Genomic DNA, 56,740 nt, shown 5'->3' on the forward strand with positions numbered 1-56,740 from the left:
AAGCCGACGACGCGCTCAGAGCGCGACTGTTGCCGGCCTGGCAATCCCGAGTGGAGAAGAAGTGAAGCTTCCCGAACATGTCGAAACGCTGATCGTCGGTGCCGGATTTGCCGGTATGGGCTTGGCCGCCAGAATGCTTCGCGACAACCGCGCTGCAGACGTCGTGTTGATCGAGCGTGGAGCTGACATCGGCGGCACTTGGCGCGACAACACCTATCCAGGCTGTGCCTGTGACGTGCCGACGGCGTTGTACTCGTATTCTTTTGCGCCGAGCGCCGATTGGAGTCATACCTTTGCTCGTCAACCCGAGATCTACAACTATCTGAAGAAGGTGGCCGCAGACACCGGCGTCGTGGAACGCGTAGTCCTGAACTGCGAACTCGAAGCTGCTGTGTGGGACGAGGATGCGGCGCTGTGGCGTATTCGGACATCTCGAGGGTCGTTGACGGCCAAAGCTCTGGTCGCCGCGACCGGAGCGTTGTCGACGCCCAAGATCCCGGATTTCCCCGGTCTCGACCAATTCTCGGGGACCACTTTCCATTCGGCGACGTGGAACCACGAACACGAACTGCGTGGTGAGCGCGTAGCCGTGATCGGAACGGGAGCGTCGGCGGTTCAGTTCGTTCCCGAAATTGCCGACCCTGCTGCCCATGTCACCGTGTTCCAGCGAACTCCGGCCTGGGTGATTCCGCGGATGGATCGCACCCTGCCTGCTGCACAGAAGGCCGTGTACTCGCGGATTCCCTTTACACAGAAGGTGATTCGAGGGTGGGTTTACGGCTTCCGCGAGCTACTCGGTGCCGCGATGTCGCACGCGACGTGGGTGCTGCCTGCCTTCGAGGCGGCCGCGCGCCTTCATCTGCGCAGACAGGTGAAAGATCCGGAGTTGCGCCGGAAACTGACTCCCGATTTCACGATCGGTTGCAAGCGCATGCTTCTGTCCAACGACTGGTTGCGCACCCTTGACCGCGCGGACGTGAGCCTGGTCGACAGTGGGCTCGTCTCGGTCACCGAAAACGGAGTGGTCGACGGAAGCGGCGTCGAGCACAAGGTCGACACCATCATCTTCGCCACGGGGTTCACGCCGACGGAACCGCCTGTTGCGCATCTGATCACCGGAAAACGTGGCGAGACGCTGGCCGCACATTGGAACGGTAGCCCCAACGCGTACAAGGGTACTGCGGTCAGCGGGTTCCCGAATCTGTTCCTCATGTACGGTCCGAACACCAACCTCGGACACAGTTCGATCGTGTACATGCTCGAGTCCCAGGCCGAGTACGTCAACGACGCCTTGAACACCATGAAGCGAGAGCGGATCGATGCCCTCGACGTGAACGAGACGGTGCAGGTGCACTACAACAAGGGAATTCAGCACGAGTTGCAGCACACGGTGTGGAACAAGGGCGGATGCTCGAGTTGGTACATCGATCCGGAGGGGCGCAACTCGGTGCAGTGGCCGACGTTCACTTTCAAATTCCGTTCGCTGCTGGAGCATTTCGATCGGGAGAACTACTCCGCTCGCAAGATCGAAAGCGTCGAGGCATGACCGCGACGCACTACGACGTGGTGGTTATCGGTTCGGGATTCGGTGGCAGTGTCGCCGCTCTTCGCCTGACGGAGAAGGGCTACCGCGTCGGGGTGCTCGAAGCCGGTCGACGGTTTGCCGACGACGAGTTGCCTGAAACCAGTTGGAGACTTCGAAAGTACCTGTGGGCGCCGTGGATCGGATGTTATGGGGTTCAGCGCATCCATCTTCTTCCGGATGTGCTCGTGATGGCGGGGGCCGGCGTCGGAGGTGGGTCGTTGAACTACGCCAACACGTTGTATCAGCCACCCAATCGGTTCTTCGAAGACCGTCAGTGGGCGCACATCACTGACTGGCACGACGAACTGGCGCCGTACTACGACCAGGCCAAACGGATGTTGGGTGTTCGCACCAATCCGTCCTTCACTCCTGCCGATGCGGTGATGAAGGACGTAGCCGAAGAGATGGGCGTGGGGGAGACCTTCACGTCCACCCCCGTCGGGGTTTTCTTCGGGGAGGCAGGAGTTTCCGTGCCGGACCCGTTCTTCGGCGGAAAAGGACCCGAACGCACAGGTTGCACGGAATGCGGGGGATGTATGACCGGTTGCCGAGTCGGTGCGAAGAACACGCTGGTCAAGAACTACCTCCATCTCGCCGAGCAAGCGGGCGCCAGGGTTCATCCGCTCACGACCGTCACCGACCTTCGGCCGGCGGCAAGCGGTGGTTACCGCCTGCTCGCGAGGCGAACGGACGGCGTCCGCCGGCGAGAAGTTCGGTTCACCGCCGATCAGGTGGTGGTTGCCGCCGGAACGTACGGAACGGCGAGACTGCTGCTCGGTATGAAGGAATCCGGTGCCCTGCCGGGCCTGTCGGATACTCTCGGCACCGTCGTACGTACCAATTCCGAAGCCGTACTGGCCGCAACGTCGAAGTCGCGTCGACGGAACTTCACGCAGGGCGTAGCCATCACGTCGTCCTTTCACCCGGATGATCACACGCACATCGAGCCGGTGCGATACGGCAAGGGCAGCAATGCAATAGGACTTCTGCAGACCGTCCTGAGTGACGGCGGTGGGCGAACTCCCCGGGTGCTGAAGACTCTGGCAGTCGCGGCCCGACACCCAGGAGCGTTCTTGCGGTCGTTGTCGGTACGGAACTGGTCCGAGCGAACCGTCATCGCGCTGGTGATGCAGACCGACGACAACTCCCTCGAACTTTCCAAGAACACCAAACGATTCGGGCGCTCCCTCACCAGTAGACCGGGACCGGGCGATCCACCTCCTCAGTGGATTCCGCAGGGTCATACAGCCATTCGCAAGGTCGCCGAGAAGATCGACGGCGACCCGGGTGGTTCCATCGCCGAGATCGTGAACATCCCGATGACGGCACACTTTCTGGGTGGCTGCGCGATCGGTGACAGCGCGTCGAGTGGCGTCGTCGATCCGTATCTGCGTGCATACGGTCACGAGGGACTGCACGTCATGGACGGTTCGGTGGTGAGCGCAAATCTCGGAGTGAATCCTTCCCTGACCATCACTGCGCAGGCGGAACGAGCGTGCGCGATGTGGCCGAACAAGGGTGGCGCGGACGCCCGCCCGAAGACCGGCGAGCCATACGTACGTATCGATCCGACTTTGCCGTCCGATCCGGTGGTGCCGACGCATGCACCAGGCGCTTTGCGGCTTCCCCTGACCATTCGAGCTGAGAAGGTGTCCGATGTGGAGCGTGCCTGAATCGACAAGTGACCGCGTCGACTGGCCGGTGAGTGATCCGCCGCCGTGGCCGGCTCGCGTTCGCGCGACACTGTGGTGGCACCGCAGTACGTCGGCGGCGCGGGAGCTCGGCCCGGATGGTCGAACGATTCCGATGACGGTGGCCATGATGGTGGACTACCTCGATTCGCCGGTCGGCCCGTATCGCGAGATCCTCGCCAGTCCGGTCTTGCATGCGCCAGGGAAACGGATCGGGCCTATGCCGCGGATGGCGGTCCCTTTCATCGCGGTGGATTCGGAACCGTCGGTGCACGGTGGGCGAGTCCACTGGCAACTACCCAAGGTTCTGGCCGAGTTCGACGGAGACGTGCAGCAGAAATTCACTGCAACCGGCGACGGTTGGCGGGTGCGTTCGGATACGCGGATGCTCGGGCCGCGTCTGCCGATTGCCGGGGCGTTGGGATTTGCGCAGCCGGAGTCCGGTGGAGGTCTGGCGATCGCGTCGGCAAGGCTGACGGGATCGTTCCGATACGCGCGCGTGGGCGTCGAGGCAGAGGGGCAGACCCTGCCGGACTGGCTTGCTGCGGGCACCCATCACGGCGTCGTGATTCTGGGCGGAAAAATGACTACGGGAGCGGCCAAGCATCGGTAGCGGGGGTTTGACCTGAGAAAAAGCGACCAAGGCCGCCCGTCAGTGACCGGGCGGCCTTGGTCGTGTGGTGTGGTGTGAAAGTCAGGTGTCGACGTCCCACAGGCGCCTCTCGGCGGGTGGTCGCTCGCAGCGACAAAAGGGGTGGGGCCCGGGGCTTGTTCGGACGCCGACAGGGTGTTCAACGGCGGTCTCCCCGGATTTGTTCCCGTCCTTGATATGTGACACCGGTCTCGATTCAACTTAGGCAATCCTTTTCTTGACTAATTCCAGAAAAGCGGCATACTGGGAAACATGCGAGACGGAGAGCATGACTTCGACCCCCGAGCGCAATTGCGCGCCGTCGGGTTGAGGGTCACTGCTCCGCGCCTCGCCGTGCTGGATGCGGTTACAGCCCAACCGCATTCAGACGCCGATTCTGTTGCAGCACTCGTGCGGCAGCAGCTCGGATCGGTATCCACACAGGCCGTTTACGACGTGCTGAAGGCATGCGTGAACGCAGGATTGCTGCGACGCATCGAGCCGGCGGGTTCGCCCGCACGGTTCGAGACGAGGACTGGTGACAACCACCATCACCTCGTCTGTCGCGGCTGCGGCAAGGTCGTCGACGTCGATTGTGTTGTCGGCCAAGCTCCCTGCCTCGAACCTTCCGATAATCACGGCTTCGAAATCGACGAAGCCGAGGTCGTGTTCTGGGGCCGTTGCGAAGATTGCCTGAAGAATTCTGCCGAATCCGACACCGAGTCGGACGCGGTCTCGCAGAATCGAATTGATGCGTCCAGAACCTCCGAGTCAGCCACCTCGCATGCAGCCCATGCGTTCGACTCGGATGCAGCCCCGCTCCTCTGACGCCCAGCCCACAACGCTAGGAGGCTTCGCCATGACCAAGCCCACCACCAACAATTTCGGTATCGCGGTCGCAAGTGATGACGAATCGCTGACCGCGGGTATTCAGGGGCCGGTGCTCCTTCACGACCACTACCTGATCGAGAAGCTCGCGCAGTTCAACCGCGAGCGTGTCCCGGAGCGCATCGTCCACGCCAAGGGCGGCGGCGCTTTCGGTGAACTCGTCATCACACACGACGTCAGCAAGTACACCAAGGCCGCGTTCCTGCAGCCGGGTAAGAAGACCGAGTCCCTCGTCCGCTTCTCCACCGTCGCCGGTGAGCAGGGCAGCCCGGACACCTGGCGCGATCCGCGCGGTTTCGCGATGAAGTTCTACACCGAAGAGGGAAACTACGACCTCGTCGGCAACAACACCCCGGTGTTCTTCATCAAGGACGCCATCAAGTTCCCCGACTTCATTCGTTCGCAGAAGCGACTGCCCGGCTCCGGTCTTCGTGACCACGACATGCAGTGGGACTTCTGGACTCTGCGTCCCGAGACCGCTCACCAGGTGACCTGGCTGATGGGTGACCGCGGTATCCCGAAGACCTGGCGCAACATGGACGGCTTCGGATCGCACACCTACCAGTGGGTCAACGCTGCGGGTGAACGCTTCTGGGTGAAGTACCACTTCAAGACCGATCAGGGCATCGAGTTCCTGACGCAGGCCGAAGCAGACAGCCTCGCCGGTAGCGATCCCGACTACCACCGCGCGGATCTGTACAACGCCATCGAGGCCGGTAATTTCCCGAGCTGGACACTCAAGGTTCAGATCATGCCGGTCGACGAGGCCGAAGGCTACCGCTTCAACCCGTTCGACCTCACCAAGGTCTGGTCCCAGAAGGACTACCCACTGATCGAGGTCGGCAAGTGGACGCTCAACCGCAACCCGGAGAACTTCTTCGCGCAGATCGAGCAGGCTTCGTTCGAGCCGTCGAACGTGGTGCCCGGCATCGGATTCAGCCCGGACAAGATGCTTCTCGGCCGCGTCTTCTCCTACGCCGACGCACATCGTTACCGCATCGGCACCAACTACGCCGACCTGCCGGTCAATGCCCCGAAGAACGAGGTGAACTCCTACTCCAAGGAGGGCGCCATGCGTTACAGCTTCAATTCCCCGTCGACGCCGGTGTACGCACCGAACTCGTACGGCGGACCGCATGCCGATCCGTCGGTTGCCGGTGACGAAGGACTGTGGGCGTTCGACGGCAAGGCAGTGCGCGCCGGATACATCGAGCACGCCGAGGACGGCGACTTCACGCAGGCCGGAACGCTGGTCCGTGAAGTTCTCGACGACGCAGCTCGTGAGCGCCTGGTGAGCAACATCGTCGGCCACGCCCTTGCCGGCGTCAGTGAGGAAGTTCTGTTGCGTGTCTTCGAGTACTGGAAGAACGTCGACGCAGATTTGGGCAAGCGCGTCGAAGAAGGTGTACGCGCAGGTCAGTGACCCGCTGACATGAGCATCGCTTAGGTCTACCGAATGCGGACCGCTGCAAGGGAAATCACTTCCCGGCAGCGGTCCGTTTCCGTCTACCCAACTACAGAAGCGCAAACCAATAGACGAAGCATGCGAGAAGGAATACAACGACTGACTCCATGACGACACCCCTGTTCGACGTGCACTTCTGCTATTCGCACTCTCCATGATCCGCTTCTCGAGCTGAGAATGCTCGGGGCACAAGTTTCGCGAACCGAGGTGTTGGGCAGTCAATTCCCATGGCAATAGGTGCGGTTCTCTTCGACATCGACGGAACGCTCGTCGATTCCAACTATCTGCACGTAGAAGCGTGGTCGCGAGCTTTCTTCGAGGTAGGTCGCCCGGTCGACGCGTGGCGGGTACACCGCAGCATCGGCATGGACGGAGACCAACTACTGGAGTCCTTGCTCGGCGAAGACATCGACGGGTGCGGACCGCGAGCCAAAGAACTTCACACCACGTACTACCGGCAGTCGGCCGACCGTCTCCGAGTACTGCCGGGAGCGCGCGAGTTGATCCGCCGAGTTCACTCGCTCGGACTGCATGTGGTGCTCGCTACCTCGGCGCCGGACGACGAACTGAAGTTGCTACGCCGGACGCTCGACATCGACGAAATGATCTACGCCGCCACCTCTTCGGAATCCGTCGACGAGGCCAAACCTGATCCGGACCTGATCGAGGTCGCGCTCGCGAAGGCAGGTGTCGACGCGGGCAATGCGGTCATGGTCGGGGATGCCGTCTGGGACATGAAGGCGGCGACATGGGCGGGCGTTGTGGCTGTGGGAGTGCGCAGTGGTGGCATGTCGACCGACGAACTCGAAGGTGCGGGTGCGACTGCCGTGTACGACGACGCCCGCGACCTCCTCGACCACCTCGACGGCAGTGTGATTTCCGAACTCGTTTCAGGCCTAGATACCGGGAGTTGATCAGTGATGGCACGATTCGGCTACACCTTGATGACGGAGCAGGCAGGTCCGAAAGAACTGGTTCGCCATGCAGTTCGGGCCGAAGAAGTCGGCTTCGACTTCGAAGTGATGAGTGATCACTACTCGCCGTGGCTGACCGAGCAGGGGCATGCACCCTACGCCTGGTCGGTGCTGGGGGCAGTCGCCCACGCCACCGAGCGAGTCGGTTTGATGACGTACGTGACTTGTCCGACCGTGAGGTACCACCCCGCCGTCGTCGCTCAGAAAGCTGCGACGATCCAGATCCTCGCGGACGGACGCTTCACCCTGGGATTGGGAAGTGGCGAGAGCCTGAACGAGCATGTGGTCGGCGAGGGTTGGCCGTCCATCGACACCCGCCAGGACATGCTGCAGGAGGCGGTGAGCATCATTCGCGCACTGCTCGCCGGAGATCTGGTGAGCTGGAAGGGGGAGTACTTCGACGTCCAGTCCGCCAGGATCTGGGATCTCCCCGAGAACCCGGTTCCGCTGGCGCTGGCCATGTCCGGAGACAAGTCCGTCGAGCGTTTCGGTCCGATGGCCGACGATCTGATTGCCGTGCAACCGGATTCGGAGCTAGTGCACTTGTGGAAGCACGTGCACGGCCGAGCATACGGATTGGCTCCCGCAGGCCGGACCATCGGTCAGATTCCGATCTCGTGGGACCCTGATCGCGACACGGCAATTGCACGAGCTCATCAGCAGTTCCGGTGGTTCGGCGGAGGGTGGTCCGTGAACTCCGAACTGCCGACGCCGGCGAGCTTCTCGGGTGCGACTCAGTTCGTGCGCAAAGAGGATGTAGCTGAAAGCATTCCGTGTGGTCCCGATCTCGATGTGATCGTCGAAGCGGTCAAGGCATACACCGACGCCGGATTCACCGATGTGGCACTGGTACAGATCGGTGGAGATACCCAAGACCGATTCTTCGACGAGGCGGCCAAGCCGCTGCTCGAGGCTCTGCACGTCGAATTGGGTTGATCGAGAAGATCAATCGAGTTCCGCCGAGTGGGCTCTTGTCGAGTCGCGCGCTACCGCCGTGCAGCCTCGCCTGCTGCGCGACGAGGGCCAGTCCCAAACCGCTTCCGGCGTCGCCCGCACCGGTACCACGAACGAATCTCTCGAACATCGCTTCGCGTTCCGAAGGCGCGATCACGGTGCCGTTGTCGTCGACGAATACCGTCGCCGAACCCGTCGCAGCCCCTGATCGGACGGTGATCTCGACTTCGTCGGCATTGCCGTGCCGAACGGAATTGGTGACGGCGTTGGTCAGCACCAGACGGATACCCGCGGGAAAGGCCTGAACCGAAAGTTCTTCCGGTGCTTTCAAACGAACGTCGACCTGCGGGTGCAGACGGCCGGCGTCAGCGACGGCGCGATCGGCAACCTCGACGAGATCGACGTCGGCACAATCCTCGGGATCGGCCACGTCACCCAGGGCTAGAGTCTCGAGGTCGGTCAGGGTGCGCTCGATCTGGCGCTGCGCTTCCAACAATTCGCCGGACAGTTCGCGCCGTTGGCTTTCCGTGAGATCGAGTGTTGCGAGAACTTCGAGATCGGTACGCATCGACGTGAGAGGTGTGCGCAGTTCGTGGGCGGAGACGCGAGCGAAATCGCGTGCCGACTCCAACGCCTCCTCGGTGCGGCTTCGATCGCTTTCGATGCGACTGAGCATGCTGTGGATTGCCTCCGACAGTTCTTCGGCTTCTCGCGTTCCACGTACCGACGGTGCCCGGCGCGAGAGTCCGTCGACGTCGAGGTTGTTGCCGATCGAACTGGTGGTCTCGGTCAATTGCTGTAGTGGCCGGACGGCTCGGCCGGTGAGTAACCAACCGAGCCCGGCCGCGGCAAGGATGGCGACCACTGCTGCAGCGGCCACTTGGAACTGCTGCTCACGGATTGCCTGGGTCAGTGGGTCTTCGGGGATGCTGACGGCCAGTGCGGCGCCGCTGTCGCCGGGCACCAGAACATCACGACTGCGAACATCGGTGGTAGCCAAGGCGCTGACGGTCGCGGCGTTGAATCCGGGGCTGACCACGGATGGTTCTGTTGTTGCAGTTGGTGTTTCGATGAATAGCGGGCTCGGCGCACTCGCCGCGACGCCCAGGGTGACGGAATCGAGAGTGCGTTCGAGTTGTTCGGATCCGTTGACACGCAGAAAGACCGCGAACGCAATTCCGATCGCGGCAATCACGATTCCGGCTGCCAGGCCCGAGGCGATGGCTACGCGAGTCTGAAGTGACAGCGGCCGCTTCATCGTTCGGCCCTCAGGACGAAGCCCACCCCACGCACTGTGTGGATCACGCGGGGCGCTCCGTCGACTTCGAGTTTCTTGCGTAGGTAGGTGACAAAGACGTCGACGACATTGGTGTCGGCGGCGAAGTCGTAACCCCAGACGAGTCGCAGGAGTTGTGCGCGACTGAGTACGACACCGGTGTGCTCGGCGAGTACCGACAACAGGTCGAATTCTCTTTTGGTGAGTTCGATTCGCCTACCGTCGATGTGCGCTCGATGGCCACGGAGATCGACCGTCAGCGGTCCCACCGTGATCGGATGGTCGACCGACGGGGTGGCTCGCGTCGTGCGTCGAAGTAATGCGCGGAGTCTGGCGACGAGCTCGGCCAACTCGAAGGGCTTGGTGAGGTAGTCGTCGGCGCCCGCCTCCAGCCCCGCGATGCGATCACCCACGGAACTTCGGGCGCTGAGCACGCAGATCGGAACCTCGTTGCCGATCGCGCGCAGGGCGGTCACCACCCCGACGCCGTCGAGACCGGGCATGTTGACGTCGAGAACGAGCGCGGCCGGGCATTGCTTGTTCACCGATGACAAGGCCGATCGTCCGTCGACGGCAGTTGCCGTGTCGAAGCCCGACAATCGGAGTCCACGTTCGAGCGAATTCAGAACCTTCGCGTCGTCGTCAACGATCAGGATGCGCTCGCGTGTACTCACCCCAGCCATGGTGCCATCGGATCAAGGCCTGGGGCCTCGCTCGGAGCGAGGGCCGTCGCATTCTCATCAACTCCTAAGAAACCGACAACAGATCTGCAGTGTTGGCTTCATAACCTCGGGTTTCTCGGATGCGACCGCGCCGAGAACTCGAGAACGTTCGATCAAGGAGAACTACGATGACGCGATTGAAAGTGAACGGCAAGCGGGCCCGCCGGACCGGTGTGGTGGTGGCGTCCGTGGCGGTCCTCGGTATGGCAGTGGCGCCGGGAATCGCCTGGGCTTCCAATCCGATTTCCGACGGGTCACCGGTGGCGGTGCGGTCGATCGCGACCGCTCCAGCCGAGTTGGGTGTGGCTCCCGAAGTAGCGTGTGGTGTCGCGGCGCCGATTTCCGACGAGGAGCTGCAGAAGCTCATCGACGAGGGGAAGGTCGTGCGCGCGGAGGAGGCCGGTACGGCCGCAGTCACTATCGAAGTGCCGAGCGAAGCTGCGACATTCGTTGCGCGTGAAGGGGTGCCGGCGTTGCCGACCGTCGAGTGGGCTCCGACGACCGAAGGTGTTCCGGCAGAGGTGCTCGACATGGCCGGTGTCGCTCCGCTGGAGGAAGGCGTTGCCCTGTCATGCACGGTTGCCGCGGGCTGACGAGCGAAAAAAGCTCCGCATGAACCGCTTTGACCTGGAACGGTACGGCCGTACTCAACTGGGTCTGGAGGTTGGTCAAGCCTGTCGGTAGCACTTGCTACGTTCGGGGCGGTCTCGGCGAGCATGCCGGGGCCGTCGCCGACGGCGTCATGTGTGTGGTGTCTTGCAGAGGTGCGGTACGGCCTGATGCGGGGCGCGTTTCGAAAGGTGTTGTGTTTCATGGTCATGGGCCCCACCCACGCGATGTCCGGTGCTGCTGTGGGGTTGGTGGTTGCGGAGTTGTTGCCTCTCGACTGGGGAGGGCCCACATCCACTGCGGAAACTTTGACCTTTGCCGGGGTGTGCGCCGGAGCCGCCTTGCTTCCCGACCTCGATACCGGTCAGTCGACGGTTTCGAGGTCATTCGGTCCGCTCAGCAAGGCTCTGGCCAAAGGCATCGACGCAATTTCGGTGACTTTCTACCGCATCACCAAAGGCAAGAAGGACGGCAAGCGTCGTGGTGGGCATCGGACGCTCACGCACACCGCGCTGTTCGCCGCCGGGTTGGGTGCCGGGGTCTCGGCGCTGGTTGTTCAGTTCGGGAAGCCAGCCATCATCATCACCCTGTTCTTCTGCCTCGGGTTGGCCATCCGAGGATTGGCGGGTGAATTGGCCAAGGAGAAGGGATGGCTCGCGGTCTCCGCCGTTGCGTTGGTGCTCTCTGCCCTCACCTGGCAGTGGTATCCCAGCGAGGCCGGATCCACGGGGCTAGGTGTTGCGGTGGCACTGGGCTGCGCCACGCACTGTCTCGGCGATGCGATCACCAAGGAGGGAGTGCCGTTTCTTGCACCTCTGATCCCGCTCGGCGGCAAGCGATGGTGGGAACAACGGCTGCCGTCATTCCTGTCCATCCGTGCAGGTGGGAACCTAGAGAAGGTTCTGATCGGGCCGGCTCTGACGGTTCTGACTGCCTGGTTGATCATCAGTGCGTTCGACGGTGCCCCGGAAGCGATCTACGCGGTCTTCGCTCCGATGGTGCAGTGAGCTTCGGAAAACTTTTATTACGGAACCACTGGCATCGTAATCATATTTGTTCTACGTTCGTCCCTGACATGAACCGAGTCGGCTGACGGAGTGAGCAGTGGTGCATCAAGCAGAGCGCATGGCAGAGCACAGCTCGAGCGAAGACGGTGTGAGCCGGCGCGGATTTCTCGCAGCGAGTGCCGGCGCAGCTGCTCTCGCGGGCATTTCCTGGGCACCGGCAGGAGCAGTTCCCTGGGGCTCGGCATCGACCATCGCGCCACCGCCCGGATATCCGTCGGACATTCCGTTGTCACAGTCGGCGTACGCGAACTGGTCGCGAGAAATCATGCTCGACAGCGTGTGGACGGCCACGGCACGTCACAGCGACGACGTCGTCACCCTCGCCAACTGGGCGTTCGACAACGGGTACACAGTGCGTGCGAAGGGAACGATGCACGGGTGGAGCCCGTTGACGGTGGTGCCCGGCGCGCCTTCGGATCGAGTTCTGCTGGTCGATACGATGGCCAACTTGAATTCGGTTGTGGTGCAGCACGGCACGCCCGCAACGGTCACGGCGGGCGCCGGCGCCAGTATCGAAGCGATTCTGACAGCGCTCGAGCGAGAAGGGCTCGGCTGGGCCAACTCTCCGGCGATCGGTGAGCTGTCCATCGCCGGCGCGCTGGCGATCGGTGCTCACGGGGCAACCTATCCGGCGGTGGGGGAGACGATCACCCCTGGTCAATCGTATGGTTCGCTGAGCAACCTGATCACCGAGATCACGGTGGTGGCGTGGGACGAAGGCATCAATCGGTACGCACTGAAGACATTTCACCGATCGGACGTCGAGAGCACCGCCTTCCTGACCCATCTGGGTCGAACCTTCGTCACCTCCGTGACGCTGCAAGCCGGGGAGAATTATCGGCTGCGGTGCCAGAGTTTCACCGACATTCCGTGGCAAGAACTCTTTGCTGCTCCCGGGTCGCCAGGGCGTACCTACGAGAGTTTCGTCGAGAAATCCGGACGGGTGGAAGCAATCTGGTTCCCGTTCACGCAAACACCGTGGCTCAAGGTCTGGACACCGACCCCGGTCAAACCGCCGGAGTCCCGAGAGGTGAGCGGGCCGTACAACTACTTCTTCTCCGACGCGATTCCCGAAGAAGTCACCACCCCGTTGGGGATGGTGGCACAGGGTCTCCAAGGTGCGACACCGCTGTTCGGCGCCTCTCAGTTCGGCGCTGTAGCAGCAGGATTGGTGCTGACCGACACCGACGATCTCTGGGGCTGGTCGAAAGACGTTCTGTTCTACCTCCGGCATACGACCTTGCGCGTCGTAGCCGGGGGCGGAGCCGTGATCACCAAGCGGTCCAACATCGGCCGAGTGGTCCACGAGATGACGAGTTGGCTGAACGAACGAATGACGCACTACGCGTCGTTGGGGCAGTATCCCGTCAACATGCCGTTCGAAGTGCGTCTCTGCGGTGTCGACGATGACGGCGAGGTGTTGGTCGACAGCGCCGGAGTGCCGGACCTGTCAGCGGTGCGGCCGCGGGCGGATCGTCAGGACTGGGACACAGCGATCTGGATGAACGTGGTCTCGATTCCCGGCACCGCGGGATTGCCTGCGTTCCTTCGCGAAATGGAACGGTGGATGGTCGCGAACTACTCCGGCGATTACGCGACCTTCCGTCCGGAGTGGTCCAAGGGGTGGGCATTCACCGATCAGGCGGCGTACCAGGACGACGAATTCCTCACCAGCACAGTGCCTGCCACCTTTCGTGCCGGTGGCGACGGGAATTGGGACTTCGCTCTCGCCACTCTCGACGAACACGACCCGCACCGCGTATTCAGCAATACGTTCCTCGACCGCGTATTGCCACCCAGCTGAATCTCCTACTGCGGAAGCGGTTTGCGCCAACATACGTCGGTGACACGGATACGCTGATTGTTGTCACCGTTCCAATCGACGCTCAGCCCCTGAGTTCGGAGTGCGTCGGCTACCTGGCGCCCGACGGTCTGATCGGTGTGCGCGATCATGTGTGCCTTGGCGGTTTCGTCGCCGCCGAAGGCAGCGGCGACCAGCGCGGGATCGAGATCGTGGGCCGGACGGAACGCACTGTAGGACAAGTAGAGATCGGACGGCTCGTCGCCGAGACGCTCCGCATCTTGCATGTGGAAGAACGTGTACGCCCACTGAGCAAAGGGATACCCGTTCTCGTCGGGTTCGGACGGCGTGCGTTCGTCGTCGATTTCGGTAGTGCCGCACTGCATGCAGCAGGTGAAGTTCATCCGGGCCACGATGCCGTTGCGTTCGAGTTCGGCGAAGGCTGCGGAGAGGCGCTCGAAGTCTCCGGGAGCCGTCCACTGGGTCTGCTCCTCGACTCTTCGGTCCCAGACCTCACGCACTACTGCGTCGATCTGTCTGCCGAGTTCGTCGTTCTCGAAGCCGCCCTCGACACAGTCTCGGGCGGCTTCGCAGATTTCGTCGAACGTAGCGAAACCTGGGACTACCAGTTCGCGTGCTTGCTCACGTACGGCGACGATGTCGGCCTCACTGAGCACCGGTGCTGACCGTGACTGTGCTGACCGTGACTGTGCTGACCGTGACCAGGGCAATCGCATACCGGCACCGTACTGCACCGATCCGACCGTCAGGCGACGTCGGCTGCTGCTTTCGTTTCCTCCTCGTTTGACGGGGCCGGCTTGTTCGGGATGAGCGCCGTGGCGATCAGGCCCACCACGACAAATCCGGCCGCAAGGTATCCGCCGAGTGTGATGCCGTGAGTCATCGCAGATTGGGCAGCGTCGGCGACGAAGGCAGTGTTCGGTGAACCGGCCAGCGAGTCGATGGCGGCGCCTGCGCTGTCGGTGACTGCCCGCGTCAACTGATCAGCCTGAGCTTGGTCGACACCGGATCCGGTGAGGTCGTTGTTCAGCGTCGAATTGAGAGTGCTGAAGAAGACCGTGGTGAGGACAGCGATGCCCAGTGCGGATCCGAGTTGGCGGAACGCGCTCTGAATGCCGGAGCCTTGACCGGCGCTCTGCTCGGGAATCTCCTCGAGCACCACGTTGGTCACCTGGGCAGTCGCAAAACCGACGCCGATTCCGTAGAAGAACAGCACTGCGGCGATAGTCCACCAGGGGCTGTCTGTCGCAGCGATGAATCCGAGGCCGGCGAGACCGAGCGCTTCGAGAGCCAGGCCGATACGGACCAAGCCCAACGGCGAGACCTTCGATGCCAGCCCGAAGCTCGCACCACTGGCGACAAAGCTGCCGATGGCAATGGGAACCAGCGCGAGCCCTGCCTGGAGGGCGCTGTATCCGAGCGTGAACTGGAGCCAGAGAGGAAGCACCGCAACGATTCCGAACTCGCCGAGTCCGATGATCAGCGTCGCGATGTTGCCGTTGCGGAACGACGAGATGGAGAACAACCGTACGTCCATCAGTGCCCGCGACGGATCGGCGCTGCGGGTGAGCATGGTTTGACGGTAGGCGAACGCACCGAGCGACAGAACGGCGAGAACCAGCGCCACCAGAACCGGCGACGGTCCGCTGGACCATGAAAGACCGAACAGATCGAAGGGTTCCTTCGTCGTCAGCCACCCGTACGTTCGTCCCTCGACGAGGCCGAAGGCCAGCAGGCCGAGCCCGGCGATGGACAGTGCTGCTCCGGTGGCGTCGATGCGCCCAGCGGTGCGGGGTGAGGGCGCGATGAACAGCACTGCGCCGATCAGAATGAGCGCAGCAAGCGGAATGTTGATCCCGAATGCCCAACGCCATGAGGCATGTTCGGCAAGCCAGCCGCCGAGCAATGGGCCGAGGGCGGATGCAGCGCCGATGGTGGAGCCCCAGACCGCGAAGGCCTGGCCGCGCGCCTTTCCGGTGAACATCGCGTTCAGAAGCGACAGTGACGTGGGCAGGATCATGGCCGCGCCGGCGCCCTGCAGGAAGCGCGCCAGGATGAGCAGACCGCCGTTCGGCGCCAGTCCGGCCAGCAGGCTCGTTGCGCCGAACACGACGACACCGGCGATGAAGATACGACGGGCGCCGACCAGGTCGGCAACTCTGCCGACCAGAAGCAGGAGTGCCGCGAACACGATTGCGTAGGACTCTTGGATCCATTGAGCCTGAACGGAATTGATCCCGAGATCTTCGATGATCGAGGGAACTATGACGTTGACGATCGTGGTGTCGACGACGATCAGTGCCACACCGAGTGCAATGGCGATCAGGCCCAACCACTTGCGGGTGGTGGGTGAGATGTTCACGAATAAACCTCCATTGTGAAGTAACTTTATTATGAAGGTATATTTGAGGCGGTAAGTTGTCAACGTGCGCGCTGGGTTCGACCGGCCGCCGTCTGGCACAGGAAAGGTGGGATCACCGAGGTGGAGGCACCGCGCGACATCTCCGTGGAGCGGGAGCGGCTGATGGACGAATTCCGCGCGTACGGTGGCACGTTCACCGAATTCAGCCATCGATTCGCGTCGTGGCTCGGCCTGCATTCCACCGACGCGACTGCCTTGATGGAAATCACCGCTGCCGAGGAGAAGGGGACGCCGCTCTCACCCGCCCGCCTCGGAGAGCGGATCTCGCTGACGTCGGGTGCAACCACCGCGTTGCTCAACCGCCTGGAGAAGGCGGGACATATCGTCCGGACCCGAGAGAATGCCGACCGGCGAGTGGTCACGCTGCACAGCAGTGCGCATGTGCAGGACCTGGCGGACGAGTTCTTCGGGCCCCTTGCCGTGCGACTCGACGCCATGATGGCGAAGTACCCGCCCGAACTGCTCAGTCGATTCGAGGAATTTCTCGTCGACCTTCACTCGACGATGAACGAACACCTCGAGCAGGACAACCGCTGAACAAAGAACGCCGCTCGACTCCGGAGAGTCGGGCGGCGTTCTTTGTGCCGGTGACGGCTACTTGCCGAGCTTGGCCTGCAGGTCGTCGAGAACCAGGCCGGCACCTGTCGGGCCGAGGCCCAGGAACCAGGTCTCGTCGCTCACCTCGGTGGCGCGTCCTTCCTTGACTGCGTCCATGCTGGCCCACAGCGGTCCGGCAACAACCGTGGTCTGGCCCGTGTCGGCGGGATTTCCGTAGCTGGAGTAGAAGATTCGGTCACCCTCCGCCTCGGTGATCGTTTCGGGGCTGACCTCGACGGCCAGTTCGTCGATGTCCTGGATCGTCGGGCGGGGCAGACCGACGTCCTTCAAGATGACGCCGATGAACGACAAATTGCCGTACAGGCGCAGCTTCCCGGACATGAAACGAACCAGTGAAACGGTCGGGGAGCCGTCGATCGACTCACGTACCTTGTCGGCGTGCTCTTGGTAGTCGTTGAGAACCTGCTCAGCCTTGGTCTCCTCGCCGAGTGCGTCACCGGCAAGGAGGAAGTTCTCCTTCCACGGAAAGCCGGGGCGGATGCTGAAGACCGTCGGAGCGATTGCCGCGAGTTGCGGGTAAAGCTTGTCCTGGCGCAGCTTGCTGCCGAGGATCAGATCGGGCTGCAGTGCGGTGATCGCCTCGAGGTTGAGGTTGTTGGTCGTGCCGACGTCGGGGACACCGACCAACTTGTCCGCCAGGTACGACGGCTGACCGGCGGCGCTTTCCGGGCTGGCGATGCCGACCGGGGTGATCCCGAGCGAGAGAACCTCGTCGAGTTCACCGCTGTCGAGGACGACGACGCGGGTCGGCTTGGCCTCGAGGGTGGTCTCGCCCAGGGCATGGGTGATGGTGCGAGGGAACTCGCCTGGCGCGGCATCGCTGCCGAGCTTCGCGGTTTCCGTGTCGGCGGTGCTGAACAGCTTGCCGCCGGTCGCGACATCGGTGTTGCCGTTTGCGTTGCCGCCGGCGTCGGAAGAGCCGCAGGCCGTAGCGGCAAAAACAGTCGCCAGGGCAACCATGGCGACCCGAACCGACGTGCGGCTCCGGAGAGTGGTGCGTGAGTGCATTAGGCTACCCTACCTTTCGGCTATCGGGCTTGGTCAGGGAGGTATCCGCACCGTTGATGCCAGGTGAGCGGCGCGTCAGGTCTCGCTCAGCGGGACCGCTACGCAATTCGGACTACAGGGTGCGACCAACGTGTTAGCTTCGCGAAAGACCTGTACTGGTAAGCGAAGACGCGTGTAGTGAGGATTTCGATGACCCTGAACATTGCCGATCTGTTCGAGGCCGTTGCCGATGCGATCCCCGATCGAGTTCCCTTGATTCTGGAAGACGTGCGATTGAGCTACGCCGAACTCGAACTGCGATCGAACCGACTCGCTCATCACCTGCAGTCGGTGGGCGTCGAGCCTGGGCAGCACGTCGGTATTCACATGCGTAACTGCGTCGAGTACGTCGAAGCGCTCCTGGCTTGCTTGAAGATCAGAGCGGTACCGATCAACGTCAACTTCCGCTATACCGATGCAGAACTCCTGTACATCTACACCAACTCTCAAATGATGGCACTGCTGGTCGAAGAGGAATTCGCGCCGACGGCATTGGCCGTGGTTCCGCAGTGTCCGGAGATCACCCACGTGCTGATCGTCGGCGAAGACTACGAGAACGCCCTTGCCGCGCAGACTGATACCCGCGACTTCGGCCCTCGCAGCAACGACGACCATTTCATCATCTACACCGGCGGCACAACCGGAATGCCCAAGGGTGTGGTGTGGCGGCACGAGGACTTCTTCTTCGCCGCGCTGTCCGGAGCGAACCTCAGCGGGCCGCCGCGTCGGAGTCTCGAAGAGGTTGTGCATGCAGCTGTAGCGAACACCAATCCAACTGTGCTGCTACTCATCCCGCCGCTCATGCATGGAGCCGCAATCTATTCACTGCTCACGGCATTCCTCATGGGAGCGCCCCGAGTACTGACCCGCAGCTTCGATCCGATGGAAGTGCTGCGACTGGTCGAGGCCGAGAAGATCACCGGAATCACCGTCGTCGGCGACGCGATTGCTCGGCCGATCGCCGACGCCATCACCGCAAGCGAACGGCGCTACGACCTTTCGACTCTCCAACTGATCGGGTCTGGTGGCGCGTTGTTCTCCCCGAACCTGAAGGCAGAACTGACAACCCGACTACCGGGGTTGGTGATCAAGGATGCATTCGGTGCTTCGGAATCCGGCAACGACGGCGTCGTCGAATTCGGTGAGGACGGTTCCAAGCGAATTCGATCCAACCCCAACATGATTCTTGTCGACGACGAATTCCGTCGCATCGAACCAGGCTCGGACACAGTCGGTTTCATCGCCCGGGCCGGCCATGTTCCCGTTGCCTACTTCGGCGACCCGGCCAAGACTGCTGCAACTTTTCCCGTCGTCGACGGGGTTCGTCTGGCGGTGCTCGGGGACATGGGCACGATGGAAGCCGACGGAACCATCGTGCTGCTCGGGCGCGGTTCGATGTGCATCAACTCCGGCGGCGAGAAGGTCTACCCCGAAGAAGTGGAGCAGGCACTCAAAACTCACCCGGCAGTTTTCGACGCCTTGGTAGCGGGCGCGCCCGACGCACGATTCGGCGAGAAGGTCGCCGCGGTGGTGCAGGTTCGACCGGGATTCGAAGATGTTGCGACGGAATCATTGTCGGAGCATTGCCGCACCCACGTCGCCGGGTACAAGATCCCCCGCTCGATCGTGCTCGTACCAACCATCCTCCGCTCGCCCAGCGGTAAGGCCGACTACCGTTGGGCTCGCGAAACCGTAGCGGGAGTGTGAGCAGGTAGTGGTTCCGAAACCTGTATTGGTACTAGTGGGGAGTATGCGTGACTGGGAATGATGCAGGTTCTGGGCATGTTTTTGTCGTCCGAGGACGTCTCGAATCAGTGGACTGGGATGCGGCTGTCGTATCGACGAGCGGCAGCTTCGTGCCGCGTGAGCATTGGTGGCCGGTGCTCGGCCTAACGAGTCCAGTGGAAAGTGCACCGGCAGGGGGCAACCGGGTGCGCTCTTTCCCGAAGGAGGGGCGGCCGGCGTGGCTGTTGAACGTCGCTTCTCGGATATCAGTGTCCTGGCTGGTGGACGGCGTGTACGAGGTCCTCGACGCGATTGCATCTGCCGATATTCAGCCTGGAGGCCGTCGAGTCAAACCACTCATCGCTTTGCCGACCTTCGGAGTCGGTCTAGGTGGGCAGGGGATGGTTCGTGGCCACGTCATCAAGGCGTTGATCGAGGCTGCGGTGGAATGTGCCGACAAATACGACTTCGACATCGCATTCGTAGTTGCCAATGCTGCCGATTACGCCGCGTATCAATCGATTCGGCGGGGACATTTATCGAGCGCTGGTATCCCTCCACAGGTCCAGCAATTGGCAGATAGGCTGCAAGCTGGTGAAGCCTCCTTGTTGTTGGGTGCGGGAGTCAGCATCCCCGCCGGATTGCCGTCGTGGGACAGTCTGCTCGAGGCAATACGGCAGAAGGAACTTCCGGGTGTGAGCAGCGCGGAATTCGCTGAGCTCAATGTCCTCGACCGTGCACAACTTCTGTCGAAGGAGTTGCAAACGGAGGACGACGGATCGAACGAACTCGGCGAACGTGTTGTTCAGCTGACTGGCTCCGATATCAAACCAACGCTGTCGCATTGTCTTCTGGCGTCTCTGCGAGTCACGAAAGTTGTTACGACCAACTATGATTCGTTGTACGAACGCGCATTTGAATCAGCGCACGGCGAAAACTCGGTCGCTGTATTGCCGAGAGAAGAAGCTCGCGCGGGGGTTCCATGGGTACTGAAACTGCACGGAGATGTGGCTGACTCGGCCAGCATCGTCTTGAGTCGCCGGGATTTCGTCAGATACGACGCAGAACGACGTCCGTTGGGCTCGATCGTTCAGTCTCTCATGGCAACCGGACATCTCATCGTTGTCGGAGCATCTATGACAGATGACAATGTGCTTCGTCTTGCGCATGAAGTATTGGCGCTCGATGCACGGAACAAGCGCCCACGAATTTTGGGTACCGTCATCACGCTGCAGCGAGACGAGATTCGAACTGCTCTGTGGAAGAACGACTTCGATTACGTTGCTGTTTCAGATTCTTTCGATCAGCGTGTGGCTGCACGCGACCTGGAGATCTTCCTGGACAAGCTCGCGACCTTGACCAGTGTCGACGCTCCATATTTGTTGGATACAAGATACAAGGGGTTGCTCGAAGGGGGAGAAATCGATTTGGCAGAAAATTTGCGGGCGGCCGCCGACGCCATCAGATCTTTGCCGCACGAGCACCGAGAGCGATGGAGCAGCCTGGAAGCAGTTTTCGACGAACTAGGTGCTACTCCGTGGTCGCCATCTACAGAGGGAGATCAGAGGGTTTCCCGATCGCGGTCTCAACGACGTTGAATTCGGCTGTCACAGCTCCGCTGGATTCGGCTGTCACAGCTGCGCTGGATTCGGCTGTCACAGCCAGGGCTCGATCGGCTTCTTCACCCACATGATCTTCTCGTCCGGATGCTCACGCCGAGCTTCGGGACGGTCTGGGTTGGCTGCTGCCCACACGGCTTTCTCGTCGAGCAGTCCGGCCGCGATCGTCCAGGTCTCCCGCGTGCTCGGCGGATTGGCGCCCGCGGCCCGCGCAAGCTTGCGCAGCCGATCGTCGGGCATGTCGAGCAACTCTGCACTACTGATATCGCGACCCCAGGCGAACTTGGCAAGACCGACAGCTTTCTCACGTCGGCTACGGCTCGCCATGTCGTTGTGCGCGAAGTCTGGTTCGGATGCCACGGCTTCACCTTATCGTCAACGAAATCGAGGCCCTCCCGCGTAAGCGGAAGGGCCTCGATTTCTGTTCTTCACTGTCGGGGTGGCGGGATTTGAACCCACGACCTCTTCGTCCCGAACGAAGCGCGCTACCAAGCTGCGCCACACCCCGTGTCGAACCTCGGTTAGCTTACATTACCGAGTCGACTGACATTAAATCCGCAGGTCAGTTGCGTAGAACCGACGCTGGAGACTCTGCGGAACTGTGTGCGGAGACATGCTCCGGTTCGCGCCTGGTCGCCGGAACCAAAGTCAGCAGAGTTGCCTCGGGGCGGCAGCAGAAGCGTGCCGGAGCCCACGGCGAAGTGCCGATGCCTGCTGAGACGTGCAGCTGGGTGTGTGCGCCCCACTTCGACGGTCCCTTGACCCGGGATCGGTCGATCTGGCAGTTGGTGACCAGCGCGCCGTAGAACGGAAGGCACAGCTGACCACCGTGCGTGTGGCCGGCGAGCACCAGGTCGTAGCCGTCGTCGGCGAACCGGTCGAGAACTCGAGGTTCGGGCGAGTGCGTCAGGCCGAGCTTGAGCTGGGCGACGGGATTGGGTGTTCCGGCGACGGTGTCGTAGCGATCGCGCTTCAGGTGCGGATCGTCGACGCCGGCGGCAGCAATGCGAATACCGGCCACTTCGAGTTCGCGGCGCACGTGGGTCATGTCGAGCCATCCACGTTCGGTGAAAGCGGCCCGCAGATCGCCCCAGGGGAGGGGATCGCCGGTGATGCGCTTGTCCTTGTTGAAGATGTAGCTCAGTGGATTCTTCGGTTTCGGAGCGAAGTAGTCGTTGCTGCCGAAGACGAACAGACCCGGCCGAGCCAACAGATCGCCGAGCGCCTGGACCACTGCCGGGACGCTGCGCTGATGCGACAAGTTGTCTCCGGTGTTGACCACGAGGTCGGGGTCGAGGCCTTCGAGCTCACGCAACCAATTCTGTTTCAACCGTTGGTTCGGCATCATGTGCAGGTCGCTGAGATGAAGGACCCGCAGCGACGACGAACCGGGCGCCAGGACTGGCATCGTCACCTCACGCAGTGCAAATGCATTGCGTTCGATGCCGGATGCGTACCCGATCCCTAGTGCAGCGGCGCCCGCGGCACCAAGTGCGGTGCGGGTCAGATTGGTGCGGAACTGGGAAGACACCTCTCAAGGATACGGGTGTGGCGTTCTTCTGCGTCGCTCTCGCTGCCTTTTACAGCTATTCCACAGAGAATTGTGTCCGGGCGGAGGTAACTATCGGCACGCTCGAAACGCCGAGCGCGTAGCGTTTCCACCATGTCCGACACGACACCATCGCTCAAAGCCACCCTCCGAACCGACATGGTTGCATCCATGAAGGCGAAGGATCCGCTACGTACAGCCACCCTTCGGATGCTCATGGCAGCCATCCAGACCGAAGAGGTTGCCGGTAAGGAAGCACGGGTCCTCACCGACGAAGAAATCATCAAAGTCCTTGCAAAGGAATCGAAGAAGCGCGGCGAATCGGCCGAGATCTACACCGAGAACGGCCGCGGTGAACTTGCCGCGAAAGAGCGCGCCGAAGCTCAGATCATCGACGAGTACCTGCCGACGCCGTTGACCGACGCCGAACTCGTCGACGTCGTCGACACCGCCCTCGCTCAGGTGTCCGAGGAGCTCGGTGAGCGTCCGGGTATGCGTCAGATGGGCCAGGTCATCAAGGCCGCCAGCGCGCTGGCCAAGGGCAAGGCCGATGGCGCCCGTATCTCTGCAGCAGTGAAGTCCCGCCTGTAGAAGCGCGCCACCGGAAACCGAAAACGGCCGCGAACTTCGAGTCACTCGGAGATCGCGGCCGTTCTTGTTTTCAGGGCCGTCAGTTTTCAGGGCCGTCAGTTCGGTGGGGTCCCCGCAGGCGGTACGGGTTCGCCTCCCGGCGGAGTCGCATCCGGGGGAGTCGCGCCCGGTGCCGGAGCTGCTGGAGCTGCCGGGGATGCGGGTGCTGCCGGAGCCCTTACGGACCCGTCACTGATGTAGATCGTGACGGTCGAACCCGGGATCGCGGACCCGGACGGCGAAACTCCGGTGACCGTTCCCGCCCGTGCTCCGGATGCCGTGGTCACGGAATTGACCGTGAAGCCGGACGCCTGCAACCTCGACGTCGCCGCCGACTGGCTCAGGCCGACAACCTCGGGAACCTGGCCGTTCTGTGATCCCCGTGCGTACTTCTCGTCGATCGGAGGCAGTGAGGTGGGCCCGAAGTTGTTGGCGACCGGGTTCATTGCCGCGAACCAGGATCTCGCCGGTTCGGTACCGCCGTACAGGTTGCCGCTGTAGCAGGGGCGTAGCGGGCTCGAGCAGATCTCGCCGGGCGTCGGGGAGTCGCCGAAGATGTAGACGGCCGCAGCGAGGTTGTTGGTGAAACCGAGGAACGCCGAGGACTTGTGGGTCTCGGTGGTACCCGTCTTGCCCGACATCGGCAGGCTCCATCCGGCGCTGCTCGCGGCACCGGCAGACGTACCGGCGCCGACGTCGTCACGGCTCATGGCGTTGGCGAGTGTGTCTGCCAAGCCGGGCTCGACGACCTGCTCACAGCCCTGCTCGGTGACGGCCACCGGCTTGCCGTAGCGGTCGAAGACCGAATCGATGGGACTCGGCGGGCACCACTTGCCGTGCGAGGCGAGAGTGGCCGCGACGTTTGAGAGTTCGAGCGGGTTGATCCAGGTGGGGCCGAGGGTGAACGAACCGAGGTTTTGTTCCTTCTGGAAGTCGGCCATGCTGCGCTCGTCGAAGCCCGAGGTGTTGGGATCGGCGTACGAGCGCATGCCGAGACGGACAGCCATGTCGACGGTCGGCGTGACGCCGGTCGCCTCGATGAGCTTGACGAAAGCGGTGTTTGGGGACTGTGCCAGGGCGTCGGTCACGGACAGCGTCGGCGGATAGTTGCCGGCGTTCTCCACGCAGTACGTCGAGACCGGGCAGCCTGCCGCACCACCGCTACCCATGCCCTTGGCTTCGAAGCGCTTGGGCACGTCGAGGGTCGCGTTGATGCCGAGGCCCTTCTCCATCGCCGCAGCGGTCGTGAAGATCTTGAAGACGGAACCCGCACCGTCACCGGCAAGGGAGTACGGCTGCGCCTGGACGGTTTCGTCGGCGTCGGCATTGAGTCCGTACGTGCGACTGCTGGCCATCGCGATGACCTTGTGTGAATCCTGGCCCGGCCTGATCACGTTCATCACGTTCGCGATGCCGTCGAGGTTGGCGCTCGCGTTCGCGTTCAGTCCGGCCTTGGTGGACGCCTGGACCTGCGGATCGAGAGTGGTCTTGATGAGGTAACCACCCTCGTTGATCTGGTCGCGGGTGATTCCGGCATCCGAGAGGTACTTCAGTGCGTAATCACAGAAGAATCCGCGATCGCCTGCAGCGATGCAGCCGCGCGGCAAGTTGTTGGGGGTTTCGAGGACGCCGAGGGGCTCTTCCTTGGCTGCACGGAACTCGTCGGCACGATCCGGAATGTTCGTGATCATGGTGTCGAGCACGGTGTTACGACGCTCGGTCACGCCCTCGACGTTCGTGTACGGGTTCAGCGCGGAGCTGGACTGAACCATGCCGGCCAGCATCGCGGACTGCGGAACGGTCAGATCTGCGGCGTCGACGCCGAAGTAGGTCTGAGCCGCGTCCTGAATGCCGAAGGATCCGTTGCCGAACGGTACGAGGTTGAGGTACCGGGTGAGGATCTCGTCTTTCGTGAGTTCCTTGTCCAGCGTCAGCGCCATCCGGATCTCGCGGATCTTTCGGGCCGGGGTGGTCTCGATGGCAGCGCGGCGCTCGGCATCCGTCTTGGCCACGACCAACAGTTGGTAGTTCTTCACATACTGCTGATCGAGTGTCGACGCGCCCTGCTGCACTTCACCGGTCGTCGTGTTGGTGAGGAAGGCGCGCAGCGTTCCCTGCCAGTCGACGCCCTTGTGGTCGGGGAACCGGCGGTCCTCGATGGAGACGATCGCCAACTTCATGTTGTTGGAGATCTTCTCGCTCGGGACTTCGAAGCGTCGTTGGTCGTACAGCCAGGCAATGGGATTGCCTGCCGCATCGACCATGGTGGACACCGCGGGGACCGTGCCTTCGACCAGTTCGGCCGAGACGTTGTCGACGGTATCGGCAGCGCGATTGGACGCGAATCCGAATCCGCCGGCCACCGGGAACATCACCCCTGCGACCAGGACACCCGCCAATGCGGAGCTTCCGGCGAGCTTCGCCACTGTTTTTGCAATCGACACGATCTACAGAGTACGTGTGCCCACCCATTGGAACCGGTTTCAGTGTTTTGCGGGTGTTCAAAACCTCCTGAACACGCGCTTTGTACTGCCGTACCAAAAAATGCTCCCGACCGTCTTGCGTTAGGGGCGTTCTTTACCTAAATTGTGATCAGTGTGATCGACGTAACACTCGATCACGAATGTGTCTCAGCTTTCACGTGCTACCGCGAGACGGCTGAGATGGTGCGCTGCTCGCCTCATGGCGACGGTCAGACTTTGTAGAGGGGACCCAGAATGTACACAGCCACCCCGAGTAGCCGTTTGGACATCGAGCAGGCCGAGGCACGAATTGCCTGGGTAACTCAGGCGCGATGCCGCGAGGTCGATCCCGACCAACTTTTTGTTCGTGGCGCCGCACAGCGCAAGGCAGCCACCATCTGCCGTCACTGCCCGGTCCTCATGCAGTGCGGAGCAGATGCTCTCGACAACCGTGTCGAGTTCGGTGTGTGGGGCGGAATGACCGAACGTCAGCGCCGTGCACTGCTCAAGCAGCACCCCGACGTCGACTCCTGGTCCGAGTTCTTCGAAGACCAGCGCCAGCATCACTCAGCAGTCTGATCCAGGTCGATCGGGGGATCAGCCCTTACGAGTGAGCTGATCTCCCACCGCGCGCAGCGCCTCGAGGTCCGAGACCTCGAACGGTAGCGACGGAACACCGATCAGCGGCACCCTCGGGTGAGCTGCGGTGAATCGACTCAGCAAGGCGATTTCTCGCTTCGCGATCACTGCCCGATGGGCATGGATGCGGAGAACGGCTGCGGTGAGGGCCTCGGCCTCGGTCGCATTTTCCTTCGCTTCCAGTTTGTCGGCGGCGGTCACCGCATGATCGGCAGGCAGAGCCGTCAACGTCGGGTGAGTGCGGTTGAGAACCAGACCGGCCAACGGCATCGAGTCACCCGCAAGGCGATCGACGAAGAACGCCGCCTCACGGAGAGCGTCGGGCTCGGCCGCTGCGATCACCAGGAAATGAGTCCCCGGCTGACGCAGCAACTCGTAGGTCTTCGTGGCGCGTTCACGGAAACCGCCGAACATCGAGTCGAGCGACTGCACGAATGCCGATGCATCCGAAAGCATTTGGCTTCCCACGATGGTCGAGACACCCTTCAGGGCCAATCCCATCGCGCCGGCCACGAGCCTGGTCAGGCCACGGCCGGGTGCCGAGAGCAGCCGGATCATCCGTCCGTCGAGGAATGTTCCGAGCCTCTGTGGAGCGTCGAGGAAGTCGAGCGCATTGCGCGACGGCGGGGTATCGACGATCACCAGATCCCACGCGTCGTTCGACGCCAGCTGCCCCAACTTCTCCATCGCCATGTACTCCTGCGTTCCGGAGAACGATGTGGCAACGGTTTGGTAAAAGGGATTCGCCAGGATCTGCTCGGCCTTCTCAGGGCTCGAATGCTCGATGACCATCTCGTCGAAAGTCCGACGCATGTTCAGCATCATCGCGTGGAGTTCGCCCGTGGCCTCGGGACCCAGCTTCACCGGCTGCGGAGTGTTGTCGAGTTCGGCCACACCCAAGGCCTGTGCGAGGCGACGGGCCGGATCGATGGTGAGGACGACTACGCGTCGGCCCTCTTCGGCTGCCCGCAACGCCAGCGACGCAGCCGTCGTGGTCTTGCCGACGCCACCTGCGCCGCAACACACCACGATCCGGGCCGTCGGGTCCTTGATGATCGCCGAAATATCGAGGGCAGGAGCTGCGCGTCGGCCGGTCCTGGAACTGCCGACCGTCACGTTCTCGGTGGTCTCGGTCATCACACGCCCTGTTCCGTGAGGTATTCGGCCAGCTCGTAGAGCCCACCGAGATCGACGCCGTCGGCGAGTGCGGGAAGTTGCACCCGCGCGCCGTCGATCTCGCGGAGCTTCTCCGCACTGGATTCTTGAGCTTCGAGCACCGACGCGTGCTCGATCGTCTCGGTGAGCAGGCCGGCGAAGTCGTCGTCGGACAGATCGATGCCGACATCGGAGAGCGTCGACCGGATCGAAGCTGCATCGATGTTGCCGGCTGCAGCACCGGAGAGTTGGTCTTCGGGCAAGAACCTCGGGCTGGCGCGGTTGACGATGATGGCACCGAGGTTGAGGTCGTCACGCGCCAGTTCTGCGGCGGCGTCGGCGGTTTCCTGAACGGGCAGCGCTTCGAGAAGCGCAACAAGATGTACGACGGTCTCCGGCGAGTGCAGCAGCCGAACGACGCCTTCACTCTGAGAATGCACCGGGCCGCCCTTGGCGAGGTCGGCCATCGCCTTGGTGACGTCGAGGAAGCTGCCGATCCGCCCGGTCGGGGGAGCATCGACGACAACGGCGTCGTACACGCGTTTGCCGGTTCGATCGGTGCGGATGACGCACTCCTTGATCTTGCCGGTGAGCAGAACGTCGCGAAGGCCTGGAGCGATTGTGGTGGCGAATTCGATGGCGCCGAACTTACGCATCGCCCGGCCGGCGAAGCCGAGGTTGTAGAACATTTCGAGGTATTCGAGGAACGCGGTCTCGATGTCGACGGCCAGAGCCATCACTTCACCGCCACCTTCGGCGGCCGCGACCTTGGTCTCCTGCGGTGGAAGCGGTGGTACGTCGAAGAGCTGCGCGATTCCCTGGCGGCCCTCGACCTCCACGAGGAGAACGCGCTTGCCGCCTTCGGCCAACGCGAGCGCCAACGCGGCGGCAACCGTGGACTTACCGGTTCCGCCTTTACCTGACACAAAGTGCAGGCGGGCCTTCGTCGCAGACTCGGGCCAGGTCCTGCTCAGCTCATCTTGGGATGCAACCACACCGCGAGCCTATAAGTCTGGGGCCGAAGATGTACGCGGGATAGGCTCACCGCATGAGCGAAATAACTTCCTGGGAATACACCGTGACTCCGTTGCTGGTCCACAATCCGAAGGCAATTCTCGACAACTGGGGTGTCGACGGCTGGGAACTCGTCGCCGTCCTGCCGAGCGCGTCGGGCGAGCAGCACGTCGCGTACATGAAGCGTCCGAAGGGCTGAATCACATGGCAGAGGCAACACAGACCTGGTCGGAGCGTCTCGCCGAACTGGGCATTGCACTTCCCGCCGTCGCGGCACCCGTCGCTGCTTACGTTCCCGCGGTTCGCAGCGGCAACCACGTGTACACGTCGGGTCAGCTCCCGTTCGTCGACGGAAAACTGGCGCTGACCGGCAAGCTCGGCGCGGGCGTGTCGGATGAGGACGCCAAGGCCGCGGCTCGCACCTGCGCGCTCAACGCTCTCGCTGCCATCGACGCCCTGGTCGGCATCGACAACGTCGTCCGTGTCGTCAAGGTTGTCGGCTTCGTGGCATCCGCCGAAGGATTCACCGGTCAGCCCGGCGTGATCAACGGCGCATCCGAGTTCCTCGGTGAGGTGCTCGGCGACGCCGGTATCCACGCCCGTTCGGCAGTCGGCGTGGCAGAACTTCCCCTCGGCTCTCCGGTCGAGGTGGAACTGATCGTCGAAGTTCGCTGATGTCGACTGTCCATCCCGCCTACGCGCAGCTTCGCCGCGTCACCGACATCGCTTCGGTCTTGCTCGAGAACAACCCGGGCATGATGACGCTGGACGGTACGAACACTTGGATTCTGCACGCTCCGGGCAGCGTCGAGTGTGTTGTCGTCGATCCAGGCGACAACGACGAGGAACACCTGCAACGTGTCGCTGGTATCGGTCCGGTAGCGCTGACCTTGATCACGCACCGGCACTACGACCACACCGGCGGGGTGGACCGTTTCCACGAATTGACTTCGGCTCCAGTGCGTTCCGTCGACCCAACTTTTCTTCGCGGGGGCGCTTCGGCGCTTGTCGACGGTGAAGTGATCGAGGTAGCGGGCCTGAAGTTGCGGATCCTCGCGACGCCGGGCCATACCGCGGATTCGGTGTCGATAGTCATCGAGAACGATGCGAGCGTGCTGACGGGCGACACCATTCTCGGCCGCGGCACGGCAGTTCTCGACGACTCCGACGGCGATCTGGGGGACTACCTCACCTCGCTGCGATCGCTGGCCGCACTCGGCGAAGGACTGACGGTTCTTCCCGGGCACGGTCCGGACCTACCCGATCTGCAGGCGATTTCGCAGCAGTACCTCGCCCACCGCGAGGAGCGTCTGGATCAGGTGCGGGCTGCTCTGTCGACGTTGGGCGAGTCGGCCTCGGTGCGCGACGTAGTCGAGCACGTCTACTCCGACGTCGACCCGAAGCTGTGGCCGGTCGCGGAGAAATCCGTCAACGTGCAGTTGGCGTATCTGCGACGCTGAGGCGCTCGGCGCCGACACGAAGAGCTGAGTTGTGTGGCCGAACTGCCGCCATCTATGCCGATCGAGGTATAGCTGGCGGCAGTTTTTGCATTTGTTTGATATGGGTCACGGGCCAATAGTTAGTTCATGACCTCACAATGCGACGGATGGATCCGCAATTACGTGGACGGCTCCTATGTCGAACCCGACGAGTCGTCGAGCTTCGATCAGGTCGACCCAGCAACGGGCCGTGTTCTCGCCCGGGTCCACGAGGCCGACAAGGCCCTGGTCGATCGGGCCGTGACCTCTGCCAGACGTGCTCTGGACAACGGTTGGGCCGATACGCCGGTTCGAGAGCGGACGGCTCTGCTGCGACGCGCTGCCGACCGGATCGAGGAGCGATTCGAAGAGTTCGTCGCCGCAGAGATGGCGGACACCGGCAAGCCGATCACGCAGGCACGCGAACTCGACGTCGCGCGCGCCCTGACGAACTTCCGCACCTTCGCCGACATCGTCGCCGCGGCGGGACAGGAATCGTTTGTCACGGATCTCGCGGGCGGCAAGCAGGCGCTGAACTACGCGATCCGCAAGCCGCTCGGCGTCGTCGCCGTGATCGTTCCGTGGAACCTGCCGCTGCTTCTCCTGACCTGGAAGGTTGCGCCCGCGCTCGCGTGCGGAAACTCCGTGGTGGTCAAACCTTCCGAGGAGACCCCGGCGACTGCGTCGTTGCTGGCCGAGGTGCTCGAAGAGGTCGGCCTGCCTGCCGGCGTCTACAACGTCGTCCATGGATTCGGTGCGAACTCGGCCGGCGAGTTCCTCACCACGCACCCCGGTATCGACGGCGTCACCTTCACCGGATCTTCGGCAACGGGTTCGCATGTCATGAAAACCGTTGCCCCGCGGGTCCGTCCGGTCTCGTTCGAGCTCGGCGGCAAGAACGCCGCGATCGTGTTCGACGACGTCGACATCGACGAGGCTCTGACGGGTCTGACCAAGTCGGTGTTCACCAACACCGGCCAGGTCTGCCTGTGCACCGAGCGGGTGTACGTGCACCGCAGCATTTTCGACGACATCGCCGGTGGACTCGTCGAGCGGGCAGCAGGACTGCGTCTGGGCGACCCGACGCTCGATGCAACGACGACCGGACCGCTCATTTCGCAGGCACACCGGAAGAAGGTACTCGACTACTTCGAGATCGCCGAGCAGGAAGGCGCGAAAGTGCTGACCGGCGGCGGTATTCCGGACCTCGGACAGGAACTGTCGGGCGGATCCTGGATCGAACCCACCCTGTGGACTGGCTTGACCAACAAGGATCGCGCCGTACGTGAGGAGATCTTCGGACCCGTCGCGGCACTCATTCCGTTCGAGACCGAAGCCGAAGCGATCGCCCTCGCAAACGACACCGAGTACGGCCTTGCTGCCTCCGTGTGGACCAACGACCTGCGCCGCGGACACCGCGTCGCGCAGAAGATGAACGTCGGAATCTCCTGGGTCAACACGTGGTTCACCCGCGAACTGCGGTCTCCCTTCGGCGGCATGGGCCTGTCCGGCATCGGACGTGAGGGCGGCGAGTCCTCGCTGCACTTCTACACCGAACCGACGAATGTATGTGTGCAACTGTGAACATCGAAACCGCAAAAGTTTTCCAGAAATGAGCGAGGCGTGATGACAGCCCCCGAAGACACCGTATCCGCGCTCGCGCGTCGCCTCGACGACGCTGCGCAGACGCGCACCGACACCCCGAGCCTCGCCGACGAACACACCATCGACATCGACCAGGCCTACCGGATCCAGAACGAACTCCTCGAACGGCGCACCAGTCGTGGTGAATCGATTGTGGGCATCAAGCTCGGCTTCACGAGCAAAGCGAAGATGGCGCAGATGGGTGTCTCCGAAGTGATCGTCGGTCAGTTGACCGACGCGATGTGCGTGAGCAACGGCGGCGAAGTCGACCTGAGGACGTTCATTCATCCCAAGATCGAACCCGAAGTGGCATACCGCCTGTCGAAGGACGTCGATCTCGACGATCCGAACGTCGACATCGAAACCTGCGTCGACGCACTGGCTCCCGCAATGGAGATCATCGACTCGCGGTACCGCGACTTCCGCTTCACCTACACCGACGTCGTCGCTGACAACACCAGCGCTGCCGGATACGTGATCGGGCGGTGGCTGCCGCTACAGAACGTCGAAGACCGTTCCGTACGTATGGAAGTCGGCGGTGAGACGGTAGTCGGTTCCACGTCGGCCATTCTCGGCGATCCGGCGCGCGCTTTGCATGCACTGCTCGACATCGCCCGCCGACGCCGAATTCCGTTGCGCGCCGGTCAGGTAATTCTGGCCGGTGCCGCCACAGCAGCTGTGCGACTCGACGAGGGCGTCGCACAGTGCACGATCGACGGACTCGGAACCGTCACGGTGAAAGGTGTGAAGCGATGAGTGGGGCGCAGGTCATCGAGAAGCTGGCGAAGCCGCGCGGAAAGTTCCCCCACGTCAAGGTGGTCGGCGATTTCGTCTATGTCTCCGGGACCAGTTCGCGTCGACCCGACAACACGTTTGTCGGCGTCGAGGTCGATGAGATGGGGACGACGGCGCTCGACATTCGGGCGCAGACGCGTGCCGTCATCGAGAACATCGCGGCAATCCTCGCCGAAGTGGGTGGAGAACTCAGTGATCTGGTTCAGGTCACCTCCTACCTGGTGTCGATGAACGACTTCGGTGGATACAACGAGGTGTACGCCGAACTGTTCGACGAAAACGGTCCGACGAGAACGACTGTGGCTGTTCACCAGCTGCCCCACCCTCACCTGCTCATCGAAATTTCCGGCGTGGCGTACGTGCCCGCCTCCCGACGCTCGGCGTCCGAAGATACGGAGAATGCATCATGACCACGATTCCTCCCGTCATCGACTTCAAGAAGTGGATCGACGACAACCGCCACCTCCTGCAGCCGCCCGTCAACAATCAGACGATGGCGCTCGGAGACGATTTCATCGTGCAGGTCGTCGGCGGCCCCAACCAGCGGACCGACTACCACCTCGATCCGTACGAGGAGTGGTTCTACCAGCTCGAAGGCGACATCCACGTCAATGTCATGACCGAAGACGGTCCTCATCGCGTCGACATTCGCGAGGGTGAAACTTGGTTGCTGCCAGGAGACATTCCGCATTCGCCGCAGCGTCCCACCGCGGGCTCGATCGGCCTGGTCATCGAACGCGTCCGCAAGGAAGGCACGCTCGAGAAGTTCCAGTGGTACTGCCTCGAATGCGATCACAAGATTCACGAGGTCGAACTTCAGGTGCGCGACATCGTGGCCGACCTTCCGCCGGTGTTCGTCAAGTTCTACGAGAGCGAAGAAGCCCGCACGTGTGACAAGTGCGGCACGCTCCATCCCGGCAAGGGCTGAGCTATGAGCAACCTGATCGACATCCACACCCACTACGTGCCCAACGGGTGGCCGGATCTGACCGAAGACGCGGGGCCGCAAGCGCCGTGGCTGAAGGTCGAGTCGGAAACCGAAGCAATGATCATGATGGGCACCAAGGAGTTCCGCCGCATCCAGTCCGATGCCTGGGACGCCGAGGTGCGGCTTCGGGACATGGATGCCGACGGCGTGCAGACGCAGGTCGTCTCACCTACTCCGGCGTTCTTCAACTACGGCCGGAGCGGTGAGCAGGCAAGTCGCATTGCACGGATCTTCAACGACCTCGCACTCGAGATCGTGGAGCCGGCGAAGGATCGTTTGATTCCCTTCTGCCAGGTGCCTCTGCAAGACACCGACGCAGCGTGCCGTGAGTTGGAGCGGTGCATCGCGAACGGGCACCGCGGTGTCGAGATCGGCAATCATGTCGGCGATCTGGACCTCGACAGCGAGGGCGTGGTGACGTTCCTGCAGCACTGCGCGTCGCTGGACGTGCCGGTATTCGTGCACCCGTGGGACATGGCCAACTCTCCGCGCCTCGATCGCTGGATGGCGCAGTGGCTCACTGCGATGCCGGCCGAAACGCACCTGTCGATACTCGCACTGATTCTCGGTGGGGTGTTCGACAAGATCGACGATCGTCTCAAGATCGGATTTGCGCACGGTGGTGGATCTTTCGCGTTCTGGTTGGGACGGATGGAAAACGCCTGGCACGGCCGCAACGACATCATCGGTACGTCGCAGTTCCCGCCGTCGCACTACCTGGGAAGGTTCTACGTGGATTCCGTCGTCTTCGACGAGCGTGCGCTGCGACTGTTGGTGGACACGGTGGGGGTGGACCGTGTGATGGTGGGTAGTGATTACCCGTACCCCTTGGGGGAGCGTCCGGTCGGTGAGGTGGTTCGCAAGAGTGAGTTCTTGGACGATACTGCGCGCCAACTGATTTCGCGGGGGAATGCCGAACGCTTCCTGGGTCTCGTCTGAGGCCCCGGCTATACCTTTTCCGGTATGGCGGACGGTGAATTCGGCATTTGTGAGTCATGTCTCGAGCGAGCACAATTCCAAACACAACGATCGACGACGCTCGTGATACCGACAATCCCGAAGACGGGGTCGGTGACTACAGACTTCATCGTCCGCCTGCCCCATCCAATCGATAGGTTCCGCGATGTCAGACAAGATATCCAACAGCACTACGAGCGACGGAAAGCCGTTGCCGGAGAAAGCGGCCCGTAGCCGAGTTGCCATGGCAACCCTGGCCGGCACAACTCTCGAATGGTACGACTTCTTCCTCTACGGCACAGCCGCCGCGTTGATCTTCAACAAACAATTCTTCCCGAGCCTGAGCCCCACGGCCGGCACGCTGGCTGCCTTCAGCACCTTCGCCGTCGGGTTCATTGCACGGCCGGTGGGTGGACTCGTGTTCGGGCACTTCGGTGACCGGATCGGGCGCAAGGCCACGCTCGTGGTCTCATTGGTGATGATGGGGATCGGGTCCACACTCATCGGCCTCATCCCGAACTACGACTCCATCGGTTTCTGGGCGCCCGTCCTCCTGGTGGCGATGCGCGTCGTTCAGGGCATCGGTCTGGGCGGTGAAGGCGCCGGCGCGACACTCATGTCGATGGAGCACGCGCCGGCGGGGCAGAAGAATCTCTATGCAGGTTTCCCTCAGATGGGCACACCCGCCGGACTGGTTCTCGCCAACGGCATCTTCCTGACGACCAACGCCGTGATGTCGGACTCGGCATTCGCTTCGTGGGGTTGGCGAATCCCGTTCCTGCTCAGCTTCGTTCTGGTGGCGATCGGTCTGGTGATTCGCCTGCGCGTCACCGAGTCGCCGTCATTCGCCGGGATCATGGAGAAGGGCGAAATAGTCCGCTTCCCGCTGCGTGAGTCGCTCAAGGTCGGCTTCCCCCGTTTGTCTCTCACGCTTGCCGCGTGCTTGGCGAACTCCGCCGTGGCGTACGCCTTCATGGTGTTCACCCTGTCGTACGGAACTCAACATCTGGGCTACGACAAGCAATTCCTGGTGCTCAGCGTGACCGCGGCAGCAGTCCTGTGGTTCCTTTCCATCCCGTTCTGGACAAAGATCGCCGACAAGTACGGGCGTCGGCACATGTTCATCGGCGGATCAGCTGCAATCCTGTTGTGGTGCATCGTGTTCTTCCCGCTCCTCAACACCGAGAACAAAATGGTCGCCGTCATCGCGTTCCTGGGCATGGGCCTGATCGTTCCGGTCACACATTGTGTCCAGGGCAGCATCATCGCCGATACCTTCCCGGCCAAGGTCCGCTATTCCGGCTCGTCTCTGATCCTCCAGAGCGGCGCGATTCTCGGCGGTGGACTGGCACCGATGATCGCTACGGCTCTGCTCGACGCCACCGGATCTTCGGTCGGTGTGACCTGGTATCTCGCCGGGGTGTGCACGATCAGCCTGGTCGGCGCCATCGCACTGTTCAAGATTGTCCCCGATTCGTCGCGGGGCTTGGAGCACGAGGAGATTCGCGTCTCCGAAAACGCCTGAGTCCTGGTCGATCCGACATCGGCCCGTTCCCTCTGGAGGGAACGGGCCGATCGGCGTTTCACGGTCGCATGAGCTCAGTTGCAAAGGACTCCAGCGTCGCGATCAGGGCCTGCGCGGACGGACTCGACGTGCGAGTCGCCGACGAGGTGATGCCGACGCTGTGCCCGATCGGATCGAGTGTGATGGACAGGGTGGTCAAGCGCGCGTCGTCGCGGGGGATGAGGCTCGGTAGTACCGCGATCATGTCGGTCTCGACCAGTAGCTGACGCACGGTGAGGAAAGAGGTTGCCTCGACCCGATTTTCGGGCAACGGCAAGCCGTTCCGGGCGAAGAACTCCTCGAGTTCGCGTCGGAGCACTGTCTCGACCCCAGGAAGGATCCAGGGGAAGCCGCGTAGTTCTTCGAGTTGGACGTCCTCGCGGTGAGCGAGCGGGTGATCTACGCGGGTGACGAGTTCGACGGACTCCGCGTAGAGGTTCCGTCTTGTCGCGGTGTCATCGGTAGGTGAGGTGAGCCGGCCGACGATCAGGTCGATTCGGCCCGCTTCCAGATCGGTGAGCAACTGCTCTGGCGTACCTTCGCGCACGACGACGGTGAGCAACGGGTGGTGAACCTTCAGGCGCGCGATAGCGCCGGGAAGCAGCACGTTGGATCCGGCGAGATGTGTTCCCACGATGACGGTTCCGCGATTGGCGTCGGCAAGTTCGACGACGTGTCGCCCGGCTTCGGTCAGCTGCGCGATCACGGCCCGTGCATGAGTTGTGAAGGCCTCGCCGAAAATGGTCGGGGTGATGCCGCGTGGGCCGCGGTCGAAGAGCGAGACGCCGAGAATGGACTCGATGTCGTGCAGACTGCGGGTCGCGACGGGTTGCGTGATGTGAAGTGCGGCAGCGGCGCCGACCACACTGCCCTGACGGCTCAATGCGTCGACGAGCAGGAGATGGCGGAGTTTGAGTCGCCCGTCGAGGAGCTTGGGCATGTCCATGGAGCAATCCTAGACGGGATTGCGCCGGGTGGGTAGGCGCCCGAAGTTGCTCAGGAGAAGGTGATTCCGATCGATTGGGACGAGGTGTACTTCTCCCAGGTTTCGCTGCTGTCCGGACTTCCCGTGTGCGCAAACGACGTCCAGTGCCGGCGTATCCGACGGCCCAGTGCGTCGATGCTCTGCCAGTCGCTGCTGCCCAGCATCGGTGAGCCCTGCCAGGACTGCTCGGTTCCCAACACGAAGGGTAGTTCGATGCAGTGAGTGGCCCCGAAGACGTCGTCCGTCGGTGCCCAGTCGAAGCGGTACGTGTACACCGACGCGCCGGCCGCTGTGAAGGTCTCGGCCAGCTCCATTGCCGGTTCGGCAAACATGTTCTGTGTCAGTGCCTTTTCGGCGACGTGTTCGGGATCGGGTACTCCCGCTAGGTCGCGCACGAAAGCAGATCCCTCGTCTCGGGTGTATCCCACGATGACGTCAGGCGCTGTTTCGAAAGTTCGGATCACCGGTTCCAGTTCGGAGATCGGCGCGAAGGGCGGTTGCACGACATTGGGGGACCGCCGGCTGAACTCGACAGCCGTGCCGCGGAATGCGTCGAGAATGTGGGAGAGCGGCGCGGTCCTAGGATCTCCGTCGAGCAGTCGGGCAAACGTCTCCCCGTTCTCGATCGCGGGAGCCTGCGTGAAGTTGAGGTCCGGCCGTGGGGTGCTCTGCAGAATTGCTCGATGGAACAGGGTTCGAGAGTTGTTACTGCTCAACAGATTCACAATGGAATGGGCGCCTGCCGACTGCCCGAATACGGTGACCGAGTCTGGGTCGCCGCCGAATGCCTCGATGTTCTCGCGCACCCACTCGAGCGCCGCGATCTGATCGTGTACCCCGAGATTGCCTTCGCTGACGCCGTCGAGGAGGAGGTATCCGAGCACGCCGACGCGATAGTTGACCGACACCACGACGACGTCGCCCTCGGCTGACAAAGCGCCGCCGTCGTACCAGGGGAGTGAGCCGCCGCCACTGGAGTACCCGCCACCGTGAAGCCACACCATCACCGGGCGATGACCGGTCAGCGACGGGGTTGTGACGGTGACGGTGAAGCTGTCCTCGCTGTGCTCCGGTTCGGGGAGCGGTGGCCCCATGATGCGTTCGAGTCGTGAAGGTGGTTGGGGGAAGACCGTTCCAAGCGCTGTGGCGTCGAAGACGTCGGAGAACGGTTCCACCGGTCGAGGCTTCTCGAAGCGCGGTGCGCTGGCGTAGGGGATCGCACCGAAGTAGTAGGAACCGTCACGCTTTCGGCCGCGGACCTTCCCCGAAGGGGTGGATGCGATCACCGTCTCGAACGAGGGCATGGGTTCCTTTCTTCTTGTGCATGCTTTTTCGAGCATGCCAGGTGGATGCCGCGGCACAAATGCCTTTGTGGTCGTGCGGTATGCGTTACGGCGTGAGTGCCTGTACCAGTCGATCTTCGAGTCGCGTCGTCACTCGGCTGTATACGGAACCGTCGTCCAGTGCCCGGGACATCACGATCGCCCCTTGGATCCCGGCCACGGCTTCTTCGGCGAGTCCGATGGAATCTTCGGCACCGACGAGTGCCGCCTCGAGAGCCGCTGTCCATTCGTCGAAGTATGTTCGGACCCTGGCGCCGAAGCGGTTTCGCTCTTCACCGAGTGCAAATGCGCCGAACAGGCAAATGCGTTGCCCTGACCGAAAGTAGTCGCCCGCGGTAGCGAACATGCTCTGGATGCGCTGCCTCGGTGGAACCGATTCTGCTCGAAGAGGTTCGAAGACTTCGGCGCGAAACCATCTGTCGACCTCGTCGAGCACCGCCTCGGCCATCTCTTCCTTCCCGCGCGGAAAGAAGTTGTAGAGACTGCCTTTGCCCAAACCGGTGTGTTCGGTGATCACGGCCAGGCTTGCTCCGTCGAACCCGTAGGTTCGAAACACGTTCGCGAGAGCGGGAATCGTGTCCGAGCGTTCAGCTACCTGTCTGGCCATGGATTCATCCTTTCATCACAGACCCAACTCGCTCAGGCCCGGATGATCGTGCGGGCGTGGTCCGGTCGGATCCCAGAAGAACTTTCGCTCGGACTCCTCGATGGGAACGTCGTTGATGCTGGCATGACGGTGGTGCATGAGTCCGTCGGCGTCGAATTCCCAGTTCTCGTTGCCGTAGGAGCGGAACCACTGCCCGTCGTGATCGTGCCACTCGTACGCGAATCGCACTGCGATGCGGTCGTCGCTGTGTGCCCACAACTCTTTGATCAACCGGTAGTCCAGTTCGCGGGTCCACTTCTCGGTCAGAAGTTCGACGATCTCGGATCGGCCGGTGACGAACGTCGACCGATTACGCCACCAACTGTCCGGCGTGTAGGCCAGCGACACCTTGTGTGGATCGCGTGAGTTCCATCCGTCCTCGGCGAGGCGGACCTTCTGGACGGCAGCTTCGTGAGTGAAGGGCGGAATCGGTGCTCGGACGGTCATTGCGGGGCCTCTCGATCAGATTTGTACCTATCGGTACAAACTTTACCGGTAGGTACAACAAGAGTCCAGTGAACGACTTCGGCCGCCCCCACCGAAGCGGGAGCGGCCGAAAGAGTCGAACAGGAAGAAACTAGCGCGCGCGACGAGCGAGACGCTCGGAATCCGAGATCAGGACGCTCTTGCCTTCGAGGCGAAGCCATCCGCGGTGTGCGAAATCAGCGAGCGCCTTGTTGACGGTCTCGCGGGAAGCGCCGACGAGCTGGGCGATCTCTTCCTGCGTGAGGTCGTGAGTGACGCGCAGGGCGCCACCTTCCTGAGTGCCGAAGCGCTGCGCGAGCTGCAGGAGCGCCTTGGCGACACGGCCGGGAACGTCCGTGAAGATCAGGTCGGCCAGGGTGTTGTTGGTACGACGCAGACGGCGGGCGAGAACGCGCAGAAGCTGCTCGGCGATCTCGGGGCGCTGCTGGATCCATGCCTTGAGAGCGTCGCGGTCCATGCTCACGGCGCGAACCTCGGTGACGGTCGTAGCCGTCGAGGTGCGGGGGCCGGGGTCGAAGATGGACAGTTCGCCGAACATGTCGGACGGGCCCATGATCGTCAGCAGGTTCTCGCGACCGTCGGGTGAGCGTCGACCGATCTTCACCTTGCCGGACACGATGATGTACAGGCGGTCACCGGGTTCACCTTCGTTGAAGATGACATGTCCACGGGGGAAGTCGACGGGCTGCAGCTGCTTTGTCAGCGCCGCTACCGCTGAGGGCTCGACTCCTTGGAAGATGCCGGCTCTTGCCAGGACGTCGTCCACGTGCGCTCCTTGTTGGGATTTGTTCGTTTGTGGTGTCATTTTTGCGCTATCTATCTTTGTACCCGCGCTGCGCACAAACCGTCGTACACAGGCTCAGCCCTCATGAGTGAGACACTGTGTCCAATGCAATCTGTGTTCAATGCAACAGGTACGGCATCGAAGTCTACGTCCCGTTAGCTCGCGACGAGTGATTGATGCCACGTAAGAGCCGAAAATTCTTCCGGAATCCGCTGCGGTGACTACTTTGTATGGCCGTCAACTTGCCCGTTGTGTCCGGATTTCGCCCAGGCTGGCGCTCTCGGGAGCCTCCGACTGACGGCCCTTACGCTTCCGGTGGAAGCGGGCGAACGCATGGGGAAACCCATCGCTTGCCAGGCGGGCGACGTCGTCGTGACTTGCCTGGTCGAGGAAGTCTTCTACTTCATGCTCTTGGACCGAGAGCCGACGCAATCGCCCTTCGACTCGTTCCATCGCCAGGGCAAAGAGCATAAGCAGTAGCGGAAAGAGAATTACTGCGAGTCCTTGCATAGGGGGAAGTAAACACGTCGAAGGTCTCAGAAGCGACACGACGGAGTCTCCACTCATGTCGTATCCGTACAGTTGTCTGAGTGCAGACCACCCCGACAGGCAGTTCAGAGCAGCGGAAGAAACCGCGTTCGGGGGGTGCGCGGAAGGAAGAATCACACCTCGGATTGGTACGCCGGGCGCGTCGGATGAATCGTGAGCTCGCTGTGGCTTTCCCACACGTGTACTGCGAACTCGACTTCACGACTCCGTTGGAACTGGCAGTGGCGACAATCCTGTCGGCGCAATGCACCGACGTCCGCGTCAACATGGTCACGCCGGCACTCTTCGCCCGTTATCCCGACGCAAAGGCATACGCGGAAGCCGATCGGACCGAACTCGAGGAGTACATCCGCTCCACCGGCTTCTACCGGAACAAGACGACGTCGCTGATCGGACTCGGTCAGGCGCTACTCGAACGCCACGACGGGCAGGTCCCGAACAAGCTCGAAGATCTGGTGAAACTCCCAGGCATCGGACGCAAGACCGCGAACGTCGTGCTGGGCAATGCCTTCGACATTCCGGGAATCACCGTCGACACCCACTTCGGTCGGCTCGTGCGTCGGTGGAAGTGGACCGAGGAAGAAGATGCCGTCAAGGTGGAACACGCCGTCGGGGCACTGATCGAACGTAAGGAATGGACTCTGCTCTCGCATCGCGTGATCTTTCACGGCCGACGGGTCTGCCACGCGCGCAAGCCCGCATGCGGTGTGTGTGTTCTGGCCAAGGACTGCCCGTCGTACGGTCTCGGCCCGACCGACAAAACCGAGGCCGCGGCCCTGGTGAAAGGCCCCGAGACCGATCATCTGCTCGCCCTGGCAGGGTTGTGATCGCCGATGACAAGTGCCGGAAGATGGTCTCTCGCTGCGCTCGTGGTCGTCGCGGCTCTCGTCGTGGCGATCTGGCCGCGCGGAGGAGACGACACGACGCCCACGTCGACGGGCCCGTCCTCGTCCGCGTATCAGCCGCCGATGTTCACTCCGTCGTCGGAATCGCTCGATCAACTCCGTAGCCAGGCGGCTCTGGCCTCCTGCCCGACTCCGACCGGCGAAGCGCCTGCCGGCTCGGCTCTCGCCGGAATCACCCTCGACTGCGTCTCCGACGGAGCGCCCGTCGACCTTGCCGCAGCGGTGGGCGGAAAGCCGACTCTGCTCAATCTGTGGGCGTACTGGTGCGCGCCATGCGCCGAAGAGCTTCCGTACCTTCAGGAATTCGCGGAGCGCGCCGACGGCAGCATCAACGTGCTGACCGTGCATTCGGATCCGAATCAGGAGAACGCTTTGACGCGACTCATCGACTACTCGGTGCGTTTGCCCGGCGTCCAGGACGGTGACGGCAAGGTACGGATCGCAGTGGGCGCACCGCCGGTGCTGCCGGTGTCGGTGCTCGTGCGCGCGGATGGAACAGTCGCCAAGGTCTTGCCCCAACCCTTCCGCAGTGCGGACGAGATCGCCGCCGCTGCGGCGCAATATCTGGGAGTCGTCGTATGAGCACACCGGTTCCCGAGTGGTTGCGCGCTGTCGCCAGCACCCAGCCCACCGATCCCCATCGGATCAACCCCGTCCTCGAGCGTCGCGCGCCGCGCGGCACCGTGACGCGTCCGGCCGCGGTGCTCGTGCTCTTCGGCGGACCGCGTGAGGCCGACCCTCTCGCCGTCGGCGGCTTGCCGGAGGGCGCAGACGTCCTGCTGACCCAACGGGCGTCGACGATGCGTCAGCACAGCGGACAGGTCGCATTCCCGGGCGGCGCCGCCGATCCGGGCGACGACGGCCCCGTCGGCACCGCGCTGCGTGAAGCGCAGGAGGAGACCGGGCTCGATCCGAGCGGAGTTCAGCCCCTCACCGTGCTGCCGGAGATCTTCATCCCGCCGTCGGGTTTCGACGTGACGCCGGTGCTCGGCTACTGGGAGCAGCCGACGACGGTGGGCATTCAGGACGAGGGCGAGGTCGGACGGGTGGCCAGGGTGCCGCTGCGCACGTTGCTCGACCCAGACAACCGGTTTCAGGTTCGACATCCCCTCGGGTACCAGGGCCCGGCGTTCCGCGCCGACGGCATGCTGGTCTGGGGGTTCACAGCAGGAATCCTCGCGGCGCTGTTCACGGTGTCGGGCTGGGAGATTCCGTGGAACTACGAGGACGTGAGAGACCTGGACACAGCGCTGTCCGAGTTCGGTGAAGGTGTCGAGGATTCGGCGGTGCCGCGATGACAGGTTCTCGTTGGGTGGACATCGCCATCGTTCTGGTCGCCCTCATCGCGGCCACGTCCGGATGGCGTCAGGGCGCGGTGGCGTCGGCGCTGGCGTTCGTCGGCGTGATCCTCGGTGCCGTCGCCGGGATTCTGTTGGCGCCGCACCTGCTCGTGCACGTCACCGAAGGCAAGCTGCGCATCCTCGCGGGCATCTCGCTGATCGTCGTGTTGGTCATCATCGGCGAGGTCGCCGGCATGGTGCTCGGACGCGCGGCGCGCAGCGGAATGCACAGTCCGACGGCGCGATCCGTCGACAGCGTCATCGGTGCGGGTCTACAGGCGGTGGCTGTCGTGGTCGCGGCGTGGTTGCTCGCGATTCCGCTCACTTCCTCGTCGCAGCCGAATATTGCCGCCGCTGTTCGTGGTTCGGACGTTCTCGCCAGCGTGGACGAAGTGGCGCCGCAGTGGCTGCGCCGCATCCCGACCGAGTTCTCGGCGCTGCTCGACACCTCCGGCCTGCCTGACGTCATCGGCCCGTTCGGGCGCACGCCCATCACCGAGGTCGAAGCACCCGACGCGAGCGTTCTCGCCAGTCCGTTGGCGGCGCAGTTGCGTCCGAGTGTTCTCCGCATCAACGGCGTCGCACCGAGTTGCCAGCGCGCGCTCGAGGGATCCGGATTCATCGTCGCCCCCGAACGCGTCATGACCAACGCCCACGTGGTTGCCGGAACCGAGAGCATCACCGTGGACACCATGGAGGGCGCACTGCCCGCGCAGGTGGTTCTCTTCGACTCCGCCGTGGACATCGCGATTCTGGCGGTTCCCGGATTGGACGCGCCGGTGCTGCCGTTCGCTCCGGAGCAGGCTCGGACCGGTGACAACGCGTTGGTGCTCGGCTACCCCGGCGGTGGTCCGTACACGGCCAGCGCAGCCCGCGTTCGTGAGGTCCTCAACCTGAACGGGCCGGACATCTACAAGGCCGGAACCACCCAGCGTGAGGTCTACACCGTCCGCGGATCCATCCGGCAGGGCAACTCGGGTGGACCGATGGTCGATGATCAGGGGCGGGTCCTCGGCGTCGTGTTCGGTGCTGCCGTCGACGACAGTGACACCGGATTCGTCCTCACCGCGCAGGAAGTCTCGCGCCAGTTGAACGCGGCTGCCTCGGCATCGACGCCCGTACCGACGGGCGCGTGCATCCTGTAGCGGTCACTTCTCCGTAAGGAGGAAGTCCCCGAGTTCGCGATTGACGCGCTCGGGGGCTTCCTGATGCGCGTAATGACCGACTCCGGCAATGGTGCGCAGTTTTTCGCCGGGAGCCCAGTGCTTGTCGCGACGCACGGTACGGGTGAGCACGTACGGGTCGAGTTCGCCGTGAATCTGGACGATCGGAATGCGAAGAACCTGATCCATCAAACGCATGAAACGTCGGCCCTCGGGGCGGAGCTGGCTGCGGAAGGCCCAACGCTGGTACTCCAACGTGGAATGCGCGACGCCCGGGATCCGGATCGCGGACCGCATCTTGCTCATGACGTCTGCGAATTCGGGTTGCTGCGGCCAGGTGGGGCCCGACCGCGAGCGAACCAGACGCTCCACTTCGGCGCCGTTGTCGGCCGTCAACCGACGTTCCGGGCGTAGCGGTACCTGATAGGCCAGGAACGAGGGCAAAAGCGCGCGGCGCTGATAGGGGTCGCGGACGACTGCTTTCTTGAGCGCCATCGGGTGTGGAGACGAGATCAGCGCTATCGACCGCACCAGGCGTGGATGCAGGAGCGCGGTCGCCCAGCACACCAACCCGCCGTCGGCATGACCGATCAGCGTGGCCTTGCCGTAACCCATCGCACGAATGAGGCCGGCTACGTCACCGGCGAGCGTCCAACCGTCGTAGCCACGAGGGGGCTTGTCGGAATCGCCGTACCCACGAAGATCCATGGCGACGACGCGGAATCCCTGCTCCGACAGTGCCGTCAACTGATGGCGCCAGGACCACCAGAAATCGGCGAATCCGTGCAACAGGACCACCAACGGAGCATCCGGCTCCGCGTCGCCTACCTCGACGACGTGAAACCGGATGCCGTTGGCGTGAATGTCCCGGTGAATCCAGGGGCCGTCGAACCTGACGGTAGATGGATCTAGGGCTGCCACTTTCGATCAGACTCGCTACCGGCGCGCGTTGAAATCGACCGACGGCTTTGCGTCGTCATGGCTGCCGGGGATGACGTTCTTGGCCTGCTTGAGCGATTCGATCGTCTTCTCCGGAGCCCTCAGCTTGCGCACGCGCAGATAACCGAGCAGCGCCAGAATCGCGGTGGTCACCACCATGATCAGGAAGACGATGAGGAACGCCAGCCAGCGCGGCACCCAGGTGTCGAGCATCTCGGCCAGGAAGAAAAAGAAGAAGAACGAGCTGAACAGCAGAACCGTGAAGGCCAGGATGAAGAAGACGCTGCCCTGCAGACCCTTCTTGACCTCGCCCGTCACCTCGGCCTTGGCAAGTTCGACCTCGGCGCGCACGAGGGTGGAGACCTGTGCGGTCGCGTCCTTGACGAGGGCCCCGATGGTGGCCTCGCCCGGCGTGCGGGCGTCCACATCGGTGAGAGGGATGGAAGAGACCGTGTTCGGTACTCCATCTCCGGTGAAGCGCTGGCTCTCTCCGTTGGTCAAGCTCACTTGTCGACCTCTCCAGGTAGTTCTCTCGCGTCCGTGGCAATGGCGGTGGAAGCGTCGTCTCGAGCCGCATGAACTCGTCCACGTCGCCACAGCAGCGCTGATCCGATCAGCGATGCCACCAACGATGTCACGAGAACTGCGGCCTTCGCTATCTCGGCCTCGCTACCATCGCCGACCCCGTCCAATGCGAGGTCTGCTACAAGCAGGCTAACGGTGAACCCGATGCCACCGAGAACTGAGAGGGCAAACATGTCTCTCAATTCCAGTGTCTTGGGTTTGGTTGCTATCCCCAATTTGATCGCGAGCAGGGAAATTCCGAAGATTCCGACGGTTTTGCCGACCAGAAGACCGACGACGACCGATTGCCCGACTGGGTCGGTGAAAATGTCGCCGAGTACCGCCGCGTTGATCGGAACACCGGAGGCGAACAGTGCGAAGACGGGGACACAGAAGCCTGCAGAGTAGGGCTGAATGCGGTGCTCGAGACGGCTACCGGGCGCGTACTCCTCGTCCGGATCGCGCCTCACCCGGGTCAGTAAGCCGAGCGCGACGCCCGCGAGTGTGGCGTGTATCCCCGCTTCGTGCATCGCGTACCAGGTCAGTAGTGCCAGCGGGACGTAGAGGAACGGCGTCGTGATGCGTTTGTGTTGGGCGTAGGCGTAGGCAGCCAGGGCTGCGGCCGCGGTCAGCAGCCACAACATCGCGAGGGAACCGGTGAACAGTACGGCGATGAGAATGATCGCGAGCAGATCGTCGACGACGGCCAGGCTGAGCAGGAAAACTCGGGCGCTCGCCGGGATCTTCGAGCCGGTCAGCGCGAGCACGCCGAGGGCAAAAGCGATGTCCGTCGCGACGGGAATGGCCCAGCCCTTGTCCATGCCGGGCGTGCCGAAACCGATGGACGCCGCGATGATCGCGGGGACCAGGACGCCGCCGCACGCCGCGATGATCGGGAGCATCGCGGCTTTGCGGTCCGCGAGTTCGCCGACCACCAGTTCACGTTTGAGTTCGAGGCCGGCGACGAAGAAGAAGACGGCAAGCAGTCCGTCCTGCGCCCACGTGCCCAAGCTGAGGTCGAGATGGAGTGCGGACGGACCGATCTGGAAGTCACGTAGTGCGATGTAGCTCTCACCGAAAGGAGAGTTCACCCAGATCAGAGCGAGGGCGGCAGCGATCAGGAGGATCGATCCGCCCACCGTTTCGGTGCGGAGGTAGCGGGACAGTTCGGAACGCAGGGTGGAGATCACGCGTGGGGACGACCTTTGTTCGTGCAACCGAATTCGGATGCAACAGACATGAACGTGATCGACGTTGTGACGCATCGAATGCACGTGCCGACCAGACTTCCCGGCTCACCTTTACGGAATTTTATCGCGGATTGCCCGCTGAGCCGAATTCGCGAACCGAATTTGCGTCGGAAAACCCCGCGGGTGTTCAATTCCTACTGATTGGGACACTATCCCACCAATTGGACATTTTTCGTATAACGGCGCAGGAGCATGTTTTGAGCACGTCAGTCAGTGAGAATCCACCCAAGCCGGAGGGCGGCGACGCAGATACCGTCGCCGGAGTGCCGCGCAGCCGAATCGTGGTTGCCAGCATGGTGGGTACGTCCATCGAGTTCTACGACTTCTACATCTATGCAACAGCGGCAGTATCGGTGTTCCCGCACCTGTTCTTCCCGAAGGGCAACGACACCACCGCGCTTCTCGCGTCGTTGGCGACGTTCGGACTCGCGTTTGTCGCCCGTCCCCTCGGCTCGATTCTCTTCGGGCACTTCGGTGACCGCGTCGGACGCAAGGCAACTCTGGTCGGCTCGCTGCTGACGATGGGTATCGCGACCTTCCTCATCGGACTGCTGCCCACCTATCACCAGATCGGTCTACTGGCCCCGGCGCTGTTGGCGCTCATGCGTTTCTGCCAGGGCCTCGGACTCGGCGGCGAATGGTCGGGTGCGGCGCTGCTCGCGACCGAGACAGCCAAGGAAGGCAAGCGGGCCTGGGCGGCGATGTGGCCGCAACTCGGTGCGCCCATCGGCTTCTTCATGGCCAACGGACTGTTCCTGATCATCACGTTGTTCATGAACCACGACAATTCCAGCCCGGACCTCGAGGGTGCCTTCCTGAGTTGGGGATGGCGAATTCCGTTCCTGCTCAGCGCAATCATGGTGATGATCGGCCTGTACGTCCGGCTCAAGCTCGAGGAAACCCCGGTGTTCGCGCGTGCAGTCGAGCGCGGCGAGAAGGTCAAGACCCCGGTGGCCGAGGTGTTCAAGACCAGTTGGCGTCAGCTGATCATCGGTACGTTCGTGATGCTCGCGACGTACACGCTCTTCTACATCATGACCACCTGGGTTCTCAGCCACGGAACCGGCAAGACGGCGGCCGACGGCGGAACCGGCGCAGGCTTCAAGTACACCGATTTCCTTGTCCTGCAGCTCATCGCAGTCGTTTTCTTCGCTGCTGCCGTGCCGGTCTCGGGTTGGCTCGCCGACCGCTACGGGCGTCGTATCACACTGCTGATCATCACCGGCCTGATCATGGTGTTCGGCTTGACCTTCGGCGTGTTCCTCGAACCGGACGGAATGAACGACGGTCGTATGTTGGCGTTCCTCATCGTGGGCATGCTGCTCATGGGCCTGACCTTCGGACCGATGAGTGCCGTTCTCCCGGAACTCTTCCCGACCAACGTCCGCTACACGGGCTCGGGAATCGCGTACAACACGGCCAGTATTCTGGGCGCAGCGGTGGCGCCGTTCATCGCCGTCTACCTCGCGAAGAACTACGGCGTCGGTTGGGTCGGCATCTATCTTCTCGTAGCGGCGACGCTGACCTTTGTCGCGCTGCTGGTCATGCGTGAGACGAAGGGTGAGTCGCTCGACGATGTAGGGGCATAACCCTGCTGTGCGCCTTTATTAACCCCCGGCGGTTAATAAAGGCGCACAGCAGTTGTCAGGGAAGCTGAGCAGGCAGGACATGCTCACCGGTCTTGTCGGTGCTCAAGGCCAGGGAGCTGATGTACTGCTTCTCGCCGTTCGGACCGGGCACGTTCGACGCGAGCATGTCGGGACGCTCGAATTCGATTCCGCTGACGCAGCACAGAAGCGTTTCACCGGAGGGGTTCCCGTACTCGTCGAACATCGGCAGTTCGATGCCGTCGTCGGTGCGTCGTAGGTAGTACTTTCCCTTGGTGGCGACGGCCAGGACCGGCGGCATCACCAGCGCGATGACGATTGCGACGATCGGGGAGAACGGTTTGATCGTCGAACCGAAAGCGCCGAAGAACACCAGGATCGAAATGCCCGCGGCCAGCAGCATCGACACGAAGCCGACGGGGTTGACGTCGTAGAGCATCCCGCGTCGGAACTCGGGGACTTTCGGGGAGAGCTTCAACCAGTACTTGTTGATCGCGATGTCCGAGGCGACGACCACGACCCAGGCGATACCGCAGTTGGCGTAGAACCCGAGGATCGTGTTGAGGAAGTCGAACATGTTGGCTTCCATCAAGATCAGTGCGATCGCCAGGTTGACCAGAACGAAGACCATGCGTCCGGGGTAGGTCTTGGTGACGCGGGTGTACGAGTTGGTCCAGGCCAGTGAGCCGGAGTACGCGTTGGTGACGTTGATCTTGATCTGGCTGATGACCACGAGGATCACGGCCAGCGTCATGGCCAGCCAGTGAGGCATCATGTCCTGGTAGATCTCGAGGAACTGGTGCACGGGCTGGTTGGCGATCGAGGATCCGTCGACGACGTTCGCGATGATGTACACGGCGAGGAACAGTCCGACGATCTGCTTGAACGCGCCGAAGATCACCCAGCCGGGGCCGGCGAGAATTACTGCAGCCCACCAACGACGGGTGTTTTCCGGCGTCTTGGGCGGCATGAAGCGTAGGTAGTCGATCTGCTCGGCGATCTGTGCGATCAGCGACAAGCAGACACCCGCGGCCAGCATCACCGATCCGAAGTTGACGCCCTTGCCGTTTGCGCCGTCCTCACCGCCGAAGGCGAAGAACGCGCTCACCGAATCAGGGTGCTTGAACAGCAGATACAGGAACGGCAGCACCATCATGACAAGCCACAGAGGCGTCGTCCACACTTGGAGCTTTGCCAGAGCCTTCATTCCGTAGATGACCAGTGGAATGACCATCAGGGTCGAGACCGCGTAGCCGATCGAGAGTGGGATCCCGAGCCCCAGTTTCAAACCCTGGGCCATGATGGAACCTTCGAGCGCGAAGAAGATGAAGGTGAACGTCGCGAAGATGACGTTGGTGACCACCGAGCCGTAGTAGCCGAAACCGCTTCCGCGAGTGATCAAATCGAGGTCGATATTGTATCGCGCGGCATAGTAGGCGAGTGGGAAGCCGGTCGCCATGATGACGACGGCAAACACGGCGATGCCCAGCAATGCGTTACCGGTGCCGTACGAGATGCCGATGTTGGCGCCGATCGAGAAGTCTGCGAGATACGCGATTCCGCCGAGCGCGGAGGTCGCGACGACGCCGGTTCCCCATTTGCGGTAGCTGCGTGGCGCAAATCGGAGGGTGTAGTCCTCCAGAGTCTCCTTCAGTGCGGCATTCTCACCGAGATCTGCCCTGTCCGGTGCGCCGGCGGACACCTGCTCGTTCACTGCTGTCATGACGTCACTTCCCTGGATGCCTGTGCATGTGCACTTTGTGGTGCAGGCACCCAACCTAGGGAGGTGGCGTTACGCGGACATGTTTGAAATGTGTCGCCCACGTTGCGGATTCGATCCGCAACGTGAGCGAGCACTCATGGGACTTTCTTTACCTGTATCTGATCACCAACTACCCGCGCCTGCAAGGCGAGTGGCTGCGTCCCGACCGGCCGAAGGTCGAGAACGGCGGCGGCCACCGGGTCGGCCAAAACGTTCCGGATGGTCCGGCGCAGGCCACGTGCTCCGTACACCGGGTCGAACCCGCGCCGTTGCAACAGGGCGACGGCGCTGTCCTCCACCTCGACGTCGATGCCTCTCCTGGCCAACCGAGTCGTGATCAGTTCGATCTCGAGACGGGTCACTTGTTCCGCGGTCTGTTCGTCGAACTCGTCGAGGATCACGGTTTCGTCGATGCGGTTGAAGAATTCGGGGTCGAAGAACTTCTCCAACGCGCGTTGCACCAGATGATGACCATGGCGCGGTCGATCGATCCGGACGCGATCGGCGAGCTGCCGCAGGTGAGATCGCCGACGTTCTGCCACCGCAGCAGAGCCGAGATTCGAGGTCAGGAACACGTAGCTGTTGCGGAACGAGATCTTCTGCTGACCGTTCGCCAACCGGAGTTCGCCGTTGTCGAGGACCTGCAGGAGCGCACGCAGCACGGTGGGGTCGGCCTTCTCCACTTCGTCGAACAGGACGATTCCGGGGGTGTACGGATCGCCCTCGACGGTGTTCTTGTCGAACAGCGTGAAGGACTCCTTGCTACCGGCATATCCAGGTGGAGCCCCGGAGAACGACGCCGCATAATGCTCTTGCGCAAGAGCATTCATGTCGATGCGGCACAGATCATCGGGTCCTGACCGTAGTTCTGCGGCCACGCGCCGCACCAATTCCGTCTTGCCGACGCCGGTCGGGCCAACGAGAAGGATGTTGGCGAGCGGACGCGTCGGATCCGTGGCACCGACATGCGCGATCGAAATCGCACGAACCACTGCGTCGACGGCGGCCTGTTGTCCGACGATCTTGGAACTCAGGGCTTTCGAGAGCTTGCGAGCGTCGAAGGCCCCGACCGGTACGGGTTCGGTTCGTTCCTCGGCCGGCGGTGGTGCTGCTGCACTGTTCCGGTCATGGAGCATGTCGGTGATATAAGGCACAGTGAGATCCTTACGCTTCGATTGTCTTCTCGACCGGCAGGTTTCCGACGCGACAATCCGCTACACCCACTGTGTCTCGGGTGATGGCCTCGACGCGTTCCTGAGCCTTCTGGGCGTCGGTGACCCACAGCTTGTAGAACTCGAACGGGCAGTCCGCGACGCCCTTGTCTCCGTCACCTGCTGCGTGGACACCGGAGTAGCCGCGATGGAGGAGTTTGAAGATGTGGTTCTGGGACTGATCGTTCTCGCGTGCGTCGCGAATGGCTGAGACGGAAAGCTGCGCGTACTGGATTCCGTATTCTTCTTCGCCGGTTTCACCCAGCGTCCGGCCGTCGAATCCGATGATCGCGGAGTGTCCGAAGTAGGAGTAGACGCCGTCGAATCCGGCCGCATTGGCAACTGCCACATAACAATTGTTGGCCCAGGCCATTGCCTTGGACATCATTACCTGCTGGTCCTTGGCGGGGTACATGTATCCCTGGCAACGGACGATCAGTTCCGCACCCTTCATCGCGCAGTCGCGCCAGATCTCCGGGTAGTTGCCGTCGTCGCAGATGATGAGCGAGATCTTCAGCCCCTTCGGGCCTTCGGTGACATACGTCGTGTCTCCCGGGTACCACCCTTCGATGGGGCACCAGGGCAGGATCTTTCGGTACCTCTGAACGATCTCGCCCTTGTTGTCGATGAGGATCAACGTGTTGTACGGGGGCTTGTTCGGGTGGTCTTCGTGCTGTTCACCGGTGATGGAGAAGATTCCCCACGTGTCGGCTTCGCGGCACGCTGCGGAGAAGATCGCGGTCTCGTCGCCCGGGATGGTGGCTGCTGTCGCGTACATCTCCTCTTCGTTGTACATGATTCCCTGCGTGGAGTATTCGGGGAAGACCACCAGATCCATTCCGGGGAGGCCGGTCTTCATGCCGATCATCATGTCGGCGATCTTGCGCGCGTTCTCGAGGACGCCGGCGCGATCGTGCAGGCGGGGCATCTTGTAGTTGACCACTGCTACGCCGACCGTGTCGTTGCTCGAGGAGATGTCACCGTGTCGCATTGTCTTTCACTCCTTGGTTGTGTCGATCAGTTGAAGACTGGACGGGATTGGGGTACTGCGGTTTTGGGTGCAGCGAGGATCTTGGCCAGGCCCAGGAGAACCAGAAGCGCTCCGGCCCAACCGGCCGCGACGGCGGGTGTGGTGTGGAAGTTGTCGGTCAGGATCAGAAATGCGGGGACTGTGCACGTGGGCTGGCTCAGGAGGACCGCTGCCCAGCCGGTGAAGCGACTGAGATTCTCGCGGCCGAGCCCGAGTACCAGGAAGAACAGCGTCCACAGCGCTGCCCATGCGAGCCAGATGACCCCGAAGACGGGGTCGTTGCTCACTGTGAAAGAGAGGAAGGAGTACACGAGCGCGGCGCACGCGACGAACAGCGAGAACCACCCGATTCCTTCCGGCTCGAAGCCGGCGAGATTGCTGATGCCCACGTAGAGATAGGTGAATCCGAACAGATAGAGCCCTGAGGCCGCCAGGACGGCACTCGAATCTCCCTGAGCCTGAATCAACATGACGGTGGGGACGACGCATTGAAGTGCGCCGACGAAGAGGTTGAGGACCGAGGCGGATCGAACGGGAACTGTGCCGAGCAGCATCAGTCCGTTGACGAAGAGGACGGCTCCCACGTAAAGCAAACCAACACTGCCCATCGGGCACCTCCGGTTACTTCGGGACGGTTACTTCGGGACGGGTTACTTTCAAATGAAATGATTCCAAATGAAACTAAGTGATGCGCGCCACAGAAGTCAAGAGGGAGATCTCAGGGAAAATCTCAGAGCGTTGCGATGATCGAGAAGTCGAGTCCGTCGGCGACGGCGAGCTGAATCTTCTGCCGTGCAACACGATCACGAAACTCGACGGTTCCGCGAGGCCCGTCGTACGCGGCACCCTCGACGACGGCGTCCAGGTCACGCGGATGAGTGCTGTCGGCGCGTCGAACCAGGGCCGAAAGGGTATGTATCCCTTCGTAACACGATTCGGCGGCATTGTTCAGCGCCGGAGCGTGCGCGCCGTGCAGTGCAACGTAGCGCCCGAGAAGATCCATGGAGTTGCCGTCGACCATCGAACGGAAGTACGCGGCGGAGGCAAACAGGTTGCGGGTTGCCCTCGGCCCGCTCGCGAGCAGCATGTTCTCTTCCATCAACGGGCTGAACCGGATCATCGACTCGTCGAGGCCGCGGCGGGCGAAGGCGCGGTTGAAATCGACGGCGTCCTGGCCGACGAGGAGCATGATCACGCCGTCGCAACCGGAGTTCGAGACGGTCTCGACCAACTGCTTCATGTTTCCGCGCCCGAGGTCGACAAACGAACCGCCGACCAGGCTGAGATCGAGTTCGGTGGCGAATTGCCTCACGGCTCCGAGAGAGCTGTGCGGCCAGATGTAGTCGTCCCCGACGACAAACCACTTACGCGCTCCGACGTTGTCGCGCAGCCACTTCAGCGCCGGCGCGATCTGCTGCCGTGGTGTTTCGCCGGAGCAGTAGATGCCGGACCTGACCTCGCCGCCCTCGTAGAGCGAGGTGTACGAGTACGGAATGCGGTCCGCGACCACGGGTGCAAGAGCGTGGCGGACAGAGGAGATGTGCCAACCGCTGACGGCGTCGATGTCGCCGGCGTCGAGTAGTTGTCCCACGCGGGCGGCGACGACGCTCGGCGAAGCGCCGCCGTCGATCACTTCGATCTGGACTTCGCGTCCCAGCACGCCACCGGAGTTGTTGAGGTCGCGGGCGGCCAACTCGCTGATTGCTTCGCAGGAGGGGCCGAACAGTCCGGCCGGCCCCTGAAGGGGAACCACCATGCCCAGGCGCCACACCGCGCTGCGCGCGCGTTCGAGCGCGCCGGTAGCGCTCATGCGTCGCCGCCGGAATCGGGAGTCAGCGGCCTGGCCTGGGTTACTATCATTTCATTTGAAAGTATTGCCCGAGAAGTGTGAACTGCGCAACAGCGGGGGAGCGATCAGTGGGAAAAAGTGACTCCGGAATTCTTGATGCGTCGCTGACGACTGCGCTGGTCCGAGCAGCTCGAATGGCCGCGGCAGCGGCGGAGAAGGCGCTGGCGGCAGAGAATCTCACTCTTGATCACTGGATGACGCTCGAAGCCCTGGCGTCGACCGAGGGGCTGACGATGGCTGAGCTGCGCGATCGAACGGGAACACCGGCTCCGACGCTGACGCGAGTTGCGGACAAGTTGGTCTCGCTCGCGCTCATCTACCGCGAAGTCGGGGAGGACGACCGTCGGAAGGTACGCGTGTTTCTCTCCTCGCGCGGAAAGTCCTTGCACAAGAGGGTTGCCGCAGACATCCGCGTAGCCGAGGAGTCCTGGCTGACGTCGAAAGAGGAAGTGAAGTTGCGAGAGGGGCTTCGCCCCTGTGTGCCTTTCCGGTAGTGGGGACTACCAAAAAGGCGCACAGGGGCCGAAGGCCCTACTTGCCGCGGATGGCGTCGAATACCTTGGGGTCGACCAGGGTCGAGGTGTCTCCGAGGTCGCGGCCTTCGGCGACGTCGCGCAGGAGGCGGCGCATGATCTTGCCGGATCGGGTCTTCGGCAGTTCCGGCACGATCGTGATCTGACGCGGTTTGGCGATGGGGCTGATGTCGGTGGAGACCTGAGCCTTGAGTTCGGCGATGAGGACGTCGCCGGTGTTCTCGACGCCTTCACGGAGGATGACGAACGCGACAATGCCCTGTCCGGTGGTCTCGTCCGCGGCACCGACGACGGCGGCTTCGGCGACTCCGTGATGGTTCACCAGTGCTGATTCCACTTCGGAGGTGGAGATGCGGTGACCGGAGACGTTCATGACGTCGTCGACGCGGCCGAGGACCCAGAGTGCGCCGTCGTCGTCGTACTTGGCGCCGTCACCGGCGAAGTACCAGCCTTCTTCGGCGTAGCGGGACCAGTAGGTGTCGCGGTAGCGGTCCATGTCGCCCCAGATGCCGCGGAGCATCGCCGGCCACGGCTCGTCGAGGACGAGGTAGCCGTTGCCGCCGGGGCCGAGGGGCTTGGCGTCGTCGTCGACGATCTTCGCGGAGATACCGGGCAGTGGGGCCATCGCGGATCCGGGTTTGGTGGCGGTGATACCGGGGAGTGGGGAGATCATGATCGCGCCGGTCTCGGTCTGCCACCAGGTGTCGACGATGGGGGCTTTGTTGCCGCCGATGACCTCTCGGAACCAGCGCCACGCTTCGGGGTTGATGGGCTCGCCCACAGATCCGAGGAGGCGGATCGAGGACAGGTCATGGGCGTCGGGGATCTCGCGGCCCCACTTCATGAACGTCCGCACGAGGGTGGGGGCGGTGTAGTAGATGGAGACGCCGTACTTCTCGATGATGTCGAAGTGGCGGTGCTCGTTCGGGGAGTTGGGGGTGCCTTCGTAGACGACCTGGGTGACACCGTTGGAGAGGGGCCCGTAGACGATGTAGGAGTGTCCGGTGACCCAGCCGATGTCGGCGGTGCACCAGTAGACGTCTTGTCCCGCTTTGTGATCGAAGACGTTGTGGTGGGTGTACGAGGCCTGGGTGAGGTAGCCGCCGGAGGTGTGGATGATGCCCTTGGGCTTTCCGGTGGTGCCGGAGGTGTAGAGAATGAACAGGGGATGCTCGGCGTCGAAGGCCTGCGCTTCGTGCTCGGGTGAGGCCTGTGCGACGGTTTCGTGCCACCACAGGTCGCGGCCGTCGGTCCAGTCGACGTCGATGCCGGTCCGGTTGACCACCAACACGTTCTGGACGGATTCGGCGCCGGCGACGGATTCGTCGACCGCTGTTTTGATGGGTGCTGCTGCGCCGCGTCGCCACTGCCCGTCGACGGTGACGACGAGTTTGGCTTGGGCGTCGTCGATGCGTGAGCGTAGGGCGGTGGCGGAGAATCCGGCGAAGACGACCGAGTGGGTCAGGCCGAGGCGGGCGCAGGCGAGCATGGTGACGATCGCTTCGGGGATCATCGGCATGTAGATCGCTACGCGGTCACCGGCGACGAGGCCGAGGTCGGTGAAAGTATTTGCGGCGCGGCTGACTTCGGCGAGGAGGTCGTTGTAGGTCAGGTCGCGGGAATCGCCTGGTTCGCCTTCGAAGTGGATGGCGATGCGGTCGCCGTTGCCGGCGAGGACGTGGCGGTCAACGCAGTTGTAGGCGACGTTGAGCTTTCCGCCGACGAACCACTTGGCGACGGGGGCGTCGGTCCAGTCGAGGACGTCGGTCCATTTCTCGTGCCAGTGAAGGCGCTCAGCCTGATT

Annotated in this window: 56 protein-coding genes and 1 tRNA gene (2 of these 57 running past the window's edge); 31 read left to right on the plus strand and 26 right to left on the minus strand. The window is 62.6% G+C overall.

Going from position 1 to position 56,740, the window contains the following annotated elements:
- The 8 genes from ACVZUB_RS02425 to ACVZUB_RS02460 form a co-directional block, all read left to right on the plus strand.
- A protein-coding gene (locus tag ACVZUB_RS02425; protein ID WP_202427151.1) for a TetR/AcrR family transcriptional regulator crosses the window boundary here: on the plus strand, positions 1-65 show its final stretch. It extends 460 nt beyond the left edge of the window; 65 of the gene's 525 nt are visible here — the last part of the coding sequence; the start codon falls outside the window, past its left edge; the stop codon is at positions 63-65.
- Positions 62-1,546: a flavin-containing monooxygenase gene (locus ACVZUB_RS02430; RefSeq protein ID WP_482628120.1), complete on the plus strand. Its 1,485-nt coding sequence runs from the start codon at positions 62-64 to the stop codon at positions 1,544-1,546. The genes ACVZUB_RS02425 and ACVZUB_RS02430 overlap by 4 nt, the downstream gene beginning before the upstream one ends.
- On the plus strand, positions 1,543-3,258 hold the full coding sequence (locus ACVZUB_RS02435) for a GMC oxidoreductase (protein ID WP_007732329.1): 1,716 nt from the start codon (positions 1,543-1,545) through the stop codon (positions 3,256-3,258). Before ACVZUB_RS02430 ends, ACVZUB_RS02435 begins: the two co-directional genes overlap by 4 nt.
- A complete protein-coding gene (locus ACVZUB_RS02440; RefSeq protein WP_042922823.1) occupies positions 3,242-3,889 on the plus strand; it encodes an acetoacetate decarboxylase family protein in 648 nt (215 codons plus the stop codon). The genes ACVZUB_RS02435 and ACVZUB_RS02440 overlap by 17 nt, the downstream gene beginning before the upstream one ends.
- Positions 3,890-4,180: 291 nt before the next feature.
- The gene (locus tag ACVZUB_RS02445; protein ID WP_003943517.1) at positions 4,181-4,735 is read left to right on the plus strand and encodes a Fur family transcriptional regulator; all 555 of its coding nucleotides are present in this window, start codon (positions 4,181-4,183) and stop codon (positions 4,733-4,735) included.
- A gap of 31 nt (positions 4,736-4,766) precedes the next feature.
- On the plus strand, positions 4,767-6,218 hold the full coding sequence (locus ACVZUB_RS02450) for a catalase (RefSeq protein WP_003943483.1): 1,452 nt from the start codon (positions 4,767-4,769) through the stop codon (positions 6,216-6,218).
- Between the two features lie 269 nt (positions 6,219-6,487).
- The gene (locus ACVZUB_RS02455) at positions 6,488-7,174 is read left to right on the plus strand and encodes an HAD family hydrolase (protein ID WP_065455116.1); all 687 of its coding nucleotides are present in this window, start codon (positions 6,488-6,490) and stop codon (positions 7,172-7,174) included.
- A 6-nt stretch (positions 7,175-7,180) separates the two neighbouring features.
- Positions 7,181-8,170 carry an LLM class F420-dependent oxidoreductase gene (locus ACVZUB_RS02460; RefSeq protein WP_007732341.1) on the plus strand — a complete coding sequence of 330 codons (990 nt, stop codon included), beginning with the start codon at positions 7,181-7,183 and terminating at the stop codon, positions 8,168-8,170.
- Here ACVZUB_RS02460 and ACVZUB_RS02465 read toward each other — a convergent pair.
- Both ACVZUB_RS02465 and ACVZUB_RS02470 read right to left on the minus strand, forming a co-directional pair.
- Positions 8,067-9,446 (minus strand): sensor histidine kinase, encoded by a 1,380-nt coding sequence (locus tag ACVZUB_RS02465; protein WP_341513981.1) that lies wholly within the window; start codon positions 9,444-9,446, stop codon positions 8,067-8,069. The genes ACVZUB_RS02460 and ACVZUB_RS02465 overlap by 104 nt on opposite strands.
- On the minus strand, positions 9,443-10,147 hold the full coding sequence (locus tag ACVZUB_RS02470) for a response regulator transcription factor (RefSeq protein ID WP_054187030.1): 705 nt from the start codon (positions 10,145-10,147) through the stop codon (positions 9,443-9,445). Before ACVZUB_RS02470 ends, ACVZUB_RS02465 begins: the two co-directional genes overlap by 4 nt.
- A 167-nt stretch (positions 10,148-10,314) precedes the next feature.
- Here ACVZUB_RS02470 and ACVZUB_RS02475 point away from each other — a divergent pair, with 167 nt between their 5' ends.
- The 3 genes from ACVZUB_RS02475 (at position 10,315) to ACVZUB_RS02485 (ending at position 13,666) form a co-directional block, all read left to right on the plus strand.
- Complete coding sequence (locus tag ACVZUB_RS02475) at positions 10,315-10,779, plus strand: hypothetical protein (RefSeq protein ID WP_003943487.1); 465 nt, start codon at positions 10,315-10,317, stop codon at positions 10,777-10,779.
- A 219-nt stretch (positions 10,780-10,998) separates the two neighbouring features.
- Positions 10,999-11,802 (plus strand): metal-dependent hydrolase, encoded by an 804-nt coding sequence (locus ACVZUB_RS02480; protein WP_047270024.1) that lies wholly within the window; start codon positions 10,999-11,001, stop codon positions 11,800-11,802.
- A 118-nt stretch (positions 11,803-11,920) separates the two neighbouring features.
- The gene (locus ACVZUB_RS02485) at positions 11,921-13,666 is read left to right on the plus strand and encodes a cholesterol oxidase substrate-binding domain-containing protein (RefSeq protein ID WP_058038264.1); all 1,746 of its coding nucleotides are present in this window, start codon (positions 11,921-11,923) and stop codon (positions 13,664-13,666) included.
- 5 nt (positions 13,667-13,671) lie between these two features.
- Here the strand turns inward: ACVZUB_RS02485 and ACVZUB_RS02490 are convergent, their stop codons facing one another.
- On the minus strand, positions 13,672-14,340 hold the full coding sequence (locus ACVZUB_RS02490; protein WP_063315195.1) for a DUF6891 domain-containing protein: 669 nt from the start codon (positions 14,338-14,340) through the stop codon (positions 13,672-13,674).
- Positions 14,341-14,429: 89 nt separating this feature from the next.
- Entirely contained in the window at positions 14,430-16,046 is a 1,617-nt protein-coding gene (locus tag ACVZUB_RS02495; RefSeq protein WP_042446649.1) for a DHA2 family efflux MFS transporter permease subunit, read from the minus strand.
- Positions 16,047-16,166: 120 nt separating this feature from the next.
- Here ACVZUB_RS02495 and ACVZUB_RS02500 point away from each other — a divergent pair, with 120 nt between their 5' ends.
- Complete coding sequence (locus ACVZUB_RS02500; RefSeq protein WP_003943458.1) at positions 16,167-16,643, plus strand: MarR family winged helix-turn-helix transcriptional regulator; 477 nt, start codon at positions 16,167-16,169, stop codon at positions 16,641-16,643.
- A 57-nt stretch (positions 16,644-16,700) separates the two neighbouring features.
- Here the strand turns inward: ACVZUB_RS02500 and ACVZUB_RS02505 are convergent, their stop codons facing one another.
- On the minus strand, positions 16,701-17,732 hold the full coding sequence (locus ACVZUB_RS02505) for an ABC transporter substrate-binding protein (RefSeq protein ID WP_075831953.1): 1,032 nt from the start codon (positions 17,730-17,732) through the stop codon (positions 16,701-16,703).
- Between the two features lie 189 nt (positions 17,733-17,921).
- Here ACVZUB_RS02505 and ACVZUB_RS02510 point away from each other — a divergent pair, with 189 nt between their 5' ends.
- A complete protein-coding gene (locus ACVZUB_RS02510) occupies positions 17,922-19,478 on the plus strand; it encodes an acyl-CoA synthetase (protein WP_075831955.1) in 1,557 nt (518 codons plus the stop codon).
- 47 nt (positions 19,479-19,525) lie between these two features.
- Positions 19,526-21,094 carry an SIR2 family protein gene (locus tag ACVZUB_RS02515; RefSeq protein WP_212633865.1) on the plus strand — a complete coding sequence of 523 codons (1,569 nt, stop codon included), beginning with the start codon at positions 19,526-19,528 and terminating at the stop codon, positions 21,092-21,094.
- A gap of 57 nt (positions 21,095-21,151) precedes the next feature.
- Here ACVZUB_RS02515 and ACVZUB_RS02520 read toward each other — a convergent pair whose 3' ends face one another.
- The 3 genes from ACVZUB_RS02520 to ACVZUB_RS02530 form a co-directional block, all read right to left on the minus strand.
- Positions 21,152-21,475: a hypothetical protein gene (locus ACVZUB_RS02520; RefSeq protein WP_075831959.1), complete on the minus strand. Its 324-nt coding sequence runs from the start codon at positions 21,473-21,475 to the stop codon at positions 21,152-21,154.
- Positions 21,476-21,549: 74 nt separating this feature from the next.
- A tRNA-Pro gene (locus ACVZUB_RS02525) sits at positions 21,550-21,623 on the minus strand.
- Positions 21,624-21,677: 54 nt separating this feature from the next.
- Positions 21,678-22,646: a metallophosphoesterase gene (locus tag ACVZUB_RS02530; protein WP_003943461.1), complete on the minus strand. Its 969-nt coding sequence runs from the start codon at positions 22,644-22,646 to the stop codon at positions 21,678-21,680.
- 132 nt (positions 22,647-22,778) lie between these two features.
- Between ACVZUB_RS02530 and ACVZUB_RS02535 the strand changes: the two genes are divergently transcribed.
- Positions 22,779-23,255: a GatB/YqeY domain-containing protein gene (locus ACVZUB_RS02535; protein WP_003943491.1), complete on the plus strand. Its 477-nt coding sequence runs from the start codon at positions 22,779-22,781 to the stop codon at positions 23,253-23,255.
- A 95-nt stretch (positions 23,256-23,350) separates the two neighbouring features.
- On the opposite strand, the gene ACVZUB_RS02540 is transcribed toward ACVZUB_RS02535, so the two are convergent.
- Positions 23,351-25,720, minus strand: a complete 2,370-nt coding sequence (locus tag ACVZUB_RS02540) for a penicillin-binding protein (RefSeq protein ID WP_075831963.1) — start codon at positions 25,718-25,720, stop codon at positions 23,351-23,353.
- Between the two features lie 291 nt (positions 25,721-26,011).
- Here ACVZUB_RS02540 and ACVZUB_RS02545 point away from each other — a divergent pair, with 291 nt between their 5' ends.
- Positions 26,012-26,335: a WhiB family transcriptional regulator gene (locus ACVZUB_RS02545; RefSeq protein ID WP_007732375.1), complete on the plus strand. Its 324-nt coding sequence runs from the start codon at positions 26,012-26,014 to the stop codon at positions 26,333-26,335.
- Positions 26,336-26,353: 18 nt separating this feature from the next.
- Here ACVZUB_RS02545 and bagB read toward each other — a convergent pair whose 3' ends face one another.
- Together bagB and bagA are read right to left on the minus strand one after the other, a co-directional pair.
- A complete protein-coding gene (gene bagB, locus ACVZUB_RS02550) occupies positions 26,354-27,532 on the minus strand; it encodes an ATPase BagB (RefSeq protein WP_007732380.1) in 1,179 nt (392 codons plus the stop codon).
- Positions 27,532-28,545 (minus strand): ATPase BagA, encoded by a 1,014-nt coding sequence (bagA, locus tag ACVZUB_RS02555; protein ID WP_037130910.1) that lies wholly within the window; start codon positions 28,543-28,545, stop codon positions 27,532-27,534. Before bagA ends, bagB begins: the two co-directional genes overlap by 1 nt.
- Positions 28,546-28,598: 53 nt before the next feature.
- Between bagA and sp36 the strand changes: the two genes are divergently transcribed.
- From sp36 to ACVZUB_RS02600, 9 genes are all read left to right on the plus strand, one after another.
- A complete protein-coding gene (gene sp36, locus ACVZUB_RS02560; protein ID WP_003943454.1) occupies positions 28,599-28,763 on the plus strand; it encodes a Sp36 family protein in 165 nt (54 codons plus the stop codon).
- A gap of 5 nt (positions 28,764-28,768) precedes the next feature.
- On the plus strand, positions 28,769-29,239 hold the full coding sequence (locus ACVZUB_RS02565) for a RidA family protein (RefSeq protein WP_003943508.1): 471 nt from the start codon (positions 28,769-28,771) through the stop codon (positions 29,237-29,239).
- Positions 29,239-30,024: an MBL fold metallo-hydrolase gene (locus ACVZUB_RS02570; RefSeq protein ID WP_007732381.1), complete on the plus strand. Its 786-nt coding sequence runs from the start codon at positions 29,239-29,241 to the stop codon at positions 30,022-30,024. The genes ACVZUB_RS02565 and ACVZUB_RS02570 overlap by 1 nt, the downstream gene beginning before the upstream one ends.
- A 126-nt stretch (positions 30,025-30,150) precedes the next feature.
- Entirely contained in the window at positions 30,151-31,626 is a 1,476-nt protein-coding gene (locus tag ACVZUB_RS02575) for a 2-hydroxymuconic semialdehyde dehydrogenase (protein WP_042446666.1), read from the plus strand.
- A gap of 42 nt (positions 31,627-31,668) precedes the next feature.
- Positions 31,669-32,442, plus strand: coding sequence for a 2-keto-4-pentenoate hydratase (locus ACVZUB_RS02580; protein WP_042446669.1), 774 nt, complete (start codon positions 31,669-31,671; stop codon positions 32,440-32,442).
- Entirely contained in the window at positions 32,439-32,891 is a 453-nt protein-coding gene (locus ACVZUB_RS02585; RefSeq protein ID WP_003943520.1) for a RidA family protein, read from the plus strand. The genes ACVZUB_RS02580 and ACVZUB_RS02585 overlap by 4 nt, the downstream gene beginning before the upstream one ends.
- Positions 32,888-33,409, plus strand: a complete 522-nt coding sequence (locus ACVZUB_RS02590; protein WP_042446673.1) for a 3-hydroxyanthranilate 3,4-dioxygenase — start codon at positions 32,888-32,890, stop codon at positions 33,407-33,409. The genes ACVZUB_RS02585 and ACVZUB_RS02590 overlap by 4 nt, the downstream gene beginning before the upstream one ends.
- 3 nt (positions 33,410-33,412) lie before the next feature.
- Positions 33,413-34,408 carry an amidohydrolase family protein gene (locus ACVZUB_RS02595; protein ID WP_042922846.1) on the plus strand — a complete coding sequence of 332 codons (996 nt, stop codon included), beginning with the start codon at positions 33,413-33,415 and terminating at the stop codon, positions 34,406-34,408.
- 184 nt (positions 34,409-34,592) lie between these two features.
- Entirely contained in the window at positions 34,593-35,951 is a 1,359-nt protein-coding gene (locus tag ACVZUB_RS02600; protein WP_042446679.1) for an MFS transporter, read from the plus strand.
- Between the two features lie 58 nt (positions 35,952-36,009).
- Here the strand turns inward: ACVZUB_RS02600 and ACVZUB_RS02605 are convergent, their stop codons facing one another.
- From ACVZUB_RS02605 to ACVZUB_RS02630, 6 genes are all read right to left on the minus strand, one after another.
- A complete protein-coding gene (locus ACVZUB_RS02605) occupies positions 36,010-36,936 on the minus strand; it encodes a LysR substrate-binding domain-containing protein (RefSeq protein ID WP_003943516.1) in 927 nt (308 codons plus the stop codon).
- Between the two features lie 50 nt (positions 36,937-36,986).
- A complete protein-coding gene (locus tag ACVZUB_RS02610; RefSeq protein WP_075831965.1) occupies positions 36,987-38,279 on the minus strand; it encodes a carboxylesterase family protein in 1,293 nt (430 codons plus the stop codon).
- Positions 38,280-38,364: 85 nt separating this feature from the next.
- Positions 38,365-38,925: a TetR/AcrR family transcriptional regulator gene (locus ACVZUB_RS02615; RefSeq protein WP_054827456.1), complete on the minus strand. Its 561-nt coding sequence runs from the start codon at positions 38,923-38,925 to the stop codon at positions 38,365-38,367.
- Positions 38,926-38,940: 15 nt separating this feature from the next.
- Complete coding sequence (locus tag ACVZUB_RS02620) at positions 38,941-39,411, minus strand: nuclear transport factor 2 family protein (RefSeq protein WP_054827457.1); 471 nt, start codon at positions 39,409-39,411, stop codon at positions 38,941-38,943.
- A 130-nt stretch (positions 39,412-39,541) separates the two neighbouring features.
- Positions 39,542-40,216, minus strand: a complete 675-nt coding sequence (locus tag ACVZUB_RS02625) for a Crp/Fnr family transcriptional regulator (protein WP_003943506.1) — start codon at positions 40,214-40,216, stop codon at positions 39,542-39,544.
- Positions 40,217-40,471: 255 nt separating this feature from the next.
- Complete coding sequence (locus ACVZUB_RS02630) at positions 40,472-40,744, minus strand: hypothetical protein (protein ID WP_019746620.1); 273 nt, start codon at positions 40,742-40,744, stop codon at positions 40,472-40,474.
- An 80-nt stretch (positions 40,745-40,824) separates the two neighbouring features.
- On the opposite strand from ACVZUB_RS02630, the gene nth reads away from it, so the two are divergent.
- Genes nth through ACVZUB_RS02650 form a run of 4 tightly spaced genes read left to right on the plus strand, consistent with a single transcriptional unit; the run spans position 40,825 to position 44,173 of the window.
- Positions 40,825-41,610, plus strand: coding sequence for an endonuclease III (nth, locus tag ACVZUB_RS02635; RefSeq protein ID WP_003943471.1), 786 nt, complete (start codon positions 40,825-40,827; stop codon positions 41,608-41,610).
- Positions 41,611-41,616: 6 nt separating this feature from the next.
- Entirely contained in the window at positions 41,617-42,270 is a 654-nt protein-coding gene (locus ACVZUB_RS02640) for a TlpA family protein disulfide reductase (RefSeq protein ID WP_065455126.1), read from the plus strand.
- Positions 42,267-42,986: an NUDIX hydrolase gene (locus ACVZUB_RS02645; RefSeq protein ID WP_007732411.1), complete on the plus strand. Its 720-nt coding sequence runs from the start codon at positions 42,267-42,269 to the stop codon at positions 42,984-42,986. Before ACVZUB_RS02640 ends, ACVZUB_RS02645 begins: the two co-directional genes overlap by 4 nt.
- Entirely contained in the window at positions 42,983-44,173 is a 1,191-nt protein-coding gene (locus tag ACVZUB_RS02650) for a MarP family serine protease (protein WP_003946095.1), read from the plus strand. The genes ACVZUB_RS02645 and ACVZUB_RS02650 overlap by 4 nt, the downstream gene beginning before the upstream one ends.
- Positions 44,174-44,176: 3 nt before the next feature.
- Here ACVZUB_RS02650 and ACVZUB_RS02655 read toward each other — a convergent pair whose 3' ends face one another.
- The 3 genes from ACVZUB_RS02655 to nhaA are packed head-to-tail and all read right to left on the minus strand — an operon-like array spanning position 44,177 to position 46,968.
- Positions 44,177-45,112, minus strand: coding sequence for an alpha/beta fold hydrolase (locus ACVZUB_RS02655; RefSeq protein ID WP_482628121.1), 936 nt, complete (start codon positions 45,110-45,112; stop codon positions 44,177-44,179).
- A 15-nt stretch (positions 45,113-45,127) separates the two neighbouring features.
- Entirely contained in the window at positions 45,128-45,637 is a 510-nt protein-coding gene (locus ACVZUB_RS02660) for a phage holin family protein (RefSeq protein WP_007732413.1), read from the minus strand.
- Positions 45,634-46,968, minus strand: coding sequence for a Na+/H+ antiporter NhaA (gene nhaA / locus ACVZUB_RS02665; protein WP_007732414.1), 1,335 nt, complete (start codon positions 46,966-46,968; stop codon positions 45,634-45,636). Before nhaA ends, ACVZUB_RS02660 begins: the two co-directional genes overlap by 4 nt.
- A 173-nt stretch (positions 46,969-47,141) precedes the next feature.
- Between nhaA and ACVZUB_RS02670 the strand changes: the two genes are divergently transcribed.
- Complete coding sequence (locus ACVZUB_RS02670) at positions 47,142-48,533, plus strand: MFS transporter (protein WP_020968263.1); 1,392 nt, start codon at positions 47,142-47,144, stop codon at positions 48,531-48,533.
- A 55-nt stretch (positions 48,534-48,588) separates the two neighbouring features.
- On the opposite strand, the gene ACVZUB_RS02675 is transcribed toward ACVZUB_RS02670, so the two are convergent.
- The 5 genes from ACVZUB_RS02675 to ACVZUB_RS02695 form a co-directional block, all read right to left on the minus strand.
- The gene (locus ACVZUB_RS02675) at positions 48,589-50,274 is read right to left on the minus strand and encodes a purine-cytosine permease family protein (RefSeq protein ID WP_064689108.1); all 1,686 of its coding nucleotides are present in this window, start codon (positions 50,272-50,274) and stop codon (positions 48,589-48,591) included.
- Positions 50,275-50,408: 134 nt separating this feature from the next.
- Complete coding sequence (locus ACVZUB_RS02680) at positions 50,409-51,467, minus strand: AAA family ATPase (RefSeq protein ID WP_482628122.1); 1,059 nt, start codon at positions 51,465-51,467, stop codon at positions 50,409-50,411.
- A gap of 10 nt (positions 51,468-51,477) precedes the next feature.
- Complete coding sequence (locus ACVZUB_RS02685) at positions 51,478-52,515, minus strand: aliphatic amidase (protein WP_003946093.1); 1,038 nt, start codon at positions 52,513-52,515, stop codon at positions 51,478-51,480.
- A 26-nt stretch (positions 52,516-52,541) separates the two neighbouring features.
- Positions 52,542-53,162: an AmiS/UreI family transporter gene (locus ACVZUB_RS02690; protein WP_003946099.1), complete on the minus strand. Its 621-nt coding sequence runs from the start codon at positions 53,160-53,162 to the stop codon at positions 52,542-52,544.
- Between the two features lie 122 nt (positions 53,163-53,284).
- Positions 53,285-54,364: a substrate-binding domain-containing protein gene (locus tag ACVZUB_RS02695; protein WP_007732424.1), complete on the minus strand. Its 1,080-nt coding sequence runs from the start codon at positions 54,362-54,364 to the stop codon at positions 53,285-53,287.
- Positions 54,365-54,471: 107 nt separating this feature from the next.
- Between ACVZUB_RS02695 and ACVZUB_RS02700 the strand changes: the two genes are divergently transcribed.
- Complete coding sequence (locus ACVZUB_RS02700; RefSeq protein ID WP_042446697.1) at positions 54,472-54,897, plus strand: MarR family transcriptional regulator; 426 nt, start codon at positions 54,472-54,474, stop codon at positions 54,895-54,897.
- 37 nt (positions 54,898-54,934) lie between these two features.
- Here ACVZUB_RS02700 and acs read toward each other — a convergent pair whose 3' ends face one another.
- Positions 54,935-56,740, minus strand: partial view of an acetate--CoA ligase gene (gene acs / locus ACVZUB_RS02705; protein ID WP_050655293.1) — the 3' portion only. 126 nt of this gene lie beyond the right edge of the window; the window shows 1,806 of its 1,932 coding nt (coding positions 127-1,932); its start codon lies beyond the right edge, outside the window — the gene reads right to left on this strand; its stop codon occupies positions 54,935-54,937.

The sequence above is a fragment of the Rhodococcus sp. OS5 genome, assembly GCF_056837585.1.

Excerpts from the sequence above, each read along its gene's own strand:
- ACVZUB_RS02630 (WP_019746620.1), bottom strand. The coding sequence starts at position 40,744 with ATGCAAGGACTCGCAGTAATTCTCTTTCCGCTACTGCTTATGCTCTTT.
- ACVZUB_RS02600 (WP_042446679.1), top strand. The coding sequence starts at position 34,593 with ATGTCAGACAAGATATCCAACAGCACTACGAGCGACGGAAAGCCGTTG.
- ACVZUB_RS02505 (WP_075831953.1), bottom strand. The coding sequence starts at position 17,732 with ATGCACTCACGCACCACTCTCCGGAGCCGCACGTCGGTTCGGGTCGCC.
- ACVZUB_RS02440 (WP_042922823.1), top strand. The coding sequence starts at position 3,242 with ATGTGGAGCGTGCCTGAATCGACAAGTGACCGCGTCGACTGGCCGGTG.
- ACVZUB_RS02645 (WP_007732411.1), top strand. The coding sequence starts at position 42,267 with ATGAGCACACCGGTTCCCGAGTGGTTGCGCGCTGTCGCCAGCACCCAG.
- ACVZUB_RS02445 (WP_003943517.1), top strand. The coding sequence starts at position 4,181 with ATGCGAGACGGAGAGCATGACTTCGACCCCCGAGCGCAATTGCGCGCC.
- ACVZUB_RS02535 (WP_003943491.1), top strand. The coding sequence starts at position 22,779 with ATGTCCGACACGACACCATCGCTCAAAGCCACCCTCCGAACCGACATG.
- ACVZUB_RS02605 (WP_003943516.1), bottom strand. The coding sequence starts at position 36,936 with ATGGACATGCCCAAGCTCCTCGACGGGCGACTCAAACTCCGCCATCTC.
- ACVZUB_RS02465 (WP_341513981.1), bottom strand. The coding sequence starts at position 9,446 with ATGAAGCGGCCGCTGTCACTTCAGACTCGCGTAGCCATCGCCTCGGGC.
- ACVZUB_RS02510 (WP_075831955.1), top strand. The coding sequence starts at position 17,922 with ATGACCCTGAACATTGCCGATCTGTTCGAGGCCGTTGCCGATGCGATC.
- ACVZUB_RS02640 (WP_065455126.1), top strand. The coding sequence starts at position 41,617 with ATGACAAGTGCCGGAAGATGGTCTCTCGCTGCGCTCGTGGTCGTCGCG.
- ACVZUB_RS02690 (WP_003946099.1), bottom strand. The coding sequence starts at position 53,162 with ATGGGCAGTGTTGGTTTGCTTTACGTGGGAGCCGTCCTCTTCGTCAAC.
- ACVZUB_RS02485 (WP_058038264.1), top strand. The coding sequence starts at position 11,921 with ATGGCAGAGCACAGCTCGAGCGAAGACGGTGTGAGCCGGCGCGGATTT.
- ACVZUB_RS02675 (WP_064689108.1), bottom strand. The coding sequence starts at position 50,274 with ATGACAGCAGTGAACGAGCAGGTGTCCGCCGGCGCACCGGACAGGGCA.
- ACVZUB_RS02650 (WP_003946095.1), top strand. The coding sequence starts at position 42,983 with ATGACAGGTTCTCGTTGGGTGGACATCGCCATCGTTCTGGTCGCCCTC.
- ACVZUB_RS02460 (WP_007732341.1), top strand. The coding sequence starts at position 7,181 with ATGGCACGATTCGGCTACACCTTGATGACGGAGCAGGCAGGTCCGAAA.
- ACVZUB_RS02615 (WP_054827456.1), bottom strand. The coding sequence starts at position 38,925 with ATGGCCAGACAGGTAGCTGAACGCTCGGACACGATTCCCGCTCTCGCG.
- ACVZUB_RS02470 (WP_054187030.1), bottom strand. The coding sequence starts at position 10,147 with ATGGCTGGGGTGAGTACACGCGAGCGCATCCTGATCGTTGACGACGAC.
- ACVZUB_RS02480 (WP_047270024.1), top strand. The coding sequence starts at position 10,999 with ATGGTCATGGGCCCCACCCACGCGATGTCCGGTGCTGCTGTGGGGTTG.
- ACVZUB_RS02575 (WP_042446666.1), top strand. The coding sequence starts at position 30,151 with ATGACCTCACAATGCGACGGATGGATCCGCAATTACGTGGACGGCTCC.
- ACVZUB_RS02595 (WP_042922846.1), top strand. The coding sequence starts at position 33,413 with ATGAGCAACCTGATCGACATCCACACCCACTACGTGCCCAACGGGTGG.
- ACVZUB_RS02475 (WP_003943487.1), top strand. The coding sequence starts at position 10,315 with ATGACGCGATTGAAAGTGAACGGCAAGCGGGCCCGCCGGACCGGTGTG.
- ACVZUB_RS02685 (WP_003946093.1), bottom strand. The coding sequence starts at position 52,515 with ATGCGACACGGTGACATCTCCTCGAGCAACGACACGGTCGGCGTAGCA.
- ACVZUB_RS02590 (WP_042446673.1), top strand. The coding sequence starts at position 32,888 with ATGACCACGATTCCTCCCGTCATCGACTTCAAGAAGTGGATCGACGAC.
- bagB (WP_007732380.1), bottom strand. The coding sequence starts at position 27,532 with ATGACCGAGACCACCGAGAACGTGACGGTCGGCAGTTCCAGGACCGGC.
- ACVZUB_RS02455 (WP_065455116.1), top strand. The coding sequence starts at position 6,488 with ATGGCAATAGGTGCGGTTCTCTTCGACATCGACGGAACGCTCGTCGAT.
- ACVZUB_RS02450 (WP_003943483.1), top strand. The coding sequence starts at position 4,767 with ATGACCAAGCCCACCACCAACAATTTCGGTATCGCGGTCGCAAGTGAT.
- ACVZUB_RS02585 (WP_003943520.1), top strand. The coding sequence starts at position 32,439 with ATGAGTGGGGCGCAGGTCATCGAGAAGCTGGCGAAGCCGCGCGGAAAG.
- ACVZUB_RS02620 (WP_054827457.1), bottom strand. The coding sequence starts at position 39,411 with ATGACCGTCCGAGCACCGATTCCGCCCTTCACTCACGAAGCTGCCGTC.
- ACVZUB_RS02695 (WP_007732424.1), bottom strand. The coding sequence starts at position 54,364 with ATGAGCGCTACCGGCGCGCTCGAACGCGCGCGCAGCGCGGTGTGGCGC.
- ACVZUB_RS02580 (WP_042446669.1), top strand. The coding sequence starts at position 31,669 with ATGACAGCCCCCGAAGACACCGTATCCGCGCTCGCGCGTCGCCTCGAC.
- ACVZUB_RS02545 (WP_007732375.1), top strand. The coding sequence starts at position 26,012 with ATGTACACAGCCACCCCGAGTAGCCGTTTGGACATCGAGCAGGCCGAG.
- sp36 (WP_003943454.1), top strand. The coding sequence starts at position 28,599 with ATGAGCGAAATAACTTCCTGGGAATACACCGTGACTCCGTTGCTGGTC.
- ACVZUB_RS02570 (WP_007732381.1), top strand. The coding sequence starts at position 29,239 with ATGTCGACTGTCCATCCCGCCTACGCGCAGCTTCGCCGCGTCACCGAC.
- ACVZUB_RS02435 (WP_007732329.1), top strand. The coding sequence starts at position 1,543 with ATGACCGCGACGCACTACGACGTGGTGGTTATCGGTTCGGGATTCGGT.
- ACVZUB_RS02565 (WP_003943508.1), top strand. The coding sequence starts at position 28,769 with ATGGCAGAGGCAACACAGACCTGGTCGGAGCGTCTCGCCGAACTGGGC.
- ACVZUB_RS02610 (WP_075831965.1), bottom strand. The coding sequence starts at position 38,279 with ATGCCCTCGTTCGAGACGGTGATCGCATCCACCCCTTCGGGGAAGGTC.